Source organism: Klebsiella sp. ME-303 (assembly GCF_007910085.1).
In the GTDB taxonomy this organism is placed as follows: domain Bacteria; phylum Pseudomonadota; class Gammaproteobacteria; order Enterobacterales; family Enterobacteriaceae; genus Klebsiella; species Klebsiella michiganensis.
On record NZ_VOJB01000061.1, the window covers coordinates 86,575 to 142,257 of the forward strand.

Here is a 55,683-nt window from a genome sequence, read left to right on the forward strand (position 1 = left end):
TCTCGCATTTTCGCAAAAGATGGTAAATCGGTCACGCTGGCGCTGGATGGCTACTATTTTTCAAGCAAAACAAATGGTATTGATAATACGATAAATCAGCTTCCGGCCCTTGTTGAAAGCGGCCTGGACTGCGCGCTGGTCACTTATGGCATGTTGAAAAATTTCCGCGAAGTTTTCAATTGCGTTCCCGTTGTATTACGCGTCGATAGCACAGTGAATATTTTTGATAATACCGTTCCCGATACGACTCCCGTCTTTTCCATTGAGGATGCGCTGAAAGTGGCTGCGGAAGGCGTAGTGTGCATGACCTTCCCCGGCGCGTTCAATGAAGAGAAAACGCACATCATGGCGATGCAGCTGGCGCAGGCCGCCGATCGCTGGAACGTGCCGCTGATCGTGGAATCCCTGCCGTACGGCTATCCCGTGACCAGCGACGACTCCAACAACCCGGCCGTTATCGCCGCCTCGGCCCGCATCGCCGTAGAGCTGGGGGCTGACGTGATCAAAACCCGCTTTACCGGTACCGAAGATGATCGGCTTATCGTCGAAGCGGCCGGCGTGCCGGTACTCGCGCTGGGCGGCCCGAAAACCGGCATCGACGGTTATTTTAAATTTGTGCAGCACTGTATGCAGGTGGGTGCAAAAGGCGTGGCGGTGGGCCGCAATATTACTCAGGACCCACAGCCGGCAAAAGTAGTAGCAGGTCTGAACGCCATCATCCATGAAAATGCCACAGCGGAAGATGCCTACAGCCTCTACATGGCTAAATAACATCGGATATTAATATGTTCTTAAATAACACCATCATTCCTTCCGTCAGAAAATATAAACATTTTGAACAGGCGCTGGCCTGCGCATCAGAATACGTACTGCTATCCGAAGCAAATATCGGCAACCTGCAATCGCTGATTGGCAAATGCCATCAGCGCGGCAAGAAAGTGCTTATTCACCTGGAGCTACTGGGCGGTTTTAAACCCGACCAGGCGGGGATCGGTCTGCTCAAAAATTACTACAAGGTTGATGGTGTTATTTCGTCCAATCTCTCGGCCCTACGCTATGCCAAAAAAGAGGGATTGTTAACTATCTTCCGGGTATTGCTCATCGACTCGCGTTCGCTGGATCACTCCATCGATATTGTTAAGCATAACCCGCCAGATGCTATTGAAATCTTACCTGCTGAATATGCCTGCCAGTGTCTGGAATTGATTAGCCGGAATTTAAAAGGCTTTGACGTGATATTCATCGCCGGAGGCTTTGTAAAGCGGAAATACCTTGTAGATAAAATTTTCCATGCCGGATTTAAAGGCATTACCACCAGCGAACCCGGTTTATGGTAACGCATAAGGAGTCCACGCCAATGAAACAACACTACGTCATGGGCATTGATAACGGCGGCACCGTCACAAAAGCGGCGATTTACGATCGCGCCGGCAACGTGGTGGCCAGCGCGTCGAAGTCAACGCAAATGCTGACCCCGAAGGAATTTCACACCGAGCGAGATATCAACGAACTCTGGGCGGCCAACGTTGAAGTCATTAAAACGGCCCTCGCGCAGTCGGGGATCGACGCCAGCCAGATCAAAGGCGTGGCGGTCACCGGCCACGGCAACGGGCTGTATATGGTGGATGAAACGGGCGCCCCGGTGCGCAACGGGATCATCTCCACCGATAGCAGGGCTAAGGGCTGGGTTGAAAAGTGGTACCGCGACCCGACGTTTGTCAGCGACATTTTACCCAAAACCATGCAGTCCATCTGGGCAGGCCAGCCCGTCGCCCTCCTCGCCTGGCTGAAAGAGAACGAGCCTGAAGCGCTGAACAACGCGCGCTACATATTCATGGTCAAAGATCTGATTCGTTTTTATCTGACCGGCGAAGCCTTTCTCGAACTTACCGATATCTCAGGGACTAACCTGATCAACGTTCGCGACCGTGACTATGACGCCTCGCTGCTGGCCTGGTGGGGGCTCGGCGATCTGCGCGACAAGCTTCCGCCCATTAAACGCTCCACCGATTGCTGCGGCTACATTACCGACGACGTCGCGCAGCTAACCGGTTTGTGTGCCGGCACGCCGGTCTCGGGCGGCGTGTTTGATATCTCGGCGTCATCCGTCGCTTCCGGCATCAATACGCTGGATAAGCTGGCGATTATTACCGGCACCTGGAGCATCAATGAATACGTGACCGACCATCCGGTTATCGACCGGGATCTCTTTATGACCTCGATTTATCCGATTGAGGGCAAATGGTTAATTACCGAGGCCAGCCCCACATCCGCCAGTAATCTGGAGTGGTTTATCAATAACTTTATGGAAGGCGATCGCACCGCCGCGGCGGCGCAGGGATCGTCAGTCTACGATCTGTGCAATGATCTGGTCTCCACGACAACGCCCGCCGAGAGCCACCTGCTGTTCTTCCCGTTTGTCTTCGGCTCCAACACCATCCCGGACGCCTCCGCGGGGTTTATCGGCCTGAATAGCTTCCATAAAAAAGCGCATTTTCTGCGCGCTATCTACGAGGGGGTCGCCTTCAGCCACCTTTATCACACCGAACGTCTGCGCAACATCAACCCTGATCTAAGCCGCACCATTCGGATTGCGGGCGGCGTCACTAACTCTGCGGTCTGGCTGCAGATATTCGCCGATATTTTCCAGTCCACCCTGGAGATTGTCGACGTGAAAGAGCACGGCACCCTGGGCACCGCGATGACCGCCGCGGTCATGGCTGGCTGGTTTGATGACGTCTTTGTTGCCTCAAATGAGATGGTTCACGTTTCGCGAACGGTCACGCCGAACCCGGATAATAACAAGGTCTATCAGGATAAGTATCAGCTCTACAAAAATCTGCTATCGGAAATGCAGTCTCCGTGGAAAAGCTGCAGTAACTACATTACGCATTAAGCGAGGAAAGTATGGATCTGAATTTACACCACCGCACGGCTATCGTCACCGGCGGCGCAACGGGACTGGGCAAAGAGTTTGTCCTTTCCCTCGCCAGAGAAGGGGTCAACATCTGCTTCACCTATATGCGTGATGAGGAGCGCCCGGAGCAGCTGATCGATACGGTAAAAAATAGCGCCAGCGTCGAGATTATTGCGGTGAAAACCGATCTTTCCGATGAGCAAAGCCGGGAGAATCTGTTCGCGACCTGCATTGAGCGGCTGGGGAACGCCGATATTCTGGTCAACAACGCCGGGATCTGGCTAAGCGGCTACGTCACTGAAATCACCCAGCAGGAGTGGGACAGCGTGATGAACGTCAACCTGAAGGCGGTTTTCCACCTGAGCCAGCTGTTTGTCAACCACTGCCTGGCGAAAGATCGGGCCGGCAGCATCCTGAATATCACTTCTCAGGCGGCCTTCCACGGTTCGACCACCGGTCATGCGCATTACGCGGCCAGTAAAGCGGGCCTGGTGGCATTTTCTATCTCGCTGGCGCGCGAGGTGGCGAAACAGAAAATCAATGTCAACAACATCGCCGTCGGCATTATGGATACCGCGATGATCCGTAAAAACATTGAGCAGAATCCTGACTATTACGTCAGCCGTATTCCGGTGGGCCGGGTAGCCCAGCCGCACGAAATTGCCGACATCGGCGTCTTCATGGTCTCTCCGAAAACCAGCTATATGACGGGAGCGACTCTGGATGTCACCGGCGGTATGTTGATGCGTTAATTTATGGAGAATCATTATGAAATGTCTGGCAATTGCCGATCTGTTTATCAATGCAGCGATGATGGACGCGGGTCTGAAAGCGCTGAAAGATAAAGGCATTACAGTGGAAGTGCGCGAATGGTCGCACGAATCGATTGAAAAACTGCAGGAGGATAATTTACTGGTTGAACAGCAAGGCTCCGAAGCGGTGGCGCTGCCTGCCGCCCTGCTTCAGGGCGCTGAGGAGGTTGAGATCCTGATCGTCCAGTTCGCCCCGGTTAACGCGGCGGTATTCGACAAGCTACCAAAGCTTAAATACGTTGGCGTGCTGCGCGGCGGCATTGAAAACGTTAATCAGGCGGAGGCCAAAGCGCGCGGAGTTGAGGTAATGAACACGCCGGGGCGTAATGCCCGCAGCGTGGCGGAGTTTACCGTCGGCATGATTCTGGCGGAAATGCGCAACATCGCCCGCTCGCATGATGCGCTGCGCGATAAGTTCTGGCGCAAAGAGAGTCCAAACCACCGGGCCATTCCTGAACTGGGCGGCAAAGTGGTGGGTCTGGTCGGGCTGGGGCATATCGCTCAGCTGGTGGCCGGCTTCCTGCGCGGTTTCGGCAGCGAGATTATCTTTTACGATAAGTACGTCCCCGGCCATGACAGCTATGAAAAGGTGGATTCTCTCGATGAGCTGGTTCGCCGTGCGGATGTGATTTCGCTGCATGCCCGCATGACCCCGGAAACGGAAAACCTGATTAACGTACATCATTTTGAATTAATGAAGGAGAGCGCCATTATCGTCAATACCGCACGCTCCGGCTTAATTAATGAAGGCGATCTGATCGCTGCGCTGCGGGACGGTAAAATCATGGGCGCCGCCCTCGACACCTTTGATGATGAACCGCTGCCGGAGGATAGCGCGTTTTATTCGCTGAATAACGTCACGATAACGCCGCATATTGCTGGCAGTACTATTGATGCCTTCAGCAATTCGCCGAAGATTTTTTCTGAGATCTTGCTGAAGCAACTCGGTTAAATATTAAAAGAGCCGCTTAAGGTTTTTGCTACGGCCCATTGGGCACGGGTTCGCTCGCGCCCAATTCGGCCGCCTTTTAAGGAAATATTATGGATATTATCAACAGCATTATTAGTCTGGGGGCATCAGTGATGATGCCAGTAATATTCTTTATTATCGCCCTGTGCTTCGGCGTTAAAATTGGCACCGCATTTAAAGCCGGGATGCTGGTCGGTATCGGTTTTGAAGGGGTGGGTCTGGTGATCGGCCTGCTGTTGACCAACCTCGGCCCGGCGTCGCAGGCCATGGTTGAACGCATCGGTCTGCACCTGACGGTGGTCGATACCGGCTGGCCGACCGCCTCCACTATCGGCTGGGGCTCGCCGCTGATGCTGCCGGTGGTCGTGGGATTTATTGTTATCAATATCGCCATGCTGCTGCTTAAATTAACCAAGACGGTAAATATCGATATATTCAACTACTGGATTTTCCTGATTATGGGGTCGGTCGTGTATGCCGGCACCGGTAACTACTGGCTCTCCGTTGGCATTACCTTCGGCATATTTATCTTAACCCTGCTGGCGGCGGATTTAACCGCACCGTATTTGCAAAAAAACTATAATCTTAAAGGGATATCATTCCCCCATCTTACCTGTATAACCTACGTGCCGTTTGGTATTGCCTGTAACTATATTATTGATAAGATCCCGCTGATCAATAAAATTAATTTCGACCCGGAAAGTATTAATAAAAAATTCGGCGTCTTCGGTGAACCGCTGACCCTGGGCTTCGTGCTGGGGCTGCTGCTGGCCTTCCTTGCCGGATACGATGTTGCAGCCGCGGTGTCGCTGGCGATTAAAGTTTCCGCCGCCATGCTGCTGCTGCCGAAAATGATCGAAATTTTAGTGCAGGGTCTGCTTATCGTGCGCGATGCTGCGGAAGCGAAGCTGAAAGCGAAATTTCCCAACCGCGACTTCTATATCGGCATGGATACCGCGCTGCTTATTGGCGAACCCTCGGTGCTGGCGACCGGGCTGCTGCTGATCCCTATGGCGGTGGTGCTGGCGATTATTCTGCCGGGCAACCGCGTGCTGCCGTTTGTCGATCTGGCCTCGCTGATGTTCCTGCTGGCGATGGTGACGCCGTTCTGCAAACGCAATATGTTCCGCATGTTTATCACCGGCACGCTGGTGGTCACCTGTATTTTATACGTCGGGACGGATATTTCGCGGGAATACACCCAGGCGGCGGTCAACTCTAACATTCCGGTGCCGGAAGGGATGGCGGAAATCACCAATATCGTGGGCGGAGCCACCACCCCGGTGGGCTGGCTGGCGGTGAAATTCGGCGAGTTTTTCAGTACCGCGCCGTAAACTCCCCCTTTTCTCACTCAGCCCGGCGCGGGAAACGGCGTCGGGCTTTTTCGTCTCGCCCTGCGTTCAAGCACAAAAAATGCCTGCCAGGAGGGTAAGCTGGCAGACATGGTTCAATAAAAGGCGTTGTTTTAGAACTGGTAGGTTATGCCCACGGCAACGATGTTATCGGTGCTGATGCTGGCATCTTTGGTGAACCTGGTGTCATCCAGCAGGTTGATTTTATAGTCCACATAGGTAGACATGTTTTTATTGAAGTAGTAAGTCGCGCCGACATCAACGTATTCAACCAGATCCTGGTCGCCGTAGCGTCCCAGATCTTTACCTTTTGATTTCAGGTAGGCGATGGACGGACGCAGGCCGAAATCGAACTGATACTGGGCCACAACTTCAAAGTTCTGCGCGGTATTGGCGATATAGCCTTTACCAAACTTCGTCATGTTGCGGGTTTCCGCATAGGTGGTTGCCAGGTAGATGTTATTAGCATCGTACTTCAGACCGGCCGCCCACACTTCCGCTTTTTCGCCACGGGCGTAGAAGTCAGGATTCACGCGCCCTTCCCTGACCTGCGCATCGGTGCGATCGGATGCCGCGTAGGCCGCGCCTGCGCCAAATCCTTCGTACTCATAGGTCGAGGCCAGACCCCAGCCGTCGCCATGCTGTTTCGCCAGATCGCGACCGTTGCCCTCTTCTTTGCCCTGGTACTGTACGGCGACGTTCAGGCCGTCAACCAGGCCGAAGAAACCGCTGTTACGGTAGGTGGCAACGCCGGTGGTACGCGCGGTGGCGAAGACATCGGTCTGGGTCCAGGTATCGCCGCCAAACTCCGGCAGCATATCGGTCCAGGCGCCGATATCATAGGCGACGCCGTAGTTACGGCCGTAGTCCAGAGAGCCAAATTCGCCAAACTTGAGGCCGGCAAACGCGAGACGCGTTTTGTCGCCGGAGTTGTCGCCTTCAACGTTATTGGCGCTGAAGTTATATTCCCACTGGCCGTAGCCGATCAGCTGGTCGTTGATCTGGGTTTCACCCTTGAAGCCCAGACGGGCATAGGTCTGATCGCCATCCTCGGACTTATCGCTGGAGAAATAATGCAGGCCGGTCACTTTCCCGTAGAGGTCGAGTTTGTTTCCGTCCTTGTTATACACTTCAGCTGCCTGCACGGTTCCTGCAGCAAGAAGTGTAGAGACGGCCACTGTTAGTAATTTTAATTTCATATTATTTCGTCCCTAACTATTAATAAAATATCAAATCTCAGATGCCTTCTGAGCGAGGCTATTATGCGATAATTCGCAAAGAGACTTGAAATTAAAAGTTCCAGTTTTTTAGACTAAATACCATAACTGTGACGACAACAGCGGTTGTTAATTGATGTCCATCAATCATTCACTGCTTCCGTTGGCAAATATTCTGAATCACGCCTTACGCAACCCAGAGATGCAGAAGGTTTGACTAAAATAGATAAATTATCATAAGGAAATTCTAATGATTAGATAAATTAAAGATTGTAATTTGTTAAAACAATATAAATCAATAGTTTATAATTTACACAACCAATCATTAATGTTTATTCATAAAGGCACTGATTCCCCTAATCGGCTATTAATGAGTATATTCCGATCCTTCCCCGCAGATAAATTATAGTGCCGAAATGACCACATTTCTTTATTGAAGTTTCTTTACAAAAACCGTAAAAATTATAGCATAGTGGTTTAAGATGTGTTTAACACTTTCGTGAAAGGGATATCGCCAGCCCTATTTCAGGGGATAAGTTTAACTATGAATAAATACTATGAATAAATAGAGCCAGGAGCTTGTCACCAGTTTGATAAGCCGCTGACGCGCCGGGAACGGCTTATCCGTATCGGGGGTAAAAGGAAGCTGGCGCGGGACTGCTCCCCGCGCAATGCCTGGATTACAGGGTAAAACCGCCATCACCCACTTGCGCCCGGGCGTACCACTTCATTAGCTCGGCGGTTCCCGGCGCGTTTTCAGCTGGCGCCCACGGGGCCGCGTCTTGCTCAGAAACCGGCTGGTAACCACCGTATTTAACCTCAAAAATTACGCCGCCTTTATCCATCGACAGCACGGCATGCCAGGTACCCGCCGCCATCTCCAGCACCTTACACTCTTCGCCTAACACCACGCGCTCGGTCACGTTGCCAGCATCATCAAAGGTCAACACCACAAAACGTCCGCTAAGGGATGTCAGCAGTTCAAAAGTGTGCGGGTGGCGGTGAGGCCGAACATAGGTACCCGGCTCCATAGCGACGGCCAGGCGTTGCACCGGATCGCTTAAGTCAGGGTGGAAATTACGATGGGCACGTAGGCGAGGCGAAGCTGCAGCCTGTTCGCTTTGTTGCCGAAGGTCACTCAACGTCATTTGTTTCATATAAGCCTTTATTGTAGTTGGGCAGCTTACGGCAATCAGGTTGTCGTAAGGCTTAATGCTATTTTCAACAGACGATTAGCTTCGCCGCTCGCGGAACACATCGCTGTGCGGATTATAGACGCTGATGCCGCGGTCCCAAAGCGCCAGAAATGACGAGAACAGATCGTGGTGGGGTTCCGTTGTCCCCCGCTCGCCCTTTGAGGCAAGACATGGGATAGATGACATGAAAAAGAGACACTTTGTGAGTGCGCTCCTTAACAGTCGTGGCAGGTGGAAAATAAGATGAGAGTGCGAAGATAAAGGTATAGTCACGCATACAGGTGCAGCAATTAATCCGGCGTAAATTTATCGAGCAGCGAAAAAGCGTGTAAATAATTAGACAGCGCCAGTAGCGCATGAAATGAGTTAAAGCCGAACTTCTCAATTAATCTTCTTTTATAGCTGCTGTAGGCCTTGGGCGAAATGCCGAGCAGCTCCGGGTAATCTTTTGCCAGTACGGTAAATTTCATAATAAAAATATACTGAAATTCTCTCTCTGTTAACGTGATGTCCTCTCCCACGGGGATACCATCAGTCACTCTGGCGATAATACTGGCGATATGTGCGGTGCGCCTTTTGTTTATCAAACAAATAATATTACCTTCAACCCGGAAACAAACAAAATTCTTTTTCATTTCAAAGCTGTTTATCAAAAAATGGAACTGCGCGCAGCTGCTGGATGCGTACTTTGTTAAGCACAAATCGACCAGATTCGCCTTTCTGACCGCTTTTATGTCGTTTATTTTCAGACGTATGGCTTTCTTAAAAAAATGATTATGGCTGAAAATAGTTAACATTCCTTTCCCTCATGAAAGTGCAATCATCCTTTATAGAAATACGTATAATAGGCGCCATGGGGATATACCCATGAATGAAGTGGGTGAATTATAAGTTTGTTTAATATTTATTGTCCAGACGAGTGAATTTCAGAAAAATCCCTGCGAAATGTAAACCATGGGATTTTCACTGGCCCGGAGACAGCGCTCATCCCCACGCTTACTTTAGGATTTTTCTTACGATGCATCGGTTAAAGAGAGATTAGCAGCATATCACTCTGCGATAAAGATGATACTTAACAAATAACATTGAAAAATTTAATTTATCAAAACATAAAACTACCAATGAGGGAATTGCGCATGAACCGAAGCGCATGCGCGCGCTGACTTCCGGGCATTTGTTTGCCCTTCGTTTAAGTCTGCGCCAGGCAGCGACCCGGCGCGACTCAGTTTATGAACGGTTTCTGGCCAGCAGAATAATAATGAAGAGTCCGCCGATGCCGGCCGTAATGATCCCGATAGGCAGCTCCTGCGGAGCCAGCAGCGTCCTGCTGACGATATCACCGCCGCACAGTAGCACCGCGCCCCACAGGCCGCATAAAGGAAGCAGCAGCAGATGTTTTACGCCAGAAAAATAGCGGCACATATGCGGCACCATCAGGCCGATAAAGCCAATCACCCCGGTCAGGGCCACCAGCAGCGACGTTGCTAACGCGCAGCAGAAAAACACCTCCATGCGCAGGCGTGTAACGTTAATGCCCAGCGACTGCGCGGTCTGCTCACCGGCCAGTAAGCCATCCAGGGAGCGCCAGCGCAGGAGTATGAATGCGCCGAGAAGCAGCAGACTGAACAGGGCGTAGGGCAAATTATCCCAGCGCGCCAGACCGAGCCCACCCAGCGACCAGAACAGCACCGAGCTGGCGGCCCGCTGGTCGCCCGAGAAAATCAGATAGCTGGTCAGCGCGCCGAATAAAAAGGAGATCGCCAACCCGCAGATCACCAGGTGCTCTGCGCCACGCTGCTTTTTAAAATGAAACAGCAGCATCACCGCCACCGCCGAGCAGATGCCGCCAACGAATGCCGACACCGGCAGCGTCAGCGCGCCAAGCCGCTCACCGAATCGGGTGATCACCAGTACCGCTCCCGCCGATGCGCCGGAGGAAAGCCCGAATAAAAAAGGATCGGCCAGATCGTTGCGCGTGGTGGTCTGTAGTAGACCGCCCACGATGGCCAGCACCGCGCCCGCCAGCACCGCCAGCAGCGTTCTTGGCACGCGCAAATCAATGACAATACGTCCGATCATCTCCGAAACCGGCACATCCAGCAGCCGCAAGGCGCCGAGAACCTGGGTAAGCGACAGCGGCACGCTGCCTTTAGCCACGCTGAACAGCATCAAGCCGGCTAATAACGGCAGCGCCCCCCACGCGGCCCAGTAGTAGCGACAGTGAGCCCCGCTCATTGGTGGGCCGCAGGATACATCGCATGAGCCAGCTTTTCGGCCGCGTTGATATTCGCCGGCCCGGGCGTCAACTCAGCATATTGCAGCTTCAGATAACGCTGCTGCTTCACCGCCGGCGTCTGTTTCATTAACGGATGATTTTCGAGGAAACGGCGCAGCGAATCAGCGCCGCTGCCGGTCTGATAATCAAGAAGAATAATAAAATCGGGTTCCGCCGTCGCCACGCTCTCCCAGGAGGTGGTCCCCCAGCTCATCTCCAGGTCGTCCATCACGTTTTTCCCTCCCGCCGCTTCGATAATCGCGGTCGGCATGGCGTACCGTCCGCTGGTAAAGGGCTTATCTTCGCCGGAATCATAGACAAACACCTTTAATGGCTGCACGCCCCGCGGCGGCTTAGGCAGCGCATTCAGCGTTTTTTTCCAGCCGTCGACCAGCGTACGGGCCTCTTGCTGCTTGCCAAAAATCTTACCCAGCGTCAGCTCATCGTTATACAGCAGGTCCATACTCGCTTTTTGTTTCTGAGAGGCGGTAAAGACGCAGCTCTCGCTCAGCACAAAGGTTTTGATACCGTATGTTTCGAGCGCGGAAGGCGTGACCTCCCCGCCGACCTTCATGCCGTAATTCCAGCCGGCGAAAAAGAAATCAGGATTTGCCGCCAGCAGCGTCTCCAGAGAGGGATATTTCGGCGCCAGCTCGGGAATTGATCCCATCTGATGTTTAAATTCCGGGGTCATTTTGTACCATCCGGTAATGCCGGTTAAGCCAACGATGCGGTCCTGCAACCCGAGAGCAAAAGCCATTTCAGACATATTAAGGTCGTGGATGACCGCCCTTTTCGGCGCCTGAGTGAAGGTCACAGGCGTTCCGCAGCTGTCAATCGTGACGGGAAAATCCGCCGCGTTCGCCGCTGAAATAAAAAGAAACGCCATCGTCCCTGCAAACCATTTATTCATGCTGCGTTATCCTCCGGAAATTTATCAGGCATAGCCTGGCACCTCAAAAATCCGCAGCGCCTTCCCGGTCATGGGATGCGGTACGGTAAAGCTGGTCAAGCCGAAGACCGGGTAAAGCCGTTGTGAAACAAGCACGCGCTCCGGCACATCCCAGGCCACGGCGCGCCCTTGCGATAAAAGCAAAACCCGATCGGCAAAGGCGTCAATCAGGGAAAGATCGTGCAATACCGCAACGACCGTGATTCCCTGGCTTTTCACTAATGACAGCAGCTCCACTCTGCCGTGGGGATCAAGATGGTTGGTGGGCTCATCCAGCAGCAGCAGTTTTGGCGCCTGGGCCAGTACCCGCGCCAGCGCCGCCCGTTGTCTCTCACCACCGGATAACGCGGAGAGCGGTCGCTTGCGCAGCCTCTGCAATCCCGTATCGTTAATCGCGCGGGTTACGATGATGTCGTGCTCGCGACGCGACATATCCCGGGCGTGGGGAATCCGCCCGAGGGCGACATAATCCTCAAGCGCCAGACGCAGGTCGGGGGTATCATTCTGCGCAAGCACCGCGATCTGCCGGGCTCGCTGCTGCCGGGTTAATGCGGCAATGGAGCGGCCATATAACCGAACGTCGCCCTCCCGCGACGGCAGTTGGCAATCTATCGCGCGTAATAAAGAGGTTTTCCCGCTGCCGTTGGGCCCAATGACGGCCAGACACTCTCCTTTACCGGCGCTGAAATGAATGCCGGAGAGCATTTCCCCGCCGCCGGGCCGCGGTAATGATGCGATATTGACGCTAAGCACGGGATCATCGGCTTTTCCACTCTTGGTCAAACTCTCCTCCATTAGCCGCCGCTCCCTCTCTCTTCAGCGTGGATGAGCGAAACACGCGCTCTTTTGATTTTTGATCGGCAGGTAGTGATGATAATCATTATCATTTAAAAAGAAAGGTAAATAGTCACATATTTTATAATGTCATAAATGTTATGATATAACATACCAAAAATGAAGTGAGAAATGCAACCCGCGCTGCCCTCATGCCAAAGAGAAGCGACAAAACCACGTGGAGTTGTTCTAATAGCCGGACAGTGCTCTCTTGCAGCAAACTCAGTGAATGTGAACAGGAAACGTCAGGATGAAAACGGTAGAGTTTTTGCTTTACACCCTTAAACCGGGGACCGGGAACGAGTTTCACCGGATAATGAAGGAACAAAGCGCCCCCTGTCATCGCGCCGCCGGAATGGATATCGTCTCCTTCGGCAATTCAGTTGATGACAACGACGCTTATTACCTGATCCGGGCCTATGAGGACCTGACGCATTTAAACGCATCCCAGGCGCACTTCTACAGCAGCCCCGCCTGGCGCGAAGGCCCGCGACAGGCCATTATCGACAGGATCAGCGTCAGCGTAAAAACGGTTATGCTGCTGAGCGACAGCGCGATTGATGGCCTGCGAAACGGCTGACCCTCCAGGGCCGCTGGCGTGGCCCAACAAAAAACGCGCTCTCTTTTGCTGTCGCAGAGATTCTGGGGCCCGGGCAAAATGCGGCTGCCGTGCCTGCCTCCGACGCCACCGTTAGTTCTGATTCAACGACTCAAGAAAGCCCTGGGGCGTCGTGTCGCCCAGCTTTTTTTGCGCCCGCCCCCGGTTCCACAGCGCGCACAGCCGCTGCAGCGTCGCGTCCGGCTCATCCAGCGCCGGAATAACGTCGGCTAATCGTTCGCTGAGCTGTACCGCTCCGCGCTCCGCCATCGCCACCGTCCGGCAAGAGAGATGCGCGCGCGCGGGCTGAAAGCTTTTATGAGCATAAATCTCAAGACATTGTATACGCGCCGGACAGGCGTTCAGCGCCTCGGTCAGCCAGCTATCGACCAGCGCGGGAGAGATCCCGCAATAGATGCGGCCAAAGCACCAACCGCTGATCGGCTCCTGCGCCCAGAGCAGATGATGTTCACCGCCGTCGTCCATCGACAGCGCCAGCTGGCGATAGTGCAGCGTCAGGGTATCCGCGCGCATTCCCGCCTTTAACGCTTTTTTCCCCTGCAGCGCGGCATTTTTCCGTCCTTCATGGGCCGGACGCAGATAGCGGTTTAGCGTGGCGCGGGAAACAGCGATGCCCAGCCCCTCATTCACCATAAACAGCAGTTCGTCCAGCGGGGCGCGCAGCGCATCGCGGAGGGCGTTAATGAGAATCTCCTGCTCTTGTCTCAGTACTTTGTGTATCAAATGCGGCGTGGTGTGGTTATCGGAAATCTGGCTGCGGTTGCGCCAGCGGCGAACCGTAGTAATGGAAATCCCCAGTTCCTGCGCCAGTTCCCGGTCGCTTTTCGTCGATTCCTGAAGATATTTACGCGTTCTGGGGGTGGTGGTGGCATTAGCGTGCAGCTTGATTTCCATACGATCCTCTACCGGAAATATAACTAATCATATGAGATATATATTATTGCAGAGAATACAATGTGAACCGCTTCACCTTTCAGCCCACCGCTTTCTCTCATAATCCGCCATAGATAACACACACAGCCCTGTCGATCTTGTACGGAGTTCACAATGAACAATGTTCTGGGATTTCTTGAAGCCAAACTGATGCCTCTGGCGGCGAAAACCGCCCAGCAGCGTCACCTCGGCGCTATTCGCGGCGCCTACGTTTCATTCATGCCTTTTATTATTGTCGGTTCCATTCTGCTGGTGATCTCGTCGTTCCCCAATCAGAGCTACCAGCAGTTTATGGCCAGCACCTTCGGCGCGAGCTGGAGCGCAATTATCGAAATTCCGTTCAACGCGGTATTTTCCACAATGTCGCTGTTTATCAGCTTCCTGGTGGCCTACCGTCTGGCGGAGCACTACGGCGATGACCGCATCTCCTGCGGCATCCTCTCGCTGGTGGGGTTTCTGATCCTCACGCCGTTCATTAAGGTCGCTGAAAACGGCGGCATCACGGTGATCCCCGTGGAGTGGATCGGCACCAAAGGTTTATTCGTCGCCATGATCGGTTCGCTGCTGTGGACCGAACTCTTCTGCTGGCTAAAACGCAAAAAGCTGGTGATTAAGATGCCGGACGGCGTTCCGCCCGCCGTGCAGGAGTCTTTCGCCGCGCTGATCCCGGCGCTGCTGGTGATGATTCTGATCCTGGCGATTCGCATCGGGTTTGCGCACACGCACTACGCCACCATCCACCAGTTTATTTATGAGGTCGTCGCCTCGCCGGTACGCCATTACGGTACCTCCTACTTCGGCGCGCTGATGACCGTTTTCAGCATTACCATTCTGTGGTCGGTCGGCATTAACTCCGGTTCGATGATCAACGGCATCATTCGTCCGCTGTGGATGGAAAATCAGACCGACAACATCGCCGCTATCCAGGCCGGCGTCACCCCGCCGCACATTATCACCGAGCAGTTCTTCGATATGATCTGGATGGGCGGCGCGGGCGCAACGCTGTCGCTGGTGATAGCGATGCTGATTTTCGCCCGCAGCAAAAATATGCGCGAAGTTGCCCGCCTCGGCGCCGGTGCCTCCATTTTTAATATCAACGAACCCATCCTCTTTGGCCTGCCGGTGATCATGAACCCGATCATGCTGATTCCGTTTAACCTCGTGCCGCTGGTGCTGGTCACGGTGCAGTACACGGCGATGAAGATCGGCGCGGTGGCCGTCACCACCGGCGTCTTTATCCCCTGGACGCTGCCGCCGGTGATCAGCGGTTTTATCGTCACCGGGCATCTTAGCGGCAGCGTGATGCAGATCCTCAATTTGCTGATTGGCGCCATGCTGTACCTGCCCTTCATGCGCATCGTCGATAAGCAGTATCGCGCGGCGGAAGTCACCGCCCGTGCTGAAACGGACAACACGCTTGCAAAACAGGAGTAAACCAATGTGGGGAATGATTGCCACCTGGCGAATGGCGCTGGAAGGCGTTACCGAAGCCGCGGCGGCGCTGGCATCCGGCGCTGATACCGCCAGCGCCGTGGTCAATGCGGTGGCGGCGGTAGAAGATTTTCCGCTGTACAAATCGGTGGGCTACGGCGGCCTGCCGACGGAAAACGGCGAGGTCGAACTGGATGCCGCCTTTATGCATGGCGATACCCTGGCCTTCGGCGCGGTCGGTAATCTGGTGGATATTGCCAACCCGGTGAAAGTCGCCCACGCCCTGAGCCGTCAGCGCTACAACAGTCTGCTGGTCGGCCAGGGCGCCAGAGAGTGGGCAATAAGCCAGGGATTCGCCGCCAAAGCGATGCTGACCGAACGCGCGATGCAGCATTACCGGAAGCGCTGTCGCGAAACGCTGGATAAAGGCCTCAGTCCTTACGACGGCCACGATACCGTGGGCATTATTGGCCTTGATAAACAGGGTTCCATGAGCGTTGCCACCTCCACCAGCGGCCTGTTTATGAAAAAACGCGGACGGCTGGGCGATTCGCCGATTATCGGCTCCGGTTTCTACTGCGATAGCGAGACCGGCGCCGCCACGGCGACCGGCGTCGGTGAAGATCTGATGAAAGGCTGCACCAGCTACGAAATCGTCCGGCGAATGGCCCAGGGAATGACGCCGCAGCAGGCGGCGGACTCGGTGGTCTGCGAGCTGGAAGACAAACTGATGTCGCGCTTTGGCCGCGCGGGCGACCTTTCGGTGGTGTGCATGAACCGGCGCGGCGAATTCGGCGCCGCCACCAATATCAAAACCTTCTCCTTTGTCGTCGCCAGCGCGACGCAGCCGCTCACCGTGTTCTGCGCCGAGCGCGTTCGGGAGAAAACCCATTACCGGCCGGTGGACGACGAATGGATGCAGGCCTATGCCGCACGCATTCGCGCCCCCATCGAGGAGTAAGCCATGCTGGATTATCGTCTGATTAATCAACTGGATAGCGACTGCACCGGCGCGCATCTGGTGACCTGGCCCGGCAGTACGCTGCTGGCCCAGGCCCCGCTCAATGCCGTTCCCCTGCTCGCGGAAATGGTGGAACAGGCCGCCCGCGGCGAGGTGGCGGATACCCGCTTCGGCTGCTCCCCCTTCGCCCGCATCACCCTCATTCCGCTCCCCCTGTGGAGGGATACGCTGAACGATGGCCTGGCCGAGGCGCTGCGGCCGCTATGCAAAAAGCCGGTGAGCGAAACGCTTATCCTCGACGCTTCGCTGGAAGAGAGCAGCGGCGCGTTAACCAAAGCGCTGCGCGAACTGTTTAATCTCGACTGGCAGCTTGATGATTTGGGCCTGCATCAGGTGAAAGCCGCCAGGCCACGCCTGCGCCAGCTCGCCCTCTACGCCTTACCCGAACAGCGGTCGGCGCTGGACACCCTCGCCCATCGTCAACGGGCCACGGCGCACGGCATGCTCGCCGCGCGGCGTCTGGCGGATCTGCCTGCGGAGCAGTGTACCCCGCAGTACGTGGTGGAAGAAGCCCGGCGTCTGTGCGCGGATATCCCCACGCTGCGCTGCGAAGTTCTGGATGAAAAAGCGATCGTCGAACAAGGGCTCGGCCTGCTGCATGCGGTGGGTAAAGGCGCTGAACGCCCGCCGCGCCTGCTGGCGATTCATTATGATGGCGTCCGCGAGGGCCCGGTTCGCTGCTACGTCGGTAAAGGCGTCACCTTTGATACCGGCGGACTGTGGCTCAAGGAAGGCGCCGGGATGTACACCATGAAGTACGATATGTGCGGCGCGGCCAACGTCCTTGGCCTGATGCTGAGCATCGCCGAGCTGGCGCTACCGGTGCGGGCAATGGGCGTACTGGCGCTGGCGGAAAACGCGATTGGCCCCGCCGCCATGCAGCCGGGCAGCGTCGCCCGGGCCTGTAATGGCCTGACGGTAGAGATCAATAATACCGACGCTGAAGGCCGTCTGGTGCTTTCCGATGCCATTGCCTGGGCGAGCCAGCGGCATCCGCAGGCGCACTATATTATTGATATTGCGACCCTTACCGGCGCGGTGGTTAAGGCGCTGGGTTACGATTTGAGCGGCTTGATGACGCAAAGCGACGCGCTGCGGGCGGGGTTAACCCGGGCAGGGATAAAAAGCGGGGATGAGGTCTGGTCGCTGCCGCTGGATAGCAGGCTGAAGAAGCAGACCGAAAGCGCAATCGCCGACCTGTGCAATACGCCCGGCAATAATGCGGCCATCAGCGCCTCCGCCGCCTGGCTTTTGCACCATTTTTGCCCGCCGGAGATCCCCTGGGCCCATCTCGACGTCAGCGGCACGGCGCTGTGGCGCGAAGGCGGTAAAAGCGTCGCTTCCGGCCGGCCGATTCCGCTACTGATTCAGCATCTGCTCGACGATATCGACGAGAGTTAACACCCTCCCCGGAGGCGATGCTGCGCATCTGTCCGGACTACGGGTTACCAGCAATTTGCGGCCCTGTAGCCCGGCTAAGCGCAGCGCAAGCCGGGAAGAAGCCACAGCAATACCACGTCGCGGCATATTCCCCGGGTTGCGGCGTAAACGCCTTACCCGGGCTACGGTTACCAGCAATCTGCGGCCCTGTAGCCCGGCTAAGCGCAGCGCAAGCCGGGAAGAAGCCACAGCAATACCACGTCGCGGAATATTCCCCGGGTTGCGGCGTAAACGCCTTACCCGGGCTACGGTTACCAGCAATCTGCGGCCCTGTAGCCCGGCTAAGCGCAGCGCAAGCCGGGAAGAAGCCGCAGCAATGCCACGTCACGGCATATTCCCCGGGTTGCGGCGTAAACGCCTTACCCGGGCTACGGGTTACCAGCAATCTGCGGCCCTGTAGCCCGGCTAAGCGCAGCGCAAGCCGGGAAGAAGCCGCAGCAATGCCACGTCACGGCATATTCCCCGGGTTGCGGCGTAAACGCCTTACCCGGGCTACGGGTTACCAGCAATCTGCGGCCTTGTAGCCCGGCTAAGCGCAGCGCAAGCCGGGAAGAAGCCGCAGCAATGCCACGTCACGGCATATTCCCCGGGTTGCGGCGTAAACGCCTTACCCGGGCCACGGGTTACCAGCAATCTGCGGCCCGGTAGCCCGGCTAAGCGCAGCGCAAGCCGGGAAGAAGCCACAGCAATACCACGTCACGGCATATTCCCCGGGCTATCGGCAATCTGCGGTGCTGCAGCCCTACTCCTCACTCACGACAGGCTTAACTCTTACCGCAAACAGCACTATCACCATGGCGCTGACCAGCAGCACGCCGCTGCCGACAAAAACGCCGCTCGCGCCGTTGAGATCGAATACCGCACCGCCGCCAGCCGCACCGGCGCTAATCGCCAGCTGAATAGAGGCCACCAGCAGGCCGCCCGCGCTTTCAGCTTCATCCGGCACCGTGGTGGCAAGCCAGGTCGACCAGCCCACCGGCACCAGACCAAAAGCAAAGCCCCACATCGCCACCAGCAGACCGTCCAGCAGCGCGACGTGGCCGAACGTTACCATCATCAGCGCCAGCACGCTCATTGCCAGCGGCACCAGCGCCAGCGTCAGGCGCAGGCTTCGGGCCAACAGATGTCCGGCAATCGAGGTGCCGATAAAGTTCGCTACCCCAAAACCGAGCAGGATCAGAGAAACCCCTTCGACGCTGGCCTGCGCCACGGTTTCGAGGAACGGACGCAGATAGGTAAAGAAGGCGAAGTGGCCGCTGAAAATCAGGATTGTCGCGAGCATGCCGCCAATCATACCTGGCCGACGCAGCACCTTAAACAGGGTAGCGAAGCTGCCGACGCTCTCCGGACGCATGGAAGGCAGAACCCACAGCTGCCAGAGCAGCGCAACCACGCTCGGCAGCGCACAGATAAGAAATACGTTGCGCCAGCCGATCAGCGCGCCGAAATAGCTGCCCAGCGGCGCGGCAACCACCGTCGCGATGGAAACGGCGGAAAAGATAATCGCCAGCGCTTTCGGCACCATCGCCGCCGGAACCAGACGCATGGTGGTCGCGGTCGACATCGACCAGAAGCCGCCGATGGCGATTCCCAGCAGCAGACGCCCCAGCAGCAAAAACTCCAGCGAACCGGCGAAGGCCACCATCATGCTGGAGATAATTTGCAAAACGGAGAAAAACATCAGCACCCAGCGGCGGTCAATATTTCGCGTCGCGGTGGTGATCAGCAGCCCGGTAACTAACGCCACCAGCGCCGTCGCGGTCACCGCCTGCCCCGCCATACCTTCGCTAACGCCCAGGCTTGCCGCCATCGGCGTTAACAAACTGGCAGGAAGAAACTCGGCGACAATCAGGCCAAACACCCCCAGCGCCAGCGCATAGACGGCGCGCCACGCGGGCCTGGCGTTGGTCTGGCTCTCTTCAGCTGCAATGCAGGAACTCATAAACATCTCTCCAGAACAATTAACATTTCGTTAAGGTTAGGCGGTTCTGTTCGGACGATCTATGATGCATACTCCTTGATTATTGATAATTCGTCCGGGAATGATGTTATGACTCAGCACGCCCTCGATCTCACCAGCGAACTTCTGCGCGGCATGCGCCTTTCCGGCGTCAACTACCGCCGCATCGAAACCTCCCGTCCTTTTGGCGTCGAATTCGGCTTCGTACCTGGTAAAGCGCAGTTCCACTTTATCAGCCGGGGACCGGTACTGCTGCGCATGGTCAGCGGTCAGCGCCTGATGCTGCAGAGCGGCGATGCGCTGTTTATTCCGAACGGCGATGGTCACGTGCTGCTCTCCGATGACCAGGCAACGGTGGTTAACGTGTCCAGACTGCCCAGCGAACCGGTTTGCGGCTCGGTAAGCTGCGTCAAAAACGCCTGCGACGACGCGAAAAGCGACAGCGCCATTATCTTCAGCGCCTGTATGGACTTTGAGCTGGGCGGTATGCAGCCGCTGGTCAAAGCGATGCCCGAAGTGATGCTGGTCAGCAGCCTGCTGACCAGCCGTCCGGAGATCCCGCCGATGCTGGCGGCCATGGAACGCGAAAGCCTCACTCGACAGGCGGGCTACGCCGGCATTCTGGCGCGGCTGGCCGATGTGGTCGCCGCGCTGATTGTCCGCGGCTGGGTGGAGTGTGGCTGCGGCAACGCCACCGGCTGGGTACAGGTGCTGCGCGATCCTAAGCTGGCTAAAGCCATTTACGTTATGCATCAGCAGCCGGGCATTAACTGGAAAGTCGAGGATCTGGCCCGCGAGGCGGGAATTTCACGTTCGGTATTTGCTGAACGCTTCCTCTCCGCCACCGGCACCACGCCCGCCCGCTATCTCACCGAGCTGCGTATGCGCCTCGCGGTGCAGTACATTTCCCATGAGGGTCAGGCGCTGGAAAAAGTGGCCTTCAGGCTGGGGTACAGTTCTCATGCCGCCTTCAGCCGCGCCTTTAAACGCATTATCGGAAAGGCGCCGGGCGCGCTGCGCGATCTGTCGCGGGAAGAAGGATTTTAGCACTGTCCCAGTTCACGGGTGCGCCTGACCGCCGCCAGTACGCTGCGCTGAAGCCCAGCGGCAAAATCGCTGTTGTTCAGCTCATACAGACCGTGGATCCCGACGCCTGCCGGGGAGTTGTTGATATCCAGAAGCTGGCGCGGATGCTTCTGGCTTTGGCGCAGCATCTCGACCGCGCCGAGCAGGTTTTCCTGCACCACCTCCGTTGCCTGGGGCCGCGGCAGCCCCGCCAGTACGCCGGCATCGGTAAGGGACTCAATAAAGTAGTAAATATAGTTAGGGCCCGCGACGCCAAAGCCGGTAAAGATATCGATCAACCGCTCAGGCAGATACAGCACTTTGCCAAAGCCGCGCAGAAACGGCTCGATCTCAGCCGCGCTGGCGTGGGGGTTTAAGGTCACGCCGCTATAGCCAAATCCGGTATCGGTCAGGGTATTGGGGATCGCCCTGGCAATCGGCGTTGCCGCACCAAACAGGGAGGCCAGCTTTTCCAGGGTCACCCCCGCGATCAGAGAAACCACCGTCGTCGAGCCGTTTAGCTGCGGGCGCACGCGGTTCGCCACCCCCGCCAGATCGTCCTGCGGACGGATCCCCAGCACCAGCAAAGAGGCCTCGTTTACGCCACCGTCGCCCGACAGCCGATAACGGGCGCGCAGAGCCTCGACTCGCGCGCTGTCGATATCCTCCAGCGAGATCGCGTCCGCCCGCAGCGCACCGTGGCTTAATGACGCGCGAATAATCGCCTCCGCCATCTGTCCGGCGCCAATAAAATGGACCCTGGTCATGAGTCTTACTCCTTATTCAAAAAGATATTCGCCGTTGCCAACGCGAAAGCGTCGGCCTTTGAGCGCCGGGTCAGCAACGCGAAACACCAGTTCAGTCAGTTGGTTCGCCGCGCCCTCACGGAAAAGAAACTCTCGACCGCCCACCGCCAGCCCCTGCTCGCCTTGCGGGGCAAAGCCAAACAGCAGCTGCCAGCGGTCGCGCACCGCCTGAGGATGCTGTACCGTGAAAACCGCGCGCTGCAGTTCAATCTCCCCCAGAGGATGCGGCGCAGCGAGACCCTGTGCCTGCAGGCGGCTCAGCCGGGCGTCATCCTCTTCCCCCCATTGCAGAATGAAGGGATAGACCAGGCCGTCAAAATCGCCGTCAATGGTGAAGATCCGCCAGCGGATAACGTTGCCCTGCGGATCGTCGCGCTGGCCGTTGACGATCGGCGAAACCCGCAGGCCCTGCTCGTGCAACTCCGCATGCGTGCGCTCAATATCGTCGCTACGCAGCGCCACCCGATACAGCGCTTCATTATCCGGCAGCAGCCGCGACGCATCCCGGGAGAGTAAAAACGTCTCCGCGGCGGAAAGCAGCTCTGCATCATCGGCAATCGCCAGAAATTCGATATAGGTCAGGCCGAAATAGCTCAGCGCATTCCTGGTCCCCCAACCCGGGTGGCGCCCACCGGCCACCGCGTTGAGCTTTTGCCCGCTCAGCGCCTGAATCGCCGCTTCCGGCTGATTAACAAACTGGACCGCGTGGTCCCACGTTAAGGTTGCCATTCGCCCTCCCGCTCCTCTGCCTGATAAAAACGCAGCCGACAGGCGGCATCGCCGCGAGCCAGCGCGGTCTGCACCTCTAAATGCAGCCCCGGAAACGCGTCGGTTAGCGCACGATCGCCTTCCATGCAGATATCGCACAGCGTCTCAATTTCGCTGGCGCCTCGCCCCTGCTGCCGCCAGCAGTTGACATAGGGACAGTAGTGAAACAGGACGATAAATTCGGCCCGGCTGGCGCTAACGGGCTCCATCTCATAAACCTGAGATTCCAGTCCGCGGGTAAACAGCCCGGCAAACTCCTGCAAATCTTTTCGATCGCGCATTTGCGCGCGCAGCTTATGCCCGATATCGCGGCCATAGTGGCGTATTGCTTCACGGACAGAATCATCCGCGATATGGCGTTGTCGGCTTTCGTCCAACAGGTAACCGATCGTTGCCGCGCGTTTTTCAGTAATGGCGCGCAGCGCCAGGGTCACCTCATCGTTTATGGTGGCGGCGTTATGCGCCGGTTCCGAGCTTATTTGCGTCATGCGCTTATTCCCAGTCGGTATTCACTTTCACGTCGCTGGCGCCCGGCAGGGCATACACATCTTCGGCGTACCATTTCCGCGAGAGCTCAGCGAGCGTGCCGTCCTTTTTCAGGGCAACCAGCTGCGCGTCAATCGCTTTGATTAGCTGCGGATCGGTATTTTTTTTATACAAATAGACGTTAGGAAACAGGCCGACGGAATCCGACGCTTTCAGATTAAGATTTAGCGCCTTATTTAACGCCAGCAGCGCGCCAATGGGGTAAATCGCCGCATCGTATTCCCCGGAGGCTACCGCTTTAAAGATATCGGCGGCGGACTGCTCGCCGTTGGGCTGCAGGTTAATTTGTTGGCCTGGATGTTTTTTATTGTAGTTTTCAATCACCGTATAACGGGCGTCGGAGGTATGAATCGGCACCAGCTTTTTCTTCCCGCTGGCGAGATCGCCGAGATTATGTATATCGTTCTCATCATTACGCACAATCAGGCGCAAATCGCTGATCCCGGTCGGCTCGCCGGAGTGGTCGTATTTTTCCGCCCGCTCTTTGGTGAGATAAAAGTGATCCGCCGCGAGGGTATAGGCGCCGGTCGATAGGCCGACGATCATCGCATCGCGCGAGACCGCATTAAAATGAAACGTATAGTCGGTTAAACGCTGGTCCAGCACCTTTAACAGGTCGCCATCGTAACCGGTAATATTGTTGTTATCGTCAACAAAGCTAAAGGGAAAACCGTTAGCATTGACGACAACCTCAACCGTTTTCGCGTTTGCGCTTTTTTCAACAGCCTGCGCGGCGTTCATTCCCATTGCCAACGCCAGCGCACTCACCAGTAAAATTTTATTTTTCAAAATACCTTCCCCAAAATGATAACCGTGAAACACTCTTTTCTGCGTTTCCTTGCCAGCGGGCGCTCAGAAACCTTTCTGCACTGCGCAATGCTCTGGCAATCGCCAGGCACAGCACGATATAAATCACCAGCACGACGCAGTAGGCTTCGACAAAATGAAACCCGCGCGCGGCGGCGATATTGGCTTTCGCCATCAGATCAACAACGGTGATGGTGTAAACCAGCGAGGTGTCTTTAATCAGATCGATCAGCACGCTGGTAAAGTTCGGCAGCGCGGATACCGCCGCCTGTGGAAAAATAATGCGTCGGAACTGCGTGAATCCGCTTAGCCCGATTGACCATGCGGCCTCGCGCTGCCCCTTATCAACCGCATTCCATCCCGCGCGAAAGGTTTCGGCGAAATAAGCGCTGAAGATCAGCGACAGCGCGGTGACCGCCGCCGCCAGCGGCGAGAGTTTATAGCGGTACATCGTGTCCTGCGGGCCGCCGAACAGCCCGGCGGCAATCCACGGCCAGACGTAAAAAAAGAAATACAGCATCACCAGGGCCGGGACCGAACGGCCAAAGGAGAGGAATACCCTCGCCAGCCATTGAACGCCGGGTACCTGACGAATAATCGCCCACGCCAGCGCTGCGCCCAGCAAAGTGGAAAACAGTAAGGATAATAACGTTATCGTCAGGGTGACCGGCAGCGCGCTTAAAATAAACGTAAAATTGTCGCGAATGAACGCCAGGCTAAACATGTTAATTTATCACTCCAGCAGGAACTGATATTTCTTTTCAATACGAGTGGTAAAATAGAGAATAATACTATTCAGCACCCAGTAGACGATAATAACGCTAATAAATGCCGCGACTTGTTTCGCCCCGTAGCTATTTTGCGAAATCTTTTGTGCCCGCCCAAAAACATCCACAATACCAATAATATTGACCAGCGAGGTCATTTTCACGAGATTAATTAAAAGATTGCCAAAGACGGGAATAGCAATAATAAGCCCCTGGGGGAAAATAATCCGCCGTATTCCATGATGCCAGGGAATATTCAGGCTGATAATGGCCTCTTTCTGGCCGCTATCCACCGCGCGCCACGCTGAACGCATCATTTCTGCAAAGTAGGGACTGATGCTGACCGAAATAGACAGCACCGCAAAGGTGGTATCGCTAATCCACAGCGGCGGCAGCGCCAGCGCGGTCAAAATTAATTTGCCGCCGAAGAAAAAAAGCAGGATAAGCAGCGCCAGAGGCGCGCCGCGCAGAATGTCGGTATACCCATTTGCCGCCGCGCTGAGCGGCGTAAAGCGGCTAAACTGCAGCAGCACAATCAGCAGCGCGATCGTTAAACCAAGCAGCAGCGACGCCAGCGTTATACCGAGGGTCACGGGTAAATTTTCCAGCAGCTTCGGCACTATTCCGGCGATATCCTGCCAGCTAAACAGCGGGTTATTGTTCATCATCAGCCTCAGGCATGATAGTGCAGTTGCGCAAGAAACGCCCGGGTTCGGCCCTGCTGCGCCGCGCCAAATATCTGTTCCGCCGGGCCCTGTTCAACGATTTCGCCGTTTTCCATAAATACCACCCGGGAAGCGACCTGACGGGCGAACGCCATTTCGTGGGTCACGATGATCATCGTCTGGCCCGCGGCGGCAATGGTCTGAATAAGCTCCAGCACTTCACCGACTTTTTCCGGATCCAGGGCTGAGGTCGGCTCATCCAGCAGCAGAACGGCGGGGTCAATGGCCAGCGCACGCGCAATACCGATACGCTGCTTTTGGCCGCCGGAGAGACTGTGCGGATAGTGGTCTTTTTTATGCAGCAACCCCACCTGCTTTAAGAGTCGTTCAGCAATAGCCAGTGCCTCCTGCCGCGGGCGTTTTTTAGCGTATATCAGTCCTTCGGTAATATTTTGCAGTGCGGTGAGGTTATGAAAAAGATTCCACGATTGAAAAACCATAGCGGTTTTTGACCGTAGTTTTTCAATCTCCTTTTTTCCCGCTTTTGCGCAATCCAGCGCCACATCATCTATTCTTATTTGCCCGCTATCGGCAGGCTCTAAGAAATTAAGCGTACGTAATAGCGTGGTTTTCCCCGAGCCGCTGGGGCCAATAATGCAAATAATCTCGCCGGAATGAATGCTGAGAGATACCTCTTTTAGCACTCTTTCACCGGAGAAGCTTTTACTGATCTTATTGAGCGTTATCATAATGAGATATTCGTGAATAATGTTTATTTGCCGCACATCGGCATTTATTGCTGTACAAAAACTATATTGCCGCTGTTCAGATGATAGCAAACAAGAAAATCATCTATCGAAAGTCAAAAAATAACTTTTTATATATTTGTTATGACAATGAGGCTTGATTGTAATCAAACCTTATTTGCAAAACAGGATTGCGGTAATCGATATTTTTTATTCAAATTTACTGAATAATGATAGCAAATTGTTTCGATTTTAATCATCGCGTCATCGGCCTATTATTTATCAAATCGGGGCAACAACGCTCCAATACTGACAAAACGCTTAAGGAATACGACCATGAAATCCATCAAAACTTTCGTTGCAGTTGCCGCACTCTCTACGATCTCTTTCGGTACTTTTGCGCAGAGCATCAGCGCCAGCGCTTCCACACTGGACCGTGCAGAAGCCAAAATTGCCGCTCAGGCCGCAGAGCAAGGCGCGTCTTACAAAATCACCAGCGCTCAGTTCAATAACCGCGTGCATATGACCGCAGAACTGACGAAATAAACTCACCCGTCATACTTCAAGTTGCATGTGCGTTGGCTGCGCGCGCTCACCCGAATCACTTACCAGAGTAAGCTTATCGGGATTCACTGACTTGCCGCCTTCCTGCAACCCGAATTATTTAGGGTATATAACAACATTGCCGGGCCGCCGGAAGACACAGGCGACAGCGACAACACGATGAAATAAGGAACAAAATATGAAAAATATCGGCGTAGTCACCGCACTGCTGTTAGCCGCTACACTTTCGTCCGGGGCGATGGCCGCAGAGAATAGCTTTGCGCGTCCGGAGGCAGGTTCAAATATCGACACGTCCGTGCATCAGAATCATATTGATGTCAGCCATGCCTTTGATAAAGAGAGCCTGACCGCAGGCAATCTTCAGTAACACACAGCCCAGGGCGCGCGCGGAATTATCCGCTGCGCGCCCTACTTTTTCTGCCAGTGTGCCCACGGATTATCCGCTGGCGCTTCCGCTTTTGCCGTATCGGTATCGGACAACGAATCGATATACAACGCTTCCACTTCTTTACGCGCCCAAGGCGTGCGGCGTAAAAACTTCAGGCTCGACTTAATACTCGGCTCGCTTTTAAAGCAGTTGATGTTGATGCGTTTCGCCAGTTCGGCCCAGCCATATCGCGCGACCAGCGCGTTTAACAGCGCTTCCAGCGTGATGCCGTGCAGAGGATCGTTTGGGTGCTGCATTGCGTCTCTTTACCTGAATTAAAAATTTCGCTCACCATACTGGCTCCCGACGCCAATCGCAACAGTCCCGCCTCCCCCTTATCCAAAATTCGCAAAAGCACAGAACCCTCCACGGTCATAAATTAGAAAAGAACGTTATTGGTTGATTATTTTCGCTTAAGGCAAGCTGGCTTCAACCACCCGACTGAGGAATCGATCATGCGCTGTTGTTGTCCCCGAACCCTGAATCTGCATCGACGAAAACACCTGAATACCGCCTTCGGAGAACACAATGAACGCGACAAACTTACCGATACTGGATCTGGCCCGCTACGCGGACCCCGCTGAAAAAGCGGCGTTTCTCGCCGACCTGCGCCACGCCGCCCGCGATATCGGTTTCTTTTATCTGATCAACCACGGCGTCGATGAGTCGCTGCAGCAGGCCGTGCAGCAGCAATCCCGCGCCTTTTTTGCCCTGCCCGACGATCAAAAGCAGAGGGTGGCAATGATTCACTCTCCGCATTTTCGCGGCTACAACCGCGCCGCTTCTGAATTAACCCGCGGTCAACCCGACTGGCGCGAGCAGTTCGATATCGGCGCCGAGCGCCCGGCCCTGCAGCTTAGCGAACGCGCGCCGCGCTGGCAGCGCCTGCAGGGGCCGAATCTCTGGCCAGAGGCGTTGCCCTCGCTCAAACCCATATTACTGACCTGGCAACGGGAAATGACCCAGGTTGGGATCACCCTGCTGCGCGCCTTCGCCGAAGCGCTGCGCCTGCCGCTGGATGCCTTCGATGGCCTGTATGGCGATAAGCCCAATGAACATATCAAGCTGATCCGCTATCCCGGCCAGCAGGAGACCCAGAGTGCCCAGGGCGTTGGCGCGCATAAGGACTCCGGCTTCCTCAGCTTCCTGCTGCAGGATGAGCAGAAAGGATTGCAGGTCGAAGTCTCCCCTGACCGCTGGATTGACGCGACCCCGCTGGCGGGCAGCTTTGTGGTGAATATCGGCGAGCTGCTGGAGCTGGCAACCAACGGCTATCTGCGGGCAACGGTGCACCGGGTCGTTTCGCCGCCTGCCGACCAGCAGCGGCTGTCGATCGCTTTCTTCCTCGGCGCCCAGCTGGATGCCGTGGTCCCCGTCTACACGCTGCCCGACGAGCTGGCCCGCGAAGCCCTCGGACCGGATAGCGACCCGCAAAACCCGCTGCTGCGCGAGGTGGGCTGGAATTACCTGAAAGGGCGTCTGCGTTCGCATCCTGATGTCGCCGAGCGCTACTACCAGGATGTTTTTCGCGAACGCGCCGAGCAATTGATCGTGTAGACCCTAAATAATTCGGGTTGCAGGCAGGCGGCAAGTCAGTGAATCCCAATGAGCTTACTCTGGTAAGTGATTCGGGTGAGCGCGCGCAGCCAACGCGCATGCAATTTGAAGTATGACGGGTATAAACATAACAACAATACAAGGAATAAAATGATGAAATATGCCGCATTTAAACTGGCAGGGGTTGCACTGTCTCTCTCTCTGGCATGGAGTTCCGCCCAGGCCGCCGCGCTGCGCGTCGCCGCGGACCCGGTGCCGCACGCCGAGATCCTTAACTACATTAAGAAGATCGATCCCAGCCTCGACCTGAAAATCGTCGAACTCACCAGCGGCGTTAACGCCAACGAACTGCTGGCCAACGGCGATGTCGATGCCAACTACTTCCAGCACGTCCCCTATCTGAAAGATCAGGAGAAAGCGCTGGGCAAAACCTTCGCCGTCGCTGCGACCGTCCATATTGAGCCGCTGGGGATCTATTCGCGCAAGCATAAAGATTTTAAATCGCTGCCCGAGAACGCCACCGTGGCGGTACCGAATAACACCACTAACCTGAGCCGCGCGCTGTTCCTGCTGCAAAATCAGGGTTTGATTAAGCTGGCGGCAAAATTTACCGACCCGGCGACAACCCTGGCGACGCCGAAAGATATCGTGGAAAACCCGAAGCACCTGAAAATCCTTGAGATTGAATCACCGCAGATCCCGCGGTCGCTGGATGACGTTGACCTGGCGGTGATAAACGGCAACTACGCGCTGGAAGCCGGGCTGGTGCCGGCCAAAGACGCGCTGGGTCTGGAGAGCGCGACCAACAACCCGTACGCCAACATTCTGGTGACAACGCCGACGCTGGCGAACGATCCGCGCATCAAGGCGCTGGCCAAAGACCTCACCTCGCCGCAGGTCGCCGAATTTATTCGTAAGCAGTATAACGGCTCGGTGATCCCGGTTGCTCCTCAGTCATGATTGAGATTGTCGGGCTGAGTAAAACCTATGCCGGAACAGGCCGACCGGCGCTAAACGATGTCTCTCTGCAGGTGCCGAGAGGAGCCGTTTACGGCATCCTCGGCCGCAGCGGTGCAGGCAAAAGTACGCTGATACGCTGCCTGAATCTGCTGGAGCGGCCCACGTCGGGCCGCATTATTGTGAACGGGAACGATATTACCCGGATGGATAAAACCGCGCTGCGCGAGTACCGGCTGCGTACCGGCATGATCTTCCAGCACTTTAATTTACTTCACGCCCGCAGCGTCGCCGACAATGTCGCGGTGCCGCTGGAGATAGCCAAAGTGCCGAAAGCCGCCCGCCAGGCGCGGGTGGCGGAGCTGCTGGAACTGGTCGGGCTGGCGGATAAAGCCGCCGCCTTTCCGTCACAGCTTTCCGGCGGGCAAAAACAGCGCGTGGGGATCGCCCGCGCGCTGGCCGCGCGGCCGGATGTGCTGCTGTGCGATGAGGCCACCAGCGCCCTCGACCCCGAGACCACGGCCTCGGTGCTCAGCCTGCTGGCGGATATCAACCAAAAGCTGAACCTCACCATCGTGCTGATCACCCATGAGCTGGAAGTGGTGAAAACCCTCTGCGACCACGCGGCGCTGCTGGAGCACGGGGAGATTATTGAAAGCGGCAGAATTGCCGATTTGCTGGTGGCGCCATGGTCGCGGCTACGGCAGTCGCTGCTGCACGATCCTCAGGCTGAGCGGGATTTCCTCGCTCGCCACGGTTTTCACGGGAGGCCATTATGCGGAGTAGCATGAGTTGGGAAGATCTCTGGCCGCTGCTGCTTCAGGGCACGGTAGATACCGTTTATATGGTCGGCCTGGCGGCGCTGTTTACCGTGCTGCTCGGGCTGCCGACCGGCGTGCTGCTGTTTGTTTCACGCCGCAACGGCCTGGCGCCGATGCCGAAGCTCAACGCCGTGCTGGGCGCGATTATCAACTTTGGTCGTTCGCTGCCGTTTATCGTGCTGCTGATCGCGCTGATCCCATTCACCCGGCTGATTATTGGCACCACCCTCGGCAGTACCGCCGCGGTGGTTCCGGTCACCATTGGCGCCTTTCCGTTCTTTGCGCGGCTGACGGAGAACGCGCTGGATGAAGTGGATTACGGGCGTATCGAAGCGATTTTATCGATGGGCGGTAATATCTGGCACGTGATCTTTAAATCGCTGCTGCCGGAAGCGCTGCCAACGCTGGTGGCAGGCATCACGCTGACCATCGTTATGCTGATCGGCTTCTCTTCGATGGCGGGCGTGATTGGCGGCGGCGGACTGGGCGATCTGGCTATTCGCTACGGCTATCAGCGCTTCAATAACGAGGTGATGTTCGGTACCGTGCTCATTCTGGTCGCGCTGGTGCAGGGCGTGCAGATGGCCGGCGACCGTCTGGTCCGCGGCCTCGCCCACCGTCGTTAACAATAAGCGGGTGGCCGCGCGCCATCCGCGATTAAAACCCGCTTTCGCGCACCAGGGTGCGTATCAGTTCCGCTGCCGGCAGCTCGCGAATCAGGCTCACTCCCTGCCCGGCCCAGTGCGCACCGTACTGACGATCTCCCTGCGCTTTCGCCGCCGATGCCAGCGCCTTTCCGGCGTCGTAAGCCACGGGATAAGCCGGAATCAGCGGCGGATCGTTTATTTCACGCCAGCCGTTAACCAGACATCTCGCCGGGCGTCCGGAAATGGCTGAGGTTAAAACCGTTTGCCCGTCAGACGCGCTTTTAAGGGCCTCACGGTATCCGCCATCCGTGGACGATTCAGGGCACAGCAGAAACGCCGTCCCTAGCTGCGCCCCGTCTGCGCCCAGGTTCATTACGCTGTTAATTCCCGCGCCGTCCATCACGCCGCCAGCGGCGATAAGCGGAATATCGGTATGCCGTCTTATCGTCTGAACCAGAGTAAAGGTGCTCATCTGCCCGTCGGGCGCCAGCGGATCAAAGATGCCGCGATGGCCGCCGGCCTCGTAGCCCTGCGCCACCACCATATCGATGCCCTGCTCTACGGCCAGCAAAGCCTCTGCCACGCTGGTCGCGCTCGCCAGAGTGACGATCCCCTTTTCCCGCAGTCGGCGAAGGGTTTCACGATCCGGCACGCCAAAATGAAAGCTCACCGCCGCCGGAGTCAGGTCGAGCAGCAGCTCGGCCATCCGCGGCTGCTGCTGAAAACTCAGATAAATTTCCGCCAGCGTCTCCGGCGGCAAGCTGCCAAAGCGCGCAAATTCCGGGCGCAGCCGCGCCAGCCACCGGGCTTCACGCTGCGGATCCCTTACCGCCGGGGCGTGGCAAAACAGATTGACGTTAAACGGACGGGTGGTTAAGCGCCGGGTCCGGTTAATCAGCGTTTCAGCCTGCTCTACGGTTGACGAGCCCAGCCCCAGCGAGCCGAGCGCGCCGGCCCCGCTGACCGCTGCCGCCAGTTCCGGCGTCGACACGCCGGCCATCGGCGCCTGAATAATGGGGTAATCAATATCAAGCTGCTGCGTAAGCCTGTTGCTCATGGTTTGCCCTGTTTAAATTTGTGCGTTCGGGCCATTAAAATCTCTTTTAGAGATGATAAGATCAACATTATTTTCAAATTAAGAATAAAAATATGAACCACACCACATTAGAGATATTTAAAACGGTGGCGCAAGAGCGCAGCGTCACCCGCGCGGCAAAGCGGCTGGGGCGAGCCCAGTCCAATATCACCACCCGCATTCACCAGCTGGAAGAGGAGCTGGGCGTGGAGCTGTTTGCCCGCGGCAATAAAAGGATGCTGCTGTCCCCCGCCGGTGAACATTTTTTGGGCTACGCGCTGAAAATCCTCAGCCTGGCCGAAGAGGCCAGACAGGCGCTGCATCCGGCGACGCCGGGCGGCAATTTACGCATGGGGGCGATGGACGCCACCGCCGCCAGCCGCCTGCCGCCGCTGCTTCCCCGGTTTCGCGCGCTGTGCCCGGAGGTGACGCTCACCCTCAAAACCCAGCCCACCCGTCAGCTGACCCAACAGGTGCTGGACGCCGCGCTGGATTGCGCGCTGGTGAGCCTGCCGCAGGGAACGCCTCCGCCCGATGACCTGGAGTACGTATCCATCTTTAAAGAACAGCTGCTGCTGGTGCTTCCTGCCAATCCACAGCGCTTTCGCTTTGCCGCCTTTGCGCAGGGCTGTACCTACCGGGCGATGGGCGAAGCGTTTCTGGCGCAATCAGAGGAGGTGGAGAGCGAGATCCAGGACGTCGGCTCCTATCACGCGATGCTCGCCTGCGTCGCCTCCGGCGGCTATGCCGGTATCGTGCCGCAGAGCGTGCTCGATACCCTGACGCTGCCCGAAGCCAGCCAGCTGCGGCCGGTTGGCCAGGCGATCACCCAGCTTATCTGGCGCAAAGGCTACGCGTCCCCCGCTCTCGAGAAAATGCGCCAGCTTCTGGAGTCAGCCTCCGACCTTTGACGCTCGCCCCGCCCCTGCCGCCACCAGCGCGGCGGCAGCCAGCAGCGCAATGGCGGCCGCGCTCAGCGAAGGATTAAACGACCCGCTGCGGTCATACAGCGTTCCGGCAACCAGCGGGCCGACGATTTGCCCGATGCCGTAGGTCGCGGTCATGGCGGCAATCATATTGAACGTAACCAGATGATTAAGCCGCCGCCCCTCGGACAGCGCGATGGTCACGGTGCCCAAAAAGGTGCAACCCACCAGCAGCGCGCTTAATATGCAAAACGGTAACGCATGGCTCCACGCCGGGAGAATGACACCGATTGCCTGAATCAGCAAATTAAGGGTAAACGCGAGGCGGTAGCCGAGCTTGATCACCAGCCGGTGCCAGATAAAGCAGGAGGGAACGGCGGCGAGGCCGAAAATAGCCCAGATCTGCACCGGATCGATAACGTTCAGCGAACCGCTGAGAAACAGCGGAAGATAGGTGGCGGTAATAATGTAGCCGAAGCCGGCCAGGCCATAAATCAGCAGCAGTTTCCACGCCTCCCGCACCCGCCCCTCGCCCTCCTCGCGGTGTGCGGTCGCGGCGGGTTGATAAGCGATAAGGTAGTCGGCGGGGCTCAGCAGCAGACGCAGCGCGAGAACAAAAAGCACGCCAGAGCTTATCGCACATATCAGCCATATCTGCTGGCTGGAGAGCGCCAGCGCCTTCCCCAGGGAGATAAATTCCGCCGACAAGAATATCCCCATTCCGACGCCAGAAAAAAGCACCGGCGCGCCGTTAGGGTGCTTCATATGCTGCAGTAGCCAGAGGGAGGCGGCGATCAGCGTCACCGCGCTGAGTAATCCGGCAATTCCGCGCACCACAATAATCGCCAGGGGGGAAACCAGGAACGCCAGTAAGGCCAGGCACACCAGCGTCAACAGTGCGGAAAGCAGGCTTAGCCACCTGGCGTCCGCGGGCCTGGCTTTCGCCAGCAGCAGCGCGCCGGCCAGATAGCCGGCATAGTTCGCCGAAGCGGCAAGATTACCTTCACGCAGCGTCAGCAGCTGCTCATTGAGCATCAGCGGCAGGATCCCGGTATAGGCAAATCGGCCATAGCCCATGCCAACGATCAGCACGACCGAACCGGCCAGCGCCAGCAGAAAGGCCTTCCATTCCGGCCTGGTTGCAAAAACGTTCACCCACACCCCTCCATTATTATTCTCAAATAAAGAATCATAAATAACAATCATTCTTTATTTATTGTGATTTCGCTTGCCACGATGCGCAAGCAGCGCCATGCGGCAGCGCCCGGCCTGCGGGGAGAAACTTTACGGCAACGGCCGGGGGATGCTTCGGCGAGTAACGAAATGTGGAGTGAGGCGCTGGACATCCTTGTCCAGAGGGATTTAACGGTGGCTAAAAGCCAGTTTGGCAGCAAATAACATAAAGAGGCCGCCGGTTGCGCGGTCCATCCACCGAATAAATAGCGGCGTCTTTAATAGCCGAGCGGCAGAGCGGCTGGTCAGGATTAGCGTTAACGACCAGAGCGTCCCGATCGCCACGTGGATGGCGACCAGCAGGAACGTCCAGACGATGGGCGAGTGGCCGGTCGGAATAAACTGCGGCAGGAAAGAGACGTAAAAGATCCCCATTTTCGGATTGAGCACATTGCCCATCATCCCTTTTAAAAACCAGTTACTTGCCGGCGCCGCCGCCCTGTCCTGATGAACAAAATGACCGCGCGGCTTGAGAATTAACTGAATGCCCAGCCAGCATAAATAGGCGGCCCCGCACCATTTGAGCAGGTCATACGCCAGCTCCGATGCCGCCAGCAGCGCCCCAAGACCGAAGGCGACCGCCGCCCCCCAGATAAAACATCCCGTATCAATACCCAGTGCCGCCTGAAAGGCTTTTTTTCCGCCTTCAACGGTAGCGGTTCGCAGAATTAAAGCGGTATCCAGGCCTGGGGTAAGGGTGAGCAACAGCGCAGCAAAAGAGTAAGCAAGAAGGGAATCTGCAACGGACATTTTCTCTCTCCGAAAGCGAAGATTCTAGATAAAACCCGCCGCAGAGACAATCGAATAAATTCGCTTTGCCGGGCGCGTTAAAAGCTCTTTGTGACAAATGGCCGCCGCAAAAGCGGATACAGTCAATCGACCAAACCTTTATTGATACAGGCTGTTATGACGCTTAACGCTATCCGCATCGCCAGGCCGGTCACCGACCTTTCACTCAGTAGCCACATGTACTGCACTGGCCTTGGGCTGGAGCAAATCGCGCAGTTTGCCGATCATGACGGCTTTAGCGGCGTGATGGTCGGACGCCGCGATCTCGGCTGGCATCTTGAATTCACCCTCTGCCATTATCATCCGGTGAAGCCCTCTCCGGGCGAGGAAGATTTGCTGGTGCTTTATTACCCGGAAGCCGCGGAATGGCGGGAACAGTGTGCGAAAATGCTGACCGCCGGTTTTGCGCCGGTCAGCGCGTTCAATCCGTACTGGAATGTGAACGGTAAAACCTTTGTCGACGGCGACGGTTATCGCGTGGTGCTGCAGAACAGAAGCTGGCCGTAGGCGCTACTCCATAAGCCGGACGTCAGGATGGCGCGGGCTTGCCGCTTCGTGAAAAATATCGCCCAGCCAGCCGGGAATTTCCGCCTCCGGGAGATCGTCCGGGATGATGATCTCACGCAGCGGCGAGCATTTACGCTCGTTCAGATCGACGCGGAAGAGTAGCCAGCGTTCGCCCTGGCGCTGGACGCCAATATGGCGCCCGAATACGTCATAAATCAGCATTCCATCACCCTGCCGATCGCAGGGGATGATGGGCGGCTCATGCATGCCATTATGCTTTGCCCTCGCGCAGCCACGGGGTCACGGTAATCCCTGTCAGCAGCCCTTCCGGGCTCAGCAGCCGCGTGACGGTTTGCCCCCACGGCTCAATGCGGTTGTCCACCAGCAGACGATAGCCTCTGGCCTTCAGCGCGTCGGTGGCGGTGTTGATATCGCGCACTTCAAACTCGACCCACGCCTGCGGCACCGGCAGATAGTCAGGCCAGAGATCGGCGTCAAAGCAGGAGCGCGCCGCCTGCGCCAGCGGCCACAGGGCAAAATGTTTTACCCCGCCGATGGCGTCATGTTCGGTCAGCAGATACTCTTCGTTACCGGGCATCGGTTTTAGCGGCAGGCCCAGCGCAGCCACATAAAACTCCCTGCTGGCCGGCGTCGATTGCGTTATCGGCCCAAAGCCGGCGACAAAAAGCACATCCATACCGTCTAAATCGTATTCCATACTCTCTCCTGTCATTATCCGTGATGCGTTAACAGATTTTATACTCTGCCGCGCACGACTTTCCCAGAATCCTCTTTTCTCATGACTATTTTTAGTGCGTTTGCCTGAATCATTGAGAAAACGCATGCTCTGCTCGTTGCGGCTGACGGCGCTGCGCTATGCTTAGCTTCCCTTTGGTTTGCAATACTTCGCGTTATGACCACTTCCGCCAGCACCACTCAGCTTAATCTGCGTATTATTTCTATCGTTGTTTTTACCTGTATCTGCTATCTCTCTATTGGCCTGCCGCTCGCCGTACTGCCGGGCTATATCCACTATCAGCTGGGCTATAACCCCTTTATCGCCGGCGTGGTCATCAGCCTTCAGTACATCTCAACCCTGATCAGCCGCCCGCATGCGGGCCGCTACACCGACATCTGGGGGCCGAAAAAAGTCGTCAGTCGGGGGATTGTTTGCTGCCTGCTCAGCGGTCTCTTCACGCTGCTCGCGGTCTTGCTGCAATCCTCGCCGCCGCTAGCCGTTGCCGCGCTGTTGGTGGGGCGCATTTTCCTCGGCGTCGGGGAAAGTTTTACCGCCACCGGCGCGACCCTGTGGGGGATCAAAACCGTCGGTGCGATTCACACTTCACGGGTGATCTCGTGGAACGGCGTGGCGACCTACGTCGCCATGGCGGTCGGCGCCCCGCTGGGTGTCATGCTTAACGGCTATTTTGGCATCAGCGGATTTGCCGCCGTGGTGATCCTGGCGGCGGCGGTTGGCCTGCTCTATGCCCGTACGCGGCAGGACGTCAGCGTGACGGCGGGGATCAGAGCGCCGTTTCATGTGGTGGCGCGCAAAATCTGGCCCTACGGGCTGGGGCTGGCGCTGGGTACCGTCGGTTTTGGGGTTATCGCAACCTTTATTACCCTCTACTTCTCCGCCCATAGCTGGCAAGGCGCGGCGTTTACCCTCTCCCTGTTCAGCATCGGTTTTATCTGCATCCGCCTGATCCTGGGCAACACCATTACCCGCTACGGCGGCGTGCCGGTATCGTTAATCTGTTTTGCGATCGAATGTATCGGCCTGCTGATCATCTGGTCGGCCTCCTCGGCGTGGATGGCCGGAATGGGCGCCTTTCTCACCGGCTCGGGCTTTTCGCTGGTCTTCCCGGCGCTTGGCGTGGAAGCGGTGAAACAGGTTGAAGAACAGAATCAGGGCACCGCGCTGGGCACCTATTCGGCCTTTCTCGATCTGGCGTTGGGATTAACCGGCCCGGTCGCCGGCTGGGTGGCCGGTTATTACGATCTGGAGACTATTTATTTGTTGGCGGCGGCGGTGGTCGCGCTGGCATTTATCTTGATTTTGCGCATTTACCTGCAACAACGCGCTGCTTTACCGCGAACCTGAGGAAGCATCGTCGAAAGATAACCGGCGCAAATATGGGTAAAAAATTAATCAATAATTGACGGCAATTCGGCTTCCGTGCCACCATCGCTTCAGCGTCCGGCAAGCGGCGCGATGGTGGTACGGGTGAATATCAGAGACCGCATGTTTAAGGTCCATGCCCGTCCGCAACCTGATTCTGGCGGGAATAAAGACATGCACCAAAGTTTTAATCAGCGCGTTCATTTCTATTACTGCATTCTGGTGGCGCTGAAAATACACGCAAAATCGAAGAAATCAGGCGGTATCCGCGGGAAAAATAATTTCCTGCTCAAGTGGCTGCGTAAAGCGCAGGACAACAATATATTCCACCCGGATATTACCAGCGAGATCGAATGGCTGCGCGGCAAAATCATTCAGGCCGGCTACGATACCGACCTTGAACCCATGCTCGATTTTGTCTATGCCACCGCCAAACGCGCGGAAGATCTTAAGAACGCCGACTGATTCACGCCCGAGCCGCCTGGCCCGGGCGTTGTACTTTAGCGTTTGTTACGGTGCGTCAGGAGATAGACTGCCGGGATCACCAGCATCGAGAGCAGCGGCGCGGTGATCATCCCGCCGATCATCGGCGCGGCGATACGCTGCATCACCTCCGAACCGGTGCCCCCTCCCCACATAATCGGCAGCAGTCCGGCCATGATTGTCGCCACGGTCATCACTTTCGGGCGCACGCGCAGCACGGCCCCTTCATGAATCGCCTCGTTGAGCGCGCGATCGTTCAGCTCGGAGCGGCGTTTCGCGATCGCCTGGTTCAAATAGAGTACCATAATCACCCCGAACTCCGCCGCCACGCCGGCAAGCGCAATAAAGCCCACGGCGGCGGCTACCGACAGGTTGTAGCCCAGCAGCCAGAGCAGCCAGACGCCGCCGATCAGCGAAAACGGTAAAGTTCCCATAATCAGCAGAGCGTCTTTAACGCGGCTGAAAGTGACGTAAAGCAGGATAAAGATAATCATCAGGGTAAACGGCAGCACGATTTTCAGCTTCGCGGTGGCGCGCTCGAGGTACTCATACTGCCCGGACCAGGTCAGCGAGATGCCTTCCGGCAGCCTGACCCGTTTGCCGACCTCGCTCTGCATTTCATCAACTGCGGATTTTAAGTCGCGCCCGCGAATATCCACGTAGATCCAGTCCGACAGGCGGGCGTTTTCGCTTTTCAGCATCGGCGGGCCGTCGGTAATGGTGATGTCCGCCAGTTCCGAGAGCGCGACCTGCGCCCCGCCGCTGGTCACTACCGGCAGATCGCGCAGCTTTTGCAGCGAGTCGCGCATTTCGCGCGGGTAGCGGACGCCGATCGGGTAACGTTCTCGCCCCTCGATGGTTTCGCCGATGTTATCGCCGCCGACGACGCTGGCGACGATTGACTGCAGCTCCTTCACCGACACGCCGTAGCGGGCGGCTTTCACCCGGTCGATAGCGATATCGATATAGCGGCCGCCGTCGAGGCGTTCCGCCAGCGCCGACGTCACCCCCGGTACGCTACGCACGATGCGCTCAATCTCTTCGGCGGTCTTTTCGATCTCCGCCAGATTGTTACCGTTCACTTTGATGCCGACCGGGCTTTTGATGCCGGTCGCCAGCATGTCCAGGCGATTACGGATCGGCGGTACCCAGACGTTGGCTATCCCCGGTACCTTCACCGTATTGTCGAGCTCCTCGATCAGCTTATCCATGGTCATGCCGGGCCGCCATTCGCTTTTCGGCTTGAACTGAATCGTGGTTTCCAGCATGGTCAGCGGCGCCGGGTCGGTAGCGCTGTCCGCCCGCCCGGCCTTGCCGAATACGCTTTGCACTTCAGGAATGGTCTTGATCAGACGGTCAGTCTGCTGCAGCAAGCGTCCGGCTTCGCGGCTGGAGATCCCCGGCAGCGTGGAGGGCATATACAACAGGTCACCCTCGTCAATTTGCGGCAGAAATTCGCTGCCGAGCTGCGCCAGCGGCCACAGCGTGGCAACCAGCAGCAGGCCCGCCGCCGCCAGCGTCGCCTTCGGCCACTGCAAAACTTTATCCAGCAGCGGCTCATAGGCGCGAATCAGCCAGCGGTTGAGCGGATTGGCGGTTTCATCAGGAATTTTGCCGCGAATAAAGTAGCCCATCAGCACCGGCACCAGGGTGATCCCGAGTCCGGCGGCCACCGCCATCGAATACGTTTTGGTGAAGGCCAGCGGCGAGAACATCTTGCCCTCCTGCGCTTCGAGGGTGAACACCGGAATAAACGACAGGGTGATAATCAGCAGGCTGCAAAACAGCGCCGGCCCCACTTCCGACGCCGCGTGCTGGGCTATCTGCCAGTAGTCGGCGGAGGACGGCTGGCGTTCAGGGTGCTCGTGCCGCCACTGCTCCAGAACCTTATGCATATTTTCTATCATCACGATTGCCGCATCGACCATGGCCCCGATGGCGATCGCAATCCCGCCGAGCGACATCATATTGGCGCTGACGCCCTGATAGTGCATCACAATAAACGCGCCAAGGATCCCCAGCGGCAGCGTGATCATCGCCACCAGCGCGCTGCGGAAGTGGAACAGAAACAGCGAGCAGACCACCGCCACGACGATAAACTCCTCAATGAGCTTATGGGTCAGGGTCTCGACGGAGTTTTTAATCAGCTGCGAACGATCGTAGACCGGAACAATCTCCACGCCTGCGGGCAGGCTTTTTTGCACTTCCGCCAGTTTGGCCTTTACCGCGTTAATGGTGCTGAGCGCGTTTTTACCCGAGCGCATAATGATTATCCCGCCCGCCACCTCGCCCTGGCCGTTGAGCTCGGCGACGCCGCGCCGGATCGCCGGTCCCCGGCGCACGCTGGCGACGTCGGAGAGCAGCACCGGCACGCCGCTGCGCGCAGCGATAACCACCTGGTTAAAGTCGTCGATGGACTTCAGGTAGCCGGTGGTGCGCACCATATATTCGGCTTCGCCCAGCTCGAGCACCGAACCGCCCCCTTCCTGGTTGGCGCTCTGGATCGCGCTAATCACCTGCTCGTGGGTGACGTTCAGCGCCCGCAGCCGGTCAGGATTAAGGATCACCTGATACTCTTTGACCATTCCGCCGACGCTGGCCACCTCCGAAACATCCGGCACGGTTTTCAGTTCATATTTGAGGATCCAGTCCTGAATCGCCCGCAGGTCGCCGAGGCTATGCTGGCCGCTTTTGTCGGTAAGCACATATTCAAACACCCAGCCGACGCCGGTGGCATCCGGCCCCAGCGACGCTTTCGCTTCCGGCGGCAGGCTGCTCTGGACCTGGCTCAGGTACTCCAGCACGCGGGAGCGCGCCCAGTATGGGTCCGTTCCATCATCAAACAGGACATAGACATAAGCATCGCCGAACATCGAAAAGCCGCGCACGGTTTTCGCTCCCGGCACCGACAGCATGGTGGTGGTCAGCGGGTAGGTCACCTGATCTTCGACAATCTGCGGCGCTTTCCCCGGATAGCTCACGCGAATGATCACCTGGGTATCGGAGAGATCCGGCAGCGCGTCCAGCGGCGCCTGCTGTACCGACCAGACGCCCCAGGCGGCCATAATCAGCGTCGCCAGCAATACCAGCAGGCGGTTGCGCAATGACCAGCGGATAACGGCGGCAATCATGGCTGCTCCTTAGCGCCGTTCAGCGGCATCATTGAGGTGACTCGCGCCCCTTCATCGGTCAGGACGAAGTGAAACATCACCGACTCGCCGGGCCGCATCTGTTCCCGCAGCTGCGGCGTAATAGCAAAATCCATGATCATCGCCGGCCATTTCAGCGCCGGTACCGGCTGGTGCGCAATGGTTACCGCCTCATCGTTCACGGCCTTAATAACGCCCTGCGCTGAGTAGCTTTTTGCCTCCTCTTCTTGCCCGGCCATTTGCGGCAGCGCGCTGCGCAGGCTGGCTTCGGAGTCAATCAGGAACTGCCCGGAGGTCACCACCTTTTGGCCCGCTTCGAGGCCGGATTTAATCTCAACCAGACCATTCTGCGTTCGCCCTGCGGTCACCTCGACCGGACGGAAATGCCCCTCGCCGTCGGCGATCAGCACCCGATTGCTGGTGCCGGTGGCAATTAATGCCTCTTCCGGAATAGCCAGAACGGCGCTCTCCTGCTGCGCCTCAGCCAGCTCAACGTTCAAATACATGCCCGGTTTGAGCCGATGCTGCGGATTATTCAGCACTACGCGGGCTTTCAACGTACGGGTGGTGGCTTCGAGGTCGGGAAGCAGTTCGCTGACGGTTCCCTGAAACGCCATACCGGGCCAGCTGCCGGTGGTGGCCGTCACCTTACTGCCTTCGCGCAGCAGGCTGGCCTGGCTTTGCGGGTAATCAATCACGATCCAGACCGGATCGAGGCTGGCCAGCTCGAACAGCGGTTGGGCTGTCGTGACCTGCGCGCCGGTGCGCACATCCAGCTTGCTGACGTAGCCATCGTGCGGCGCGCGCACCGTCATGCGGGTTTGCGGTTGACCGCTGCGCTCAACGCTACGGATAACCGCTTCCGGCATAAACTGCAGCCGCAGGCGGTCGCGGGCCGCGGCGGTCAGCTCGCTATCGCCCAGCCGCCTCACCGCCAGATACTCCTGCTGCGCCGCCGCCCACTGCGGGATCCACAGCTCCGCCAGCGGCTCGTTCTTTTTCACAAACTGCTGGGAGGCGTTGACGTAAAGTTTCTCAATCAGACCGCTGGCCAGCGCCGGTACCGTTTCAACGCCCCGCTCATCAATGGCCACGGTAGCAAAAGCATTGAGCTTCATCGCCAGCGTCTGGCGGGAGACGTTCGCCGTACGGACGCCAAGGTTTTGCTGCTGGCGGGCGCTAATCTGCACGCCCCCGGCGTCTTCTCCCGCGCCTTCATCGGCGTAACGCGGCACCAGATCCATATCCATAAACGGCGATTTACCCGGTTTATCAAAGCGCGTAGCGGGGGCCATTGGATCGTACCAGTACAGCACTTTGCGGCCCGTTTCCGCCTGGCCGCCGCCAGCGGAGGACATCGGCGCGCTTCGCGAACCCAGCCAGTAGCCGCCCGCGGCGGCAAGGGCGACGGCCAGCGCCACAAGGGTAAGAGCAGATTTAAGCTTCATTATTTAACATCCTGTGGAATAAGGTAGCGAATAGCGGCCCACGCATCGGCAAGCGCTTTCTCCGCATTGTTGCTGGCAATTTCTCCGCTCAGGAGATCGCGACGGGCGGCGAGCAGCTCAGGCAGCGCGGAGCTGCCGCCCCGATACTGGGCATTGACGAGACTCACCTTCTTGCGCAGCAGCGGCATCACCTCGCTTTGCTGGCGATCGTAAATGGCTTTCGCGGCGTTATATTGCGAAATCAGCTGATACTGCTGCGCCTGATGTTCGCGCATCAATAACGTCAGCCGATCGTTGGCTTCATAGGTACGGGAGACGTCCGCTGCGTGGTCTTTGTCCTGACGTTTGCCCTGAAAAATAGGCATATCGACGGTAAACATGACCCCCACCATGTCGTCATAATCATCACCGCGTCGGGCGTAATAAACCTCAACGCCCACGTCGGGGATCGCCGCGACTTCCGACTGACCTGATTTCGCTTTCGCCAGATCGGCTTCTCTGGCGGCCAGGATCACTTCCGGGTGAAGTTTAATCCCGGCCATTAGGTCGGCTTCGTCGGCAGGCAGACGTTCAATGCGCGGCAGCGGGCCGGAGATATCGCGGACCTCCTTCCCGGTGAGCTGCAGCAGGCGCGCCTGGGCGATCTGGACATCGCGGCGGGCGTTATCCTGCTCATTTTTCATCGCATTCAGCGCCAGCTGAACGTCCAGCACGCTGCTGGGACTGGCGCTGGCGCTGCTGACGCCGGCCTTTTGTACGTCGATTTGCCGGGACGTTTCGCTAATCAACGTCTGCACCGAGCGCAGCGACTTCTGCGCCACCGCCAGCGCCAGCCACGCCTGGGCGGTTTCCCGCTGCAGCCGGGCACGAATCACATCGGCATTAGCGGCGGTCTGGCGCGCCTCGGCGGTAATGGAGTCGGCTTTCCGTTCACGCTTGGTACTGCTGACGTAGTCCTGCATCACGCCAACTCTTTGCATGGTCATCCCCTCGCGGGTGAGGCGGCCGGCGTTATTGCCGCCCAGCGGGACGTTTTCAATACCAAATTTCAGCTTCGGATCGGGGAGCTGCATCGCGGAATCCGCCATATTCTTCAAAGCGTTAACCTGATGATCGTTGGCGGAGAGCTCGGCGGAGTAGTTTTCCGCCGCCGACAGGGCCTCAGAAAGCGTCGTTGCCCAGCCGTTGGTGGACATCAGCGACAGTAAAAGCGGCAGCCCGCAGGCCGCCTTATTGAAGATGTGCATAATGACTCCGAAATTATCGCGCGGTAATTGAAACGATCGCGTAGCCGGAGTCGGTCTGGCGGAAGGTGAAATCGACCTGCTCTCCCACCGCCAGCTTTTTATCGTGGTTATCAGCGAGCGCAAAGCTCATGGTCATCGCCGGCCAGTTCAGCTCGGTAACCGGAGAGTGGGCAATCACGACGGCATCGTCGCGCCAGGCTTTAATGACCCCGCTGGCCGAATAAAGCGTGGCGGAATCATCCGCCTTCTTCATCTCCGGCATATCCGCCATGGAGGACATGGTGTGATGGTGCATCGCGGCGTCTTCCGCGCTGGCGGTAAATGCGCTGAAGGAAAAGGTCAGCACGCTGGTAATAAGCAGAAAAATAGAGGTCGAACGCATAATAAAGTCTCCGAAAAAAACATAAAGTCGCCCGCAGACCGGGCAGATCTGATGGATGTTTTTAACGGTGCGTTATTCCCTGAAACGGCAGAAGCGTATCTCAACCGGGGGACCGGTGACCGGCGGCGTGCGCCAGTCCATACGTTCAGCGCAGGTCTCCTGCTGCGGGGAAACCACGAGTAGCGCGGTTTCGGAGGGGAGCGCGTTCAGCTGTAGAGAGGTTAAGGAGTTAGGCTGCGCGGTATCGGGGTCGCAGTGCTTCTCACAGATAACTTTCTGGCCGACGTTTTCCATGCCGGGCATGTTCATCATGCCATCGACAATATGGTGAATCTGCACCTGCGGCGCCGCGGGCTGCTGCTGGCCGCCATGGTGCGCCGCGACGGCGAGCTGAAGGTTGAGCAGTAACCAACAGGCAATAACAAGCCCTGCGCGGATACGAAGCCGGCGCCGGGTTGCTTGTTTAAATAATGCCTGTAGTGACTGAATCATAGTGATATTCGCAATTAGACGACCGCTGGATTAAATCACACTCACTGCAAGAATTAAACGATATTTCAAAGAGAAAACTCCAGGTTAAATAGAATGAAGTTTCTCTATAAATATTTACACCAAAAAGGGATATCAGTATTTGACCTTCCCCTTAGGGGAAGGTGTATAGCCGGCGGATAATGTATTTAATAAATAGCAAAAATGTTATTTATATGTAATTAGCAAAAGTGAACGCGATTATTATTCCAGCACCAACGTATCGCCGGTTGCCGGCGCGCTACTCTCCGCTAGCCACCAGCGCCCCCATGAACCGGTGCAGTGGCAGGCCATCACCTCCTCGACCTTCTGCTGGCGCAAGAATTGTCTAAGCTGACGAATTGCCCACGGCGGCGCGCTGCGCAGATGAAGACCGCCGATGATGGCGTATACCTGCTGGATGCCGGTGATCTTCTGGCAGTGGCGAACGGTATTGATCAATCCGCGATGTCCGCAGCCGCAGATAATGACTAACCCTCGCGTCGAGCGGCAGATCAGGACGCCTTCATCGACAATATAGTCCTCACCCTGGGATTGACCCGTCAGGAGGCCATAGGCACGCGGGTGAGCGACCGTAATCTCACCGGACCACAGCAGTCGTTCGCCGATCGCCACCGGCTCGCGGCTGTACTCCATGCGGTGGCGGGAGTAGTCGATATCTCGCGACAGCTTTTTGACTTTCCAGTTGCGTCCTGCGAGAGATAACGCCGAGTAGCGGGTGAGTCCAATCTGCGGATGACAAATAATACGGCTGTTGTCCGGCAGCCACGGCACCCCGCCGCAGTGATCGTAATGTCCGTGGGAGAGCACCGTGGCGGTCAGGTCAGATAAAGAGACGCCCATACGCTGCGCATTATGAAGAAACGTGCCGTCTGGCCCGGTATCAAACAGCACCCGGCTGGTTTCATCCTCCACAAGCAGGCTTAATCCGGGTTTCGCCTGCAGCAGGCTGTCCTGCCCCTTGCCAAGCCGGTTTTCGAGTAACACCTTAATGATTAACGCCATTTAATGACCATCCCCCCTGGTTTACGACGCCTACTGTAGCCAACCGCTGGCGGGGATGCCGTGATGAACCCTGCATAAGGAAAAGTGACGGCGTCACAATAAAGTAACATATTGATTCTGTTTAGTTGCCAGATAAGCATTGCCGTCTATGCTGATGAACGAGTTTCTCTTAACCGGAGCGCGCTATGGCAGACTGGAATCCTTCACTTTATTTGCAATTCGGCGCTGAGCGTACGCGGCCCGCCGCCGAGCTTCTCGCCCGCATCGCCCACCGTCCCGCCACGCTGGCCGTTGATCTGGGCTGCGGACCTGGCAACAGTACCGCTCTGCTGCGCGATGCCTGGCCAGATGCCACGATTATCGGCGTTGATAATTCTCCGGCCATGCTGGAAGAGGCCTCCCGGCGGCTACCGGACTGCCGGTTCGTCGAGGCGGATATCACTACCTTTCGCCCCGAGCGGCCGGCGGACGTGATTTATGCCAATGCTTCGCTGCAGTGGCTCACGGATCATCAGCGCCTTTTCCCATATCTGGTCAGCAATCTTGCGAAAAACGGCGTACTGGCGGTGCAAATGCCGGTGAACTGGCAAGAGCCCTCGCACGCGCTGATGCGTCAGGTTGCTGAAGAGATGGGGCATCCGGCCAGTGGGCGGCAGCCGCTGCCGGATGTGTCGGAGTATTACGATATGCTGACCACCAGCGGCTGCGAGGTAGATATCTGGCGCACCACCTACCATCACCCGCTGGCATCGCACCAGGCCATTATTGAATGGCTACAGTCAACGGGCCTGCGACCGTTTTTACAACCGCTTGATGAACAGCAGCGCCAGGCGTTTCTAGAACGCTATCTGGAGCGGCTGAAACAGCACTATCCGTTACAGTGTAACGGAAAGGTGCTACTGCGATTTCCGCGCCTGTTTATCGTCGCGCGCCGCTAGCGCCATCGGAGTGTAAAAAGAGGGAGAGAACGCTACGGCGCAGGAAGCAGGCGCCGTAGGCCAGGTTTACCAGGACAGATGATGGACCAGAGAGAGATCCCATGCGGTGGCCAGCAGCGAAAGAAACATGATGAGGTTCACAACCGTCTCTATGCGTTTTTCCATTTTGTTACTCCTGAGTCGTTTCCCCTGTTTTACAGGGGAAATCTTAATAACTTCTTAATCTCAGATTTTCAGAGCGTCACGCGGTAACGAACATAGTCATCGGCGGGCGTAAACTCATCATACAGACGCCGGGCCGGATTATCAGTACGAGTGTGCCAGTACAGCCGCGACCACCCTTTCTCTTTCCCTTCCGCTTGCAGCGCCTGCATCAACGCCCTGGCGATGCCTTTTCCGCGCATCGGCGGGGCAACAAACAGATCTTCCAGATAGCAAACAGGCGTCTTTACCCAGGTACCTTCGTGAAGGACACAAATCGCAAATCCAGCGACGTTGCCATCCGCCAGGGCAACCCGGCCCAGCATGGGAGAAGCGGAAACAAGCATCCGCTGCCAGGTATATTCCGTGACGTCGGACGGCTGCGGGCTACCGTAGAAACGGGTATAGCCTTCCCATAGCTGTAGCCACTGCGCTTTGTCCTGCTGGCTCACTTCACGAATTTCAATGACCATGGGTCTCATCCCTCGTTTGGATAAGCCATTATTTTCCAGTCAGATAATTAGTTCAACCGCCGGGGGCACAATTCATCTTTTTCTCTTAATTACCCCTGTTTCCACTGCCGGACGAAATGGGCACAATCTTTCAGACCTGCGTTTATAAAAAAACACAGAAGTATGTTGTAACTAATGCGAATGCCAAACTAACCCGGCAGCTGCCGGGTTGAGATTAATGCTCCATCGCTTTAGCAATGTGCCCGGATGAGTACCGGGCGGCGGCTTACGCCTTACCCGGCCGACACGATCGACGCTATTCAGGTCGTCCGTCAGCGGGCTTCAGAGTATCAGCATAATGGCTTAACGGCGGCGCGCATGCCGTCGCGCAGAATAGCATCCAGATCCTGCGTGACCCGATCGACCAGACCCGGCACTTTCGTCAGGTCCTGCTCCCAGTGGGATTCAACGGACAGTACGGCTTTTACCAGCTCACCGGTAGTGATTTGCGCATCCCGATGCTGGGCCCATAGCGCCTTATAGCTCTCCATCCATTCGGCATCATCCTGAACCGGATAGTTCTCACCGTTACGCTCGCCGCGATAAAAGGCGATCAGCGCCGCCAGCGCAAAGGTCAGGCGCGTCGGGAGAGCCCCCTCTTTCTTCTGGCCCGCCAGCAGCTGCGGCAGAATGCGGGTACGATATTTAGTCATGCCGTTTAGCGCGATAGACAGCAGCTGATGCTTGATGTACGGGTTACGGAAACGACCGGTTACCGCGCTGGCGAAGGACGCCAGCTCATCGCGCGGCAGATCGAGAACCGGAATAATCTCCTGATAAATCGCCTTCTCGACGAATGAGCAGATTTCCGCATCGTTCATCGCTTCGCCCACCGTATCCAGGCCTGCCTGGAAGGCGACCGGCACCAGCGCGGTGTGCGCGCCGTTAAGAATGGCCACTTTACGCTCTTTGTACGGTTTAATATCGTCAACAATCAGCACATTAAGCGGTAGCTTATCGAGGCGCAGCTCGGCGGCCAGGGATTTCGGCCCCTGAATGACAAACAGGTAGAAATGTTCGGCGGTATCGAGGAAACCGTCTTTATACCCCAGCTGCTCTTCAATCTGCGCGGCTTCATCGCGCGGATAGCCGGTCACAATACGGTCTACCAGGGTGGAGCAAAAAGCGTTGGCTTCATCCAGCCATGCCACAAACGCTTCCGGCAGCGCCCACTCCTGCGCATAGCGCAGTACCAGTTCCCGCAGCGCTTCACCGTTATAATCAATCAGCTCGCAGGGAACGATGACCCAGCCTTTATCCGCCGCGCCGGAGAAATGGCTGTAGCGTTCAAACAGCAGGCGGGTCAGTTTTGCCGGATAGCTCACCGCAGGCGCATCCTCGAAGCGGTCCCCCGCGTGGTAGCTAATACCCGCTTCGGTGGTATTGGAAAACACAAACCGCATATCCGGGTTGTGCGCCAGCCGCAGCAGTTCATCGTAATCCGCATAGGCGCTGATTTCGCGGTTTACCGAGCGAATCAGACGCGCATCGCTGACCGCTTCCCCTTTCTCGTTCAGGCCACGAATAATCGTGGTGTAGAGGCCATCCTGGGTGCTGAGCGACGGCGGGAATGAGCTCTCAATCGGACGCACGATCACCACCCCGGCATTCAGGTCGGTATGCTCGTTCAGCAGATCGATCTGCCAGTCGATAAACGCGCGCAGGAAGTTACCTTCGCCAAACTGAATGATACGTTCAGGGTACTGCGCGCCCGGGAAATCGCGACGGTTTAGTGTTTTCACAAGGGTTCCCTCATAGAGTAGTCATACAACCTGAGTAATTGGTCCAATAAGTTATCAGGTTTTTACGCAAGTGAAACCCTGTTTTGATCAAAGCTGTATGCAATATAAAATTTATGACAGAAATTTATAGAACAGCGATGTTGCCGTCAGCTCGCCGTCGGGCATCAGCGCATAGCGTGGAATTTCCCCGGCTTTTTCCCAACCACACTGTACATAAAAGTTTTCTGCTCCGCTGCCCGTCGCCGTATCCAGCACCAGAACGCTCTTACCCTGCTCGCGCGCGATGGCTTCCAGCCGGGACATGAGCGCATTCGCCAGCCCCTGACGCCGCGCATTTTGGTGAACCAGAAGTTTGGCGACATCGGCGCGGTGCGGCTGGTTTTCCGGCTGGTCGGTAATCAGCTGTACCGTACCAACAAGCCGCTGCTGCGCATCCGCTGCGGCGAGAACAATGCGCTCACCGGCGGCGACGCTCTGCGCCATTCGCAGCCAGAACGCCGTCGCGGTTTCCGGGGAAAAAGGCAGCATAAAGCTCACCGAGGCCCCGCCGTTGACGCAGCTGACGAGGATGTCGGTTAATTCAGGAAGGTGTTCAAGAATATCGTCACGCGACAGCGTGCGCAGAGAAAAGGATGTGGTCATAGGTAACTCCTTGAAATTGACCACATCACTATGTTTTTAACTTATATTTAACACAAGCGGAATTACCATCGTCTTTTCTTATGTACGATTCAGACCATTTCTTGCGTAAAAATACGATTGCGTCCGGCTTTTTTTGCCCGAATCATAGAATCATCGGCGACCATGAGCAGCTGGTTGAACAGATCCGTTACTCTGGCTGAACCCGGCGCCCGGCTCTCCAGCCCCATGCTGATGGTCAGCTGGATCCTATTTTGCCCCCAGGTGAAGGTTTGCGACTCGATGCCCTGGCGAATTTTTTCCGCCAGCAGCACTCCGTCTCGCGCGGATGAGGTCAGCGCCGCGACGGCAAACTCTTCCCCACCAATACGCGCCACCATGCCCTCTTCACCCACCAGCTGCCGCACCTGCTGCGCAAACTGGGCCAGCATACAATCGCCGCACTCGTGGCCCCAGCGATCGTTAACCTGCTTGAAGCCGTCGATGTCGAGCACCATCACGGTGAGCAGCTCGTTTTCCGCGATCGGCTGACGTTTCAACGCTTCGCTTAGCCCGGAGCGAGAATAGACCCGGGTCTGGAAGTCGAAATCAGCGCGCAGGGCCAGCTGTTTGACCAGGTTATTAATCGCCTCAACGCTGGAAGCGACGATGATGGGGCTGATCAGCATCGCAGCAATCCCCAGGCGCGTTGAGAACAGCTGCCACGGCTGCATCCGGGTATCGGGGGAGAGATGGATAAGCGAGTTCGCCACCAGCAGAATTTCGCTAATCCCGGTAATAAAGGTCAACAGGCAGGTTAACGGCAGCGGATAGCGAATCGCGCACCAAATCAGCGCCGGTAACGGGAAGGTTATGCTCCCGGCCCCGCCCACCGCCACGCCGAGCACAATCGACAGCACCAGCGCAATCGCCGGCAACAGCTGACGCAGGCGAAAACGCCCGAACGCCGAAGGGAGCGTGAGGGTTAAAATGAACGGCAGGATAAGCACGGCAGTCGAAAACTGTTCGCTAAACCAGTCCGCCAGTTGGGGAATAAACGTGGCGCGTTCCACATCTACCGAACCCAGCGCCCCGACCGCCGCGCAGAGCAGCGCCGCCAGCAGACAGTAGCAAAACAGGCTTAGCGCATTTATCGGTCCCGGCATCGAATCAGCCCGGCGCTTATCCCACAAAATGAGCTGCGCCAGGGTGACGATAAAAACGATATTGGAGAAGTTGATCAGAAAGGAGGCGACCCCCATTCCCCAACGAGATGTTAAACCGTCATATACCAGCATGGCGGCAAAACAAACGGCGTAAAAATAGCTGCGATTTAGCCAGATATAACGCGCAAAAATCCCCGCCATTACCGCGTTCAGCGGCCAGAAGAACGACAATTCTTGTACCAGACGCAGCATCGCGCCAAAGAAATGCAGTAGTAGCGTTAAAGTGAACAACACCAGCGCATCACGCACGGGCTGTTCCTCACGAAACAGCGTGAATGACCGAATCGACAGTGGAGACATTCATGATTATCCGTCTAATTGTTTCAGGCAATTATTATGTTAATAATTAGTAAGCGGTTCATCATATCATGAGAATAATTATCAGGCATATACCGCCGCCCGATGAATTACAGTCTGCTGCGGTCCGGCGAATTCATCTGGATCACCAGCCAGTGGTGAATCACCTGCACCACGTAGCGCTGCTCTTCGTCGCTGAGGCCGCGCCCCCGCGGGATCGCGTGCCACTTTTCCAGACAGCCGCGACAGCAGGTCGCGGTGGCATGCTGGGCGATAAACACCGGATGTCCGCGCATCGGGGTCTGCTTACCGTCGTTAGGAATTTGCGCAGGGGCCAGCCGACTGGCGATAAAGTCCGCCGTGTGCTGGTCGATAACCTCCGCGCCCTTATCATAACAATACTGCCGTTCTTTCACGCCGAGGCGAAAACGGGAGCGAAAAGTGGAGCGCTGCAGGCGGGCAAACAGGTTTTCTATGGGCACCATCAGAATACCGACCTCCCCAGTTTTTGAGTGAGTTTTTCCAGTAAAGCGATCCCGGCCAGCGAGTTCCCGGCGTCATCGAGCTCCGGGCTCCAGACCGCAATCGCCATCTCCTGCGGAACGATGGCCACAATCCCGCCGCCGACGCCGGATTTCGCCGGTAAACCGACGCGCCACGCAAATTCACCGGCGTTCTGATACATGCCGCTGGTCATCATCAGCGCGTTGACCTGCCGCGACTGAATGGGGGCGATAACCGGCGTCTCAAGGTGCGGAGCGATACCTCGGTCGGCAAGAAACAGAAAGGTGCGCGCCAGCTCTACGCAGCTCATCTCCAGCGAACAGTAGTGGAAATAGTTTTGCAGCACCGTGGCGACATCGTTATGGAAATTACCGAAGGATTTCATCAGCCAGGCTATCGCGGCATTGCGCGCCGAGTGGTCGAACTCCGAACGGGCAACCACCGGGTCATAGGCGATATCGCCCACACCGCTCAGACGACGCACGATTTCCAGCATCCGCTGACGAGGCGCGCTGAGACGACTTTGCAGCATATCGCAGACCACCAGCGCCCCGGCATTAATAAACGGGTTGCGCGGTTTGCCTTGTTCAATTTCCAGCTGCAACAGCGAGTTGAAAGGCTGGCCGGAGGGATCTTTACCCACCCGCTGCCAGATCTCCTCTTCCTGATAGTGGTTCATCGCGACCACCAGGCTCAGGACTTTCGAGATAGATTGGATAGAGAAGCGCTCGTGCGCGTCGCCGGCGCTGTAGTGCTGACCGTCGACCGTACAGATAGCCACGCCGAGCTTATCGCCGCTGACGCTGGCCAGCGCCGGAATATAGTCCGCCACTTTACCGCGACCAATTAGCGGCCTGACTTCAGCCAAAATGGCATCGAGCATTGCGTTATTCATTACCGTCGCCACGCGCGGCTCCTTGCCAACAACAAAATTCGGGCGGTAATTATAGGCGCACGGGACGCGAAGAAACAGCCTCTTTCTCGCCCTCGCGTCGCCAGGGGGATGGTTCGCTCGTCAGCGGGGCGCCTGCCCGGGCTACCAAACCCGCAAATCGCACGAATCGGTAGCCCGGGAAAGGCGTTAGCCGCAACCCGGGGATTTTTCCGCAGGCTAGCGGCGATCTCTCCAGACGGTCTGCACGTTGCAGAATTCATGCAGACCAAAATGGGAGAGCTCGCGGCCAAATCCGCTTTTCTTCACGCCGCCGAACGCCACGCGGGCATCGCTGGCACAGTAGCCGTTGATAAACACTCCGCCGCACTCCAGCTCATCGGCAAAACGCTGGGCCTGCGCTTCACTGGTGGTGTAAACTGTTGCTGAAAGGCCAAATTCGCTATCATTAGCCAGCGCCAGCGCGTGATCGGCATCGCGGGCTTCGGTAATCGTCGCCACCGGGCCAAACAGCTCCTCGCGGAAACCGGTCATCTCCGCGGTAACGTTTCCGAGCACCGTCGGCGCGTAGTAGTTGCCGGCGCCTTCGATTTTTTCCGCCCCCAGCAGCAGGGTCGCCCCCTCTTTTAAGGTCGCGCGCACCTGCTCGTGCAGCTCATCGCGCAGATCGAACCGCGCCATCGGCCCAATATAGTTCTGCTCATCGCGCGGGTCGCCCATTTTCAGCGCGGCAGCGGCGGCGACAAATTTCTGCGTAAAGGCCTCGGCGATGCCCGCTTCGACGATAAAACGCTTCGCCGCGGCGCAGACCTGACCGGTATTCTGGTAGCGACCTATCACCGCCGCTTTCACCGCCTCGTCAAGGTCGGCATCTTTAAGCACGATAAAGGGATCGGAGCCGCCCAGCTCCAGCACGCATTTTTTCAACGCCGCGCCGGCCTGTGCGCCAATGGCCTTCCCGGCGCGCACGCTGCCGGTGACGGTTACCGCGGCGATGCGCGGATCGTTAATCATTTGCGAAACGCCATCGTTGGTGGCGTTCACCCAGCCAAAGACGCCGTCCGGCACGCCCGCAGCGGCAAAAATTTCGCCGATCATCGCCGCGCTGCCCAGCACGTTTGGCGCATGCTTAAGCAGATAGCTGTTGCCCGCCAGCAGAATGGGCACCGCGCCGCGCAGCACCTGCCACACCGGGAAGTTCCACGGCATGACAGCGAGGATAGCCCCCATCGGGCGGTACTCAATCACCGCTTTATTGTCTTCAACCAGCGTCGCCTCGGTATTGAGCATCGCCGGGCCGTGTTCAGCATACCAGTCACAAAGATTGGCGGATTTAGCCACTTCGCCGCGCGCCTGGGCAATCGGTTTACCCATTTCGCGGCTAATCATTTGCGCCAGCGCTTCGCCACGGGCGCGCATCGCGCTACCGACGTTACGCAGCGTCGCAGCGCGCTCCGCCACGCTGACGTTGCGCCACTGACGATACCCCTGTTCCGCAAGGGCAATGGCCGCATCGACCTGCTGTTCGCTGGCCCAGGGCACAGACGACAAAGTTTCACCGGTGGTCGGACTCACGGAAATCGCATGAGTAGCAGATAAATTCATCGTTTTTCTCTCTGTGTTGATTGCGAAGTGACCTTATACTGTCTTACCCTTCCTTTCATTAAAAATGAATAATATTAAGCAACCCATTCACAAAAGAAGAACAATATGGATCTGACCCAGCTTGAGATGTTCAACGCCGTCGCCAGCACCGGCAGCATTACCCAGGCCGCGCAGAAGGTGCATCGCGTGCCGTCAAACCTGACCACACGCATCCGCCAGCTGGAGGCGGATCTCGGCGTCGAACTGTTTATTCGCGAAAATCAGCGGCTGCGGTTATCCCCCGCCGGGCACAGCTTTTTACGCTATAGCCAGCAGATCCTCGCCCTTGTTGATGAAGCGAGGATGGTGGTCGCCGGAGATGAACCTCAGGGGCTGTTTTCGCTCGGCTCGCTGGAGAGTACCGCCGCCGTGCGCATTTCCCCTACTCTGGCGCACTTTAATCAGCGCTATCCCAAGATTCACCTGGCCCTCTCCACCGGTCCTTCCGGCACCATGATCGACGGCGTACTTGAGGGAAATCTGAGCGCGGCGTTCGTTGACGGTCCGCTGGTGCACCCGGGGCTGGAAGGGTTACCGGTGTTCCCGGAAGAGATGATGATCGTCGCGCCCTTTGGCCACCCGCCCATTGCCCGCGCCAGCGAAGTGAACGGCGCCAGCGTCTACGCGTTTCGCGCCAACTGCTCCTATCGCCGTCATTTTGAGAGCTGGTTCCACGCCGATCGCGCCACCCCGGGGCGGATCCATGAGATGGAGTCCTACCACGGGATGCTGGCCTGCGTCATTGCCGGCGCCGGACTGGCGCTGATGCCGCGCAGCATGCTGGAGAGTATGCCGGGCCATCAGCAGGTATCCGCCTGGCCGCTGGCCGAAGAGTGGCGCTGGCTGACAACCTGGCTGGTCTGGCGGCGCGGGGCGAAAACTCGCCAGCTCGAGGCGTTTATAGCGCTGCTGAACGAAGATCGACAAGCAGCAGCTTCTCCATAAAAATGCTTAACGGATCCGGCTGATACGGCGCAAAGGCGCTGCGGGTCTGGTAGCCATTGCGCGTGTATAACGCGACGGCGGCGTGCTGATGGATGCCCGTTTCAAGGCGTACGGTATGGCATTCGCGATTTATCGCCTCTTTCTCCAGCGCCGCCAGCAGTTTTTCCCCCAGCTGCTGGCCGCGATGGGCCGGGTGAA

General features: G+C 57.0%; 58 protein-coding genes (1 of these 58 only partly in view). 23 read left to right on the forward strand and 35 right to left on the reverse strand.

Translation table 11 applies throughout. The annotated features are described in order from the left end of the window. The 6 genes from FQK12_RS05835 to FQK12_RS05860 form a co-directional block, all read left to right on the forward strand. Positions 1-771 (forward strand): class I fructose-bisphosphate aldolase (locus FQK12_RS05835; protein ID WP_146295680.1); only part of this gene is annotated, 771 nt, incomplete at its 5' end. A 14-nt stretch (positions 772-785) separates the two neighbouring features. Further along, entirely contained in the window at positions 786-1,337 is a 552-nt protein-coding gene (locus FQK12_RS05840) for a glycerol-3-phosphate responsive antiterminator (RefSeq protein ID WP_014229442.1), read from the forward strand. A gap of 20 nt (positions 1,338-1,357) precedes the next feature. Further along, positions 1,358-2,896 carry an FGGY-family carbohydrate kinase gene (locus FQK12_RS05845; RefSeq protein WP_014229443.1) on the forward strand — a complete coding sequence of 513 codons (1,539 nt, stop codon included), beginning with the start codon at positions 1,358-1,360 and terminating at the stop codon, positions 2,894-2,896. 11 nt (positions 2,897-2,907) lie between these two features. Beyond that, on the forward strand, positions 2,908-3,669 hold the full coding sequence (locus tag FQK12_RS05850) for an SDR family NAD(P)-dependent oxidoreductase (protein WP_014229444.1): 762 nt from the start codon (positions 2,908-2,910) through the stop codon (positions 3,667-3,669). Between the two features lie 16 nt (positions 3,670-3,685). Beyond that, entirely contained in the window at positions 3,686-4,681 is a 996-nt protein-coding gene (locus FQK12_RS05855; protein WP_014229445.1) for a 2-hydroxyacid dehydrogenase, read from the forward strand. An 89-nt stretch (positions 4,682-4,770) separates the two neighbouring features. After that, the gene (locus tag FQK12_RS05860) at positions 4,771-6,033 is read left to right on the forward strand and encodes a PTS galactitol transporter subunit IIC (protein WP_004851075.1); all 1,263 of its coding nucleotides are present in this window, start codon (positions 4,771-4,773) and stop codon (positions 6,031-6,033) included. A 131-nt stretch (positions 6,034-6,164) separates the two neighbouring features. Here FQK12_RS05860 and ompC read toward each other — a convergent pair whose 3' ends face one another. From ompC to FQK12_RS05890, 6 genes are all read right to left on the reverse strand, one after another. Then, the gene (ompC, locus tag FQK12_RS05865) at positions 6,165-7,250 is read right to left on the reverse strand and encodes a porin OmpC (RefSeq protein WP_014229446.1); all 1,086 of its coding nucleotides are present in this window, start codon (positions 7,248-7,250) and stop codon (positions 6,165-6,167) included. 698 nt (positions 7,251-7,948) lie between these two features. Continuing rightward, positions 7,949-8,425, reverse strand: coding sequence for a WbuC family cupin fold metalloprotein (locus FQK12_RS05870; RefSeq protein ID WP_004851079.1), 477 nt, complete (start codon positions 8,423-8,425; stop codon positions 7,949-7,951). A 329-nt stretch (positions 8,426-8,754) separates the two neighbouring features. Beyond that, positions 8,755-9,261, reverse strand: coding sequence for a hypothetical protein (locus FQK12_RS05875; RefSeq protein WP_014229447.1), 507 nt, complete (start codon positions 9,259-9,261; stop codon positions 8,755-8,757). 430 nt (positions 9,262-9,691) lie between these two features. After that, complete coding sequence (locus tag FQK12_RS05880; RefSeq protein ID WP_014229448.1) at positions 9,692-10,699, reverse strand: FecCD family ABC transporter permease; 1,008 nt, start codon at positions 10,697-10,699, stop codon at positions 9,692-9,694. Beyond that, positions 10,696-11,652 (reverse strand): ABC transporter substrate-binding protein, encoded by a 957-nt coding sequence (locus FQK12_RS05885; RefSeq protein ID WP_014229449.1) that lies wholly within the window; start codon positions 11,650-11,652, stop codon positions 10,696-10,698. Before FQK12_RS05885 ends, FQK12_RS05880 begins: the two co-directional genes overlap by 4 nt. 24 nt (positions 11,653-11,676) lie before the next feature. After that, entirely contained in the window at positions 11,677-12,486 is an 810-nt protein-coding gene (locus FQK12_RS05890) for an ABC transporter ATP-binding protein (protein ID WP_014229450.1), read from the reverse strand. A gap of 289 nt (positions 12,487-12,775) precedes the next feature. Between FQK12_RS05890 and FQK12_RS05895 the strand changes: the two genes are divergently transcribed. Beyond that, positions 12,776-13,105, forward strand: coding sequence for an NIPSNAP family protein (locus FQK12_RS05895; protein ID WP_004851091.1), 330 nt, complete (start codon positions 12,776-12,778; stop codon positions 13,103-13,105). Positions 13,106-13,216: 111 nt separating this feature from the next. Here the strand turns inward: FQK12_RS05895 and FQK12_RS05900 are convergent, their stop codons facing one another. Continuing rightward, complete coding sequence (locus FQK12_RS05900; protein WP_014229451.1) at positions 13,217-14,038, reverse strand: hypothetical protein; 822 nt, start codon at positions 14,036-14,038, stop codon at positions 13,217-13,219. 153 nt (positions 14,039-14,191) lie between these two features. Here FQK12_RS05900 and celB point away from each other — a divergent pair, with 153 nt between their 5' ends. From celB to FQK12_RS05915, 3 genes are read left to right on the forward strand one after another with little or no spacing between them, the layout of a single operon-like run. Next, positions 14,192-15,511: a PTS cellobiose transporter subunit IIC gene (gene celB, locus FQK12_RS05905; protein ID WP_014229452.1), complete on the forward strand. Its 1,320-nt coding sequence runs from the start codon at positions 14,192-14,194 to the stop codon at positions 15,509-15,511. Positions 15,512-15,515: 4 nt separating this feature from the next. Then, the gene (locus FQK12_RS05910) at positions 15,516-16,469 is read left to right on the forward strand and encodes a N(4)-(beta-N-acetylglucosaminyl)-L-asparaginase (RefSeq protein ID WP_009652191.1); all 954 of its coding nucleotides are present in this window, start codon (positions 15,516-15,518) and stop codon (positions 16,467-16,469) included. A 3-nt stretch (positions 16,470-16,472) separates the two neighbouring features. After that, positions 16,473-17,930 carry a leucyl aminopeptidase family protein gene (locus FQK12_RS05915; RefSeq protein WP_014229453.1) on the forward strand — a complete coding sequence of 486 codons (1,458 nt, stop codon included), beginning with the start codon at positions 16,473-16,475 and terminating at the stop codon, positions 17,928-17,930. 781 nt (positions 17,931-18,711) lie between these two features. Here the strand turns inward: FQK12_RS05915 and FQK12_RS05920 are convergent. Further along, positions 18,712-19,911 carry an MFS transporter gene (locus tag FQK12_RS05920; protein ID WP_014229454.1) on the reverse strand — a complete coding sequence of 400 codons (1,200 nt, stop codon included), beginning with the start codon at positions 19,909-19,911 and terminating at the stop codon, positions 18,712-18,714. A 108-nt stretch (positions 19,912-20,019) separates the two neighbouring features. Between FQK12_RS05920 and FQK12_RS05925 the strand changes: the two genes are divergently transcribed. Then, positions 20,020-20,976 carry an AraC family transcriptional regulator gene (locus tag FQK12_RS05925; protein WP_014229455.1) on the forward strand — a complete coding sequence of 319 codons (957 nt, stop codon included), beginning with the start codon at positions 20,020-20,022 and terminating at the stop codon, positions 20,974-20,976. Here the strand turns inward: FQK12_RS05925 and FQK12_RS05930 are convergent. The 7 genes from FQK12_RS05930 to FQK12_RS05960 are packed head-to-tail and all read right to left on the reverse strand — an operon-like array spanning position 20,973 to position 26,102. After that, the gene (locus FQK12_RS05930; RefSeq protein WP_014229456.1) at positions 20,973-21,761 is read right to left on the reverse strand and encodes a pyrroline-5-carboxylate reductase family protein; all 789 of its coding nucleotides are present in this window, start codon (positions 21,759-21,761) and stop codon (positions 20,973-20,975) included. The two genes, FQK12_RS05925 and FQK12_RS05930, sit on opposite strands and share 4 nt — an antisense overlap. A 12-nt stretch (positions 21,762-21,773) precedes the next feature. Beyond that, the gene (locus FQK12_RS05935; RefSeq protein ID WP_014229457.1) at positions 21,774-22,529 is read right to left on the reverse strand and encodes a VOC family protein; all 756 of its coding nucleotides are present in this window, start codon (positions 22,527-22,529) and stop codon (positions 21,774-21,776) included. Further along, a complete protein-coding gene (locus tag FQK12_RS05940; protein WP_014229458.1) occupies positions 22,517-23,056 on the reverse strand; it encodes an L-2-amino-thiazoline-4-carboxylic acid hydrolase in 540 nt (179 codons plus the stop codon). The genes FQK12_RS05935 and FQK12_RS05940 overlap by 13 nt, the downstream gene beginning before the upstream one ends. A gap of 4 nt (positions 23,057-23,060) precedes the next feature. Then, on the reverse strand, positions 23,061-23,903 hold the full coding sequence (locus FQK12_RS05945; protein WP_014229459.1) for a transporter substrate-binding domain-containing protein: 843 nt from the start codon (positions 23,901-23,903) through the stop codon (positions 23,061-23,063). Continuing rightward, on the reverse strand, positions 23,893-24,645 hold the full coding sequence (locus tag FQK12_RS05950; RefSeq protein WP_014229460.1) for an amino acid ABC transporter permease: 753 nt from the start codon (positions 24,643-24,645) through the stop codon (positions 23,893-23,895). The genes FQK12_RS05945 and FQK12_RS05950 overlap by 11 nt, the downstream gene beginning before the upstream one ends. 9 nt (positions 24,646-24,654) lie before the next feature. Beyond that, a complete protein-coding gene (locus FQK12_RS05955) occupies positions 24,655-25,353 on the reverse strand; it encodes an ABC transporter permease subunit (RefSeq protein WP_014229461.1) in 699 nt (232 codons plus the stop codon). An 8-nt stretch (positions 25,354-25,361) separates the two neighbouring features. After that, complete coding sequence (locus FQK12_RS05960) at positions 25,362-26,102, reverse strand: amino acid ABC transporter ATP-binding protein (RefSeq protein ID WP_014229462.1); 741 nt, start codon at positions 26,100-26,102, stop codon at positions 25,362-25,364. Positions 26,103-26,435: 333 nt separating this feature from the next. Here FQK12_RS05960 and FQK12_RS05965 point away from each other — a divergent pair, with 333 nt between their 5' ends. Together FQK12_RS05965 and FQK12_RS05970 are read left to right on the forward strand one after the other, a co-directional pair. Beyond that, positions 26,436-26,645 carry a YdgH/BhsA/McbA-like domain containing protein gene (locus tag FQK12_RS05965; RefSeq protein WP_014229463.1) on the forward strand — a complete coding sequence of 70 codons (210 nt, stop codon included), beginning with the start codon at positions 26,436-26,438 and terminating at the stop codon, positions 26,643-26,645. A 196-nt stretch (positions 26,646-26,841) separates the two neighbouring features. After that, entirely contained in the window at positions 26,842-27,030 is a 189-nt protein-coding gene (locus tag FQK12_RS05970) for a hypothetical protein (RefSeq protein ID WP_004134116.1), read from the forward strand. Positions 27,031-27,071: 41 nt separating this feature from the next. Here the strand turns inward: FQK12_RS05970 and FQK12_RS05975 are convergent, their stop codons facing one another. After that, positions 27,072-27,347, reverse strand: a complete 276-nt coding sequence (locus FQK12_RS05975; protein ID WP_014229464.1) for a VF530 family DNA-binding protein — start codon at positions 27,345-27,347, stop codon at positions 27,072-27,074. Positions 27,348-27,618: 271 nt separating this feature from the next. On the opposite strand from FQK12_RS05975, the gene FQK12_RS05980 reads away from it, so the two are divergent. From FQK12_RS05980 to FQK12_RS05995, 4 genes are all read left to right on the forward strand, one after another. Further along, entirely contained in the window at positions 27,619-28,647 is a 1,029-nt protein-coding gene (locus FQK12_RS05980; protein ID WP_014229465.1) for an isopenicillin N synthase family dioxygenase, read from the forward strand. Between the two features lie 153 nt (positions 28,648-28,800). Further along, complete coding sequence (locus FQK12_RS05985; RefSeq protein ID WP_014229466.1) at positions 28,801-29,607, forward strand: MetQ/NlpA family ABC transporter substrate-binding protein; 807 nt, start codon at positions 28,801-28,803, stop codon at positions 29,605-29,607. Further along, entirely contained in the window at positions 29,604-30,395 is a 792-nt protein-coding gene (locus tag FQK12_RS05990) for a methionine ABC transporter ATP-binding protein (RefSeq protein WP_014229467.1), read from the forward strand. Before FQK12_RS05985 ends, FQK12_RS05990 begins: the two co-directional genes overlap by 4 nt. Next, complete coding sequence (locus tag FQK12_RS05995; protein WP_014229468.1) at positions 30,392-31,051, forward strand: methionine ABC transporter permease; 660 nt, start codon at positions 30,392-30,394, stop codon at positions 31,049-31,051. Before FQK12_RS05990 ends, FQK12_RS05995 begins: the two co-directional genes overlap by 4 nt. A gap of 31 nt (positions 31,052-31,082) precedes the next feature. Here FQK12_RS05995 and FQK12_RS06000 read toward each other — a convergent pair whose 3' ends face one another. Next, positions 31,083-32,129: an NAD(P)H-dependent flavin oxidoreductase gene (locus tag FQK12_RS06000; RefSeq protein ID WP_014229469.1), complete on the reverse strand. Its 1,047-nt coding sequence runs from the start codon at positions 32,127-32,129 to the stop codon at positions 31,083-31,085. Between the two features lie 92 nt (positions 32,130-32,221). On the opposite strand from FQK12_RS06000, the gene FQK12_RS06005 reads away from it, so the two are divergent. Then, a complete protein-coding gene (locus FQK12_RS06005; protein WP_014229470.1) occupies positions 32,222-33,058 on the forward strand; it encodes a LysR family transcriptional regulator in 837 nt (278 codons plus the stop codon). Here the strand turns inward: FQK12_RS06005 and FQK12_RS06010 are convergent. Both FQK12_RS06010 and FQK12_RS06020 read right to left on the reverse strand, forming a co-directional pair. Beyond that, positions 33,041-34,228: a YbfB/YjiJ family MFS transporter gene (locus FQK12_RS06010; RefSeq protein WP_041165306.1), complete on the reverse strand. Its 1,188-nt coding sequence runs from the start codon at positions 34,226-34,228 to the stop codon at positions 33,041-33,043. The two genes, FQK12_RS06005 and FQK12_RS06010, sit on opposite strands and share 18 nt — an antisense overlap. Positions 34,229-34,435: 207 nt before the next feature. Continuing rightward, on the reverse strand, positions 34,436-35,056 hold the full coding sequence (locus tag FQK12_RS06020) for a LysE family translocator (protein WP_014229472.1): 621 nt from the start codon (positions 35,054-35,056) through the stop codon (positions 34,436-34,438). Between the two features lie 156 nt (positions 35,057-35,212). Here FQK12_RS06020 and FQK12_RS06025 point away from each other — a divergent pair, with 156 nt between their 5' ends. Beyond that, positions 35,213-35,602 carry a VOC family protein gene (locus FQK12_RS06025; protein ID WP_032694357.1) on the forward strand — a complete coding sequence of 130 codons (390 nt, stop codon included), beginning with the start codon at positions 35,213-35,215 and terminating at the stop codon, positions 35,600-35,602. 3 nt (positions 35,603-35,605) lie between these two features. Here FQK12_RS06025 and FQK12_RS06030 read toward each other — a convergent pair whose 3' ends face one another. Next, positions 35,606-35,824 carry a hypothetical protein gene (locus FQK12_RS06030; protein ID WP_014229474.1) on the reverse strand — a complete coding sequence of 73 codons (219 nt, stop codon included), beginning with the start codon at positions 35,822-35,824 and terminating at the stop codon, positions 35,606-35,608. Between the two features lie 49 nt (positions 35,825-35,873). Next, on the reverse strand, positions 35,874-36,320 hold the full coding sequence (locus FQK12_RS06035) for a glyoxalase/bleomycin resistance/dioxygenase family protein (protein WP_009654757.1): 447 nt from the start codon (positions 36,318-36,320) through the stop codon (positions 35,874-35,876). 195 nt (positions 36,321-36,515) lie between these two features. Between FQK12_RS06035 and FQK12_RS06040 the strand changes: the two genes are divergently transcribed. Both FQK12_RS06040 and FQK12_RS06045 read left to right on the forward strand, forming a co-directional pair. Beyond that, the gene (locus tag FQK12_RS06040) at positions 36,516-37,706 is read left to right on the forward strand and encodes an MFS transporter (RefSeq protein ID WP_014229475.1); all 1,191 of its coding nucleotides are present in this window, start codon (positions 36,516-36,518) and stop codon (positions 37,704-37,706) included. 192 nt (positions 37,707-37,898) lie between these two features. Beyond that, on the forward strand, positions 37,899-38,189 hold the full coding sequence (locus tag FQK12_RS06045) for a hypothetical protein (protein ID WP_009654750.1): 291 nt from the start codon (positions 37,899-37,901) through the stop codon (positions 38,187-38,189). 35 nt (positions 38,190-38,224) lie between these two features. On the opposite strand, the gene FQK12_RS06050 is transcribed toward FQK12_RS06045, so the two are convergent. The 6 genes from FQK12_RS06050 to FQK12_RS06075 all read right to left on the reverse strand — a co-directional run bounded on the left by FQK12_RS06050 (position 38,225) and on the right by FQK12_RS06075 (position 45,966). Further along, on the reverse strand, positions 38,225-41,338 hold the full coding sequence (locus FQK12_RS06050; RefSeq protein ID WP_014229476.1) for an efflux RND transporter permease subunit: 3,114 nt from the start codon (positions 41,336-41,338) through the stop codon (positions 38,225-38,227). Then, on the reverse strand, positions 41,335-42,804 hold the full coding sequence (locus tag FQK12_RS06055; RefSeq protein ID WP_014229477.1) for an efflux RND transporter periplasmic adaptor subunit: 1,470 nt from the start codon (positions 42,802-42,804) through the stop codon (positions 41,335-41,337). Before FQK12_RS06055 ends, FQK12_RS06050 begins: the two co-directional genes overlap by 4 nt. After that, positions 42,804-44,051, reverse strand: coding sequence for a TolC family protein (locus FQK12_RS06060; RefSeq protein WP_014229478.1), 1,248 nt, complete (start codon positions 44,049-44,051; stop codon positions 42,804-42,806). Before FQK12_RS06060 ends, FQK12_RS06055 begins: the two co-directional genes overlap by 1 nt. 13 nt (positions 44,052-44,064) lie before the next feature. Further along, positions 44,065-44,433, reverse strand: coding sequence for a copper-binding protein (locus FQK12_RS06065; RefSeq protein WP_014229479.1), 369 nt, complete (start codon positions 44,431-44,433; stop codon positions 44,065-44,067). Positions 44,434-44,505: 72 nt separating this feature from the next. After that, a complete protein-coding gene (locus FQK12_RS06070; protein ID WP_004851141.1) occupies positions 44,506-44,925 on the reverse strand; it encodes a hypothetical protein in 420 nt (139 codons plus the stop codon). Positions 44,926-45,165: 240 nt separating this feature from the next. Further along, positions 45,166-45,966: an MBL fold metallo-hydrolase gene (locus FQK12_RS06075; RefSeq protein ID WP_014229480.1), complete on the reverse strand. Its 801-nt coding sequence runs from the start codon at positions 45,964-45,966 to the stop codon at positions 45,166-45,168. A 185-nt stretch (positions 45,967-46,151) separates the two neighbouring features. Between FQK12_RS06075 and tam the strand changes: the two genes are divergently transcribed. Then, the gene (gene tam, locus FQK12_RS06080; protein ID WP_014229481.1) at positions 46,152-46,904 is read left to right on the forward strand and encodes a trans-aconitate 2-methyltransferase; all 753 of its coding nucleotides are present in this window, start codon (positions 46,152-46,154) and stop codon (positions 46,902-46,904) included. Positions 46,905-47,137: 233 nt separating this feature from the next. On the opposite strand, the gene FQK12_RS06090 is transcribed toward tam, so the two are convergent. From FQK12_RS06090 to sad, 7 genes are all read right to left on the reverse strand, one after another. Next, positions 47,138-47,578, reverse strand: a complete 441-nt coding sequence (locus FQK12_RS06090; protein ID WP_014229482.1) for a GNAT family N-acetyltransferase — start codon at positions 47,576-47,578, stop codon at positions 47,138-47,140. 329 nt (positions 47,579-47,907) lie between these two features. Continuing rightward, positions 47,908-49,359, reverse strand: a complete 1,452-nt coding sequence (locus tag FQK12_RS06095) for a tagaturonate reductase (RefSeq protein WP_014229483.1) — start codon at positions 49,357-49,359, stop codon at positions 47,908-47,910. Positions 49,360-49,470: 111 nt separating this feature from the next. After that, on the reverse strand, positions 49,471-50,001 hold the full coding sequence (locus FQK12_RS06100; RefSeq protein ID WP_004851153.1) for a GNAT family N-acetyltransferase: 531 nt from the start codon (positions 49,999-50,001) through the stop codon (positions 49,471-49,473). An 89-nt stretch (positions 50,002-50,090) separates the two neighbouring features. Further along, positions 50,091-51,503 carry a GGDEF domain-containing protein gene (locus FQK12_RS06105; RefSeq protein WP_014229484.1) on the reverse strand — a complete coding sequence of 471 codons (1,413 nt, stop codon included), beginning with the start codon at positions 51,501-51,503 and terminating at the stop codon, positions 50,091-50,093. A gap of 107 nt (positions 51,504-51,610) precedes the next feature. Further along, the gene (locus tag FQK12_RS06110; protein ID WP_014229485.1) at positions 51,611-51,985 is read right to left on the reverse strand and encodes a DUF4186 domain-containing protein; all 375 of its coding nucleotides are present in this window, start codon (positions 51,983-51,985) and stop codon (positions 51,611-51,613) included. Next, complete coding sequence (glsB, locus tag FQK12_RS06115; RefSeq protein ID WP_014229486.1) at positions 51,985-52,911, reverse strand: glutaminase B; 927 nt, start codon at positions 52,909-52,911, stop codon at positions 51,985-51,987. Before glsB ends, FQK12_RS06110 begins: the two co-directional genes overlap by 1 nt. A 204-nt stretch (positions 52,912-53,115) precedes the next feature. After that, the gene (gene sad, locus FQK12_RS06120) at positions 53,116-54,501 is read right to left on the reverse strand and encodes a succinate-semialdehyde dehydrogenase (protein ID WP_014229487.1); all 1,386 of its coding nucleotides are present in this window, start codon (positions 54,499-54,501) and stop codon (positions 53,116-53,118) included. A 105-nt stretch (positions 54,502-54,606) separates the two neighbouring features. On the opposite strand from sad, the gene ptrR reads away from it, so the two are divergent. After that, the gene (gene ptrR / locus FQK12_RS06125; protein WP_004851166.1) at positions 54,607-55,485 is read left to right on the forward strand and encodes a putrescine utilization regulator PtrR; all 879 of its coding nucleotides are present in this window, start codon (positions 54,607-54,609) and stop codon (positions 55,483-55,485) included. Here the strand turns inward: ptrR and FQK12_RS06130 are convergent. Continuing rightward, positions 55,439-55,683, reverse strand: the 3' portion of a protein-coding gene (locus FQK12_RS06130; protein ID WP_014229488.1) for a GNAT family N-acetyltransferase. The gene runs 238 nt beyond the window's last position; 245 of the gene's 483 nt are visible here — the last part of the coding sequence; its start codon lies off the right edge, out of view; it ends in the stop codon at positions 55,439-55,441. The genes ptrR and FQK12_RS06130 overlap by 47 nt on opposite strands.

Excerpts from the sequence above, each read along its gene's own strand:
- FQK12_RS05840 (WP_014229442.1), top strand. The coding sequence starts at position 786 with ATGTTCTTAAATAACACCATCATTCCTTCCGTCAGAAAATATAAACAT.
- FQK12_RS05845 (WP_014229443.1), top strand. The coding sequence starts at position 1,358 with ATGAAACAACACTACGTCATGGGCATTGATAACGGCGGCACCGTCACA.
- FQK12_RS05850 (WP_014229444.1), top strand. The coding sequence starts at position 2,908 with ATGGATCTGAATTTACACCACCGCACGGCTATCGTCACCGGCGGCGCA.
- FQK12_RS05855 (WP_014229445.1), top strand. The coding sequence starts at position 3,686 with ATGAAATGTCTGGCAATTGCCGATCTGTTTATCAATGCAGCGATGATG.
- FQK12_RS05860 (WP_004851075.1), top strand. The coding sequence starts at position 4,771 with ATGGATATTATCAACAGCATTATTAGTCTGGGGGCATCAGTGATGATG.
- ompC (WP_014229446.1), bottom strand. The coding sequence starts at position 7,250 with ATGAAATTAAAATTACTAACAGTGGCCGTCTCTACACTTCTTGCTGCA.
- FQK12_RS05870 (WP_004851079.1), bottom strand. The coding sequence starts at position 8,425 with ATGAAACAAATGACGTTGAGTGACCTTCGGCAACAAAGCGAACAGGCT.
- FQK12_RS05875 (WP_014229447.1), bottom strand. The coding sequence starts at position 9,261 with ATGTTAACTATTTTCAGCCATAATCATTTTTTTAAGAAAGCCATACGT.
- FQK12_RS05880 (WP_014229448.1), bottom strand. The coding sequence starts at position 10,699 with ATGAGCGGGGCTCACTGTCGCTACTACTGGGCCGCGTGGGGGGCGCTG.
- FQK12_RS05885 (WP_014229449.1), bottom strand. The coding sequence starts at position 11,652 with ATGAATAAATGGTTTGCAGGGACGATGGCGTTTCTTTTTATTTCAGCG.
- FQK12_RS05890 (WP_014229450.1), bottom strand. The coding sequence starts at position 12,486 with ATGGAGGAGAGTTTGACCAAGAGTGGAAAAGCCGATGATCCCGTGCTT.
- FQK12_RS05895 (WP_004851091.1), top strand. The coding sequence starts at position 12,776 with ATGAAAACGGTAGAGTTTTTGCTTTACACCCTTAAACCGGGGACCGGG.
- FQK12_RS05900 (WP_014229451.1), bottom strand. The coding sequence starts at position 14,038 with ATGGAAATCAAGCTGCACGCTAATGCCACCACCACCCCCAGAACGCGT.
- celB (WP_014229452.1), top strand. The coding sequence starts at position 14,192 with ATGAACAATGTTCTGGGATTTCTTGAAGCCAAACTGATGCCTCTGGCG.
- FQK12_RS05910 (WP_009652191.1), top strand. The coding sequence starts at position 15,516 with ATGTGGGGAATGATTGCCACCTGGCGAATGGCGCTGGAAGGCGTTACC.
- FQK12_RS05915 (WP_014229453.1), top strand. The coding sequence starts at position 16,473 with ATGCTGGATTATCGTCTGATTAATCAACTGGATAGCGACTGCACCGGC.
- FQK12_RS05920 (WP_014229454.1), bottom strand. The coding sequence starts at position 19,911 with ATGAGTTCCTGCATTGCAGCTGAAGAGAGCCAGACCAACGCCAGGCCC.
- FQK12_RS05925 (WP_014229455.1), top strand. The coding sequence starts at position 20,020 with ATGACTCAGCACGCCCTCGATCTCACCAGCGAACTTCTGCGCGGCATG.
- FQK12_RS05930 (WP_014229456.1), bottom strand. The coding sequence starts at position 21,761 with ATGACCAGGGTCCATTTTATTGGCGCCGGACAGATGGCGGAGGCGATT.
- FQK12_RS05935 (WP_014229457.1), bottom strand. The coding sequence starts at position 22,529 with ATGGCAACCTTAACGTGGGACCACGCGGTCCAGTTTGTTAATCAGCCG.
- FQK12_RS05940 (WP_014229458.1), bottom strand. The coding sequence starts at position 23,056 with ATGACGCAAATAAGCTCGGAACCGGCGCATAACGCCGCCACCATAAAC.
- FQK12_RS05950 (WP_014229460.1), bottom strand. The coding sequence starts at position 24,645 with ATGTTTAGCCTGGCGTTCATTCGCGACAATTTTACGTTTATTTTAAGC.
- FQK12_RS05955 (WP_014229461.1), bottom strand. The coding sequence starts at position 25,353 with ATGAACAATAACCCGCTGTTTAGCTGGCAGGATATCGCCGGAATAGTG.
- FQK12_RS05960 (WP_014229462.1), bottom strand. The coding sequence starts at position 26,102 with ATGATAACGCTCAATAAGATCAGTAAAAGCTTCTCCGGTGAAAGAGTG.
- FQK12_RS05965 (WP_014229463.1), top strand. The coding sequence starts at position 26,436 with ATGAAATCCATCAAAACTTTCGTTGCAGTTGCCGCACTCTCTACGATC.
- FQK12_RS05970 (WP_004134116.1), top strand. The coding sequence starts at position 26,842 with ATGAAAAATATCGGCGTAGTCACCGCACTGCTGTTAGCCGCTACACTT.
- FQK12_RS05975 (WP_014229464.1), bottom strand. The coding sequence starts at position 27,347 with ATGCAGCACCCAAACGATCCTCTGCACGGCATCACGCTGGAAGCGCTG.
- FQK12_RS05980 (WP_014229465.1), top strand. The coding sequence starts at position 27,619 with ATGAACGCGACAAACTTACCGATACTGGATCTGGCCCGCTACGCGGAC.
- FQK12_RS05985 (WP_014229466.1), top strand. The coding sequence starts at position 28,801 with ATGAAATATGCCGCATTTAAACTGGCAGGGGTTGCACTGTCTCTCTCT.
- FQK12_RS05990 (WP_014229467.1), top strand. The coding sequence starts at position 29,604 with ATGATTGAGATTGTCGGGCTGAGTAAAACCTATGCCGGAACAGGCCGA.
- FQK12_RS05995 (WP_014229468.1), top strand. The coding sequence starts at position 30,392 with ATGAGTTGGGAAGATCTCTGGCCGCTGCTGCTTCAGGGCACGGTAGAT.
- FQK12_RS06000 (WP_014229469.1), bottom strand. The coding sequence starts at position 32,129 with ATGAGCAACAGGCTTACGCAGCAGCTTGATATTGATTACCCCATTATT.
- FQK12_RS06005 (WP_014229470.1), top strand. The coding sequence starts at position 32,222 with ATGAACCACACCACATTAGAGATATTTAAAACGGTGGCGCAAGAGCGC.
- FQK12_RS06020 (WP_014229472.1), bottom strand. The coding sequence starts at position 35,056 with ATGTCCGTTGCAGATTCCCTTCTTGCTTACTCTTTTGCTGCGCTGTTG.
- FQK12_RS06025 (WP_032694357.1), top strand. The coding sequence starts at position 35,213 with ATGACGCTTAACGCTATCCGCATCGCCAGGCCGGTCACCGACCTTTCA.
- FQK12_RS06030 (WP_014229474.1), bottom strand. The coding sequence starts at position 35,824 with ATGCTGATTTATGACGTATTCGGGCGCCATATTGGCGTCCAGCGCCAG.
- FQK12_RS06035 (WP_009654757.1), bottom strand. The coding sequence starts at position 36,320 with ATGGAATACGATTTAGACGGTATGGATGTGCTTTTTGTCGCCGGCTTT.
- FQK12_RS06040 (WP_014229475.1), top strand. The coding sequence starts at position 36,516 with ATGACCACTTCCGCCAGCACCACTCAGCTTAATCTGCGTATTATTTCT.
- FQK12_RS06045 (WP_009654750.1), top strand. The coding sequence starts at position 37,899 with ATGCACCAAAGTTTTAATCAGCGCGTTCATTTCTATTACTGCATTCTG.
- FQK12_RS06050 (WP_014229476.1), bottom strand. The coding sequence starts at position 41,338 with ATGATTGCCGCCGTTATCCGCTGGTCATTGCGCAACCGCCTGCTGGTA.
- FQK12_RS06055 (WP_014229477.1), bottom strand. The coding sequence starts at position 42,804 with ATGAAGCTTAAATCTGCTCTTACCCTTGTGGCGCTGGCCGTCGCCCTT.
- FQK12_RS06060 (WP_014229478.1), bottom strand. The coding sequence starts at position 44,051 with ATGCACATCTTCAATAAGGCGGCCTGCGGGCTGCCGCTTTTACTGTCG.
- FQK12_RS06065 (WP_014229479.1), bottom strand. The coding sequence starts at position 44,433 with ATGCGTTCGACCTCTATTTTTCTGCTTATTACCAGCGTGCTGACCTTT.
- FQK12_RS06070 (WP_004851141.1), bottom strand. The coding sequence starts at position 44,925 with ATGATTCAGTCACTACAGGCATTATTTAAACAAGCAACCCGGCGCCGG.
- FQK12_RS06075 (WP_014229480.1), bottom strand. The coding sequence starts at position 45,966 with ATGGCGTTAATCATTAAGGTGTTACTCGAAAACCGGCTTGGCAAGGGG.
- tam (WP_014229481.1), top strand. The coding sequence starts at position 46,152 with ATGGCAGACTGGAATCCTTCACTTTATTTGCAATTCGGCGCTGAGCGT.
- FQK12_RS06090 (WP_014229482.1), bottom strand. The coding sequence starts at position 47,578 with ATGGTCATTGAAATTCGTGAAGTGAGCCAGCAGGACAAAGCGCAGTGG.
- FQK12_RS06100 (WP_004851153.1), bottom strand. The coding sequence starts at position 50,001 with ATGACCACATCCTTTTCTCTGCGCACGCTGTCGCGTGACGATATTCTT.
- FQK12_RS06105 (WP_014229484.1), bottom strand. The coding sequence starts at position 51,503 with ATGTCTCCACTGTCGATTCGGTCATTCACGCTGTTTCGTGAGGAACAG.
- FQK12_RS06110 (WP_014229485.1), bottom strand. The coding sequence starts at position 51,985 with ATGGTGCCCATAGAAAACCTGTTTGCCCGCCTGCAGCGCTCCACTTTT.
- sad (WP_014229487.1), bottom strand. The coding sequence starts at position 54,501 with ATGAATTTATCTGCTACTCATGCGATTTCCGTGAGTCCGACCACCGGT.
- ptrR (WP_004851166.1), top strand. The coding sequence starts at position 54,607 with ATGGATCTGACCCAGCTTGAGATGTTCAACGCCGTCGCCAGCACCGGC.